Raw genomic sequence first — 57,671 nt, 5'->3', positions numbered from 1 at the left:
CCTGCGCAACCTGCCGCAGGGCGTTGCGCACGGCACCGGCATCGGCATCGGCCTGTTCCTGCTGCTGATTGCGGCGAACGGCGTCGGTCTGGTTATTAAAAATCCGCTGGACGGCCTGCCGGTGACCCTCGGTCACTTCGCGAGCTTCCCGGTTATCATGTCGCTGATTGGCCTGGCGGTGATTATCGGCCTGGAAAAACTGAAGGTGCCGGGCGGCATTCTGCTGACCATCATCGGCGTGTCCGTTGTCGGCCTGATTTTTGACCCGACCGTGCATTTCTCCGGTATCTTCGCGATGCCTTCCCTGAGCGACGAGCACGGCAACTCCCTGATTGGCAGCCTCGATATTATGGGTGCGCTGAATCCGGTGGTGCTGCCGAGCGTGCTGGCGCTGGTGATGACCGCGGTATTTGATGCCACCGGCACCATCCGGGCGGTAGCCGGTCAGGCAAACCTGTTGGATAAAGACGGGCAGATCATCAACGGCGGCAAAGCGTTGACCACCGACTCGCTGAGCAGCGTGTTCTCAGGCCTGGTGGGCGCAGCCCCTGCGGCGGTGTACATCGAATCTGCGGCGGGTACGGCGGCAGGTGGCAAAACCGGCCTGACGGCGATTACCGTCGGCGTGCTGTTCCTGCTGATCCTGTTCCTCTCTCCGCTCTCCTATCTGGTTCCGGCTTACGCAACCGCTCCGGCGCTGATGTACGTCGGTCTGCTGATGCTGAGCAACGTGGCGAAAATTGACTTCGGTGATTTCGTCGATGCGATGGCCGGTCTGATCACCGCGGTATTCATCGTCCTGACCTGTAACATCGTGACCGGCATCATGATTGGTTTCGCCACCCTGGTGATTGGTCGCGTGGTATCCGGTGAATGGCGCAAGCTGAACATCGGCACCGTGGTTATCGCCCTGGCGCTGGTTGCCTTCTACGCAGGCGGCTGGGCTATCTAAGTGCTTTTAGCCCGATGGCGCTAACGCTTATCGGGCCTACTTTTGTAGGCCAGGCAGGCGTAGCGCCGCCGGGCACTGAGGGCGACCCCTGGTCGCCCTTTTTGTTTTTTTAGGGCACATCCTGCCGTTCTTTGCGATAAGCTTTAGGGCGTATTATCAGAGGTTAAGTAATAAGAATTCGCAAACAGGGATAGCATGGAAATATTCTTCACGATACTGATCATGACCCTTGTGGTCTCTCTTTCCGGGGTCGTTACCCGCGTCCTCCCCTTCCAGGTTCCACTGCCGTTGATGCAAATCGCCATCGGGGCACTGCTGGCATGGCCAACGTTCGGTTTGCACGTCGAGTTTGACCCGGAACTGTTCCTCGTTCTGTTTATCCCACCGCTGCTGTTTTCCGATGGCTGGAAAACGCCGACCCGTGAATTTCTGGAGCATGGACGAGAGATTTTTGGCCTCGCGCTGGCGTTAGTGTTAGTGACGGTTGTAGGTATTGGCTTCCTGATTTACTGGGCGGTGCCGGGCATTCCGCTCCTCCCGGCATTTGCACTGGCGGCGGTGCTGTCGCCTACCGATGCCGTGGCGCTGTCGGGCATTGTCGGGGAAGGGCGCATCCCGAAAAAAATCATGGGCATATTGCAGGGCGAGGCGCTGATGAACGACGCGTCTGGTCTGGTGGCACTGAAGTTTGCCGTCGCCGTGGTGATGGGCACAATGGTGTTCACCGTTGGCGGCGCGGCGCTGGAGTTCGTCAAAGTGGCGACCGGCGGTATCCTGGCCGGGTTTATCGTCAGCTGGTCTTATGGGCGCTCGCTGCGTTTTCTCAGCCGCTGGGGCGGTGATGAACCGGCCACGCAGATTGTGCTGCTGTTCCTGCTGCCGTTCGCCTCTTACCTGATTGCCGAACATATCGGCGTGTCCGGCATTCTGGCCGCGGTCGCCGCCGGGATGACTATCACCCGTTCGGGCGTGATGCGCACCGCTCCGCTGGCGATGCGTCTGCGTGCCAACAGTACCTGGGCGATGCTGGAGTTCGTGTTTAACGGCATGGTGTTCCTGCTGTTGGGCCTGCAACTGCCGGGTATCCTGGAGACCTCGCTGGTGGCGGCGGAAGCGGATCCGAACGTCGAGACCTGGATGCTGTTCGCCGATGTTGTCCTGATTTATGTCGCACTGATGCTGGTGCGTTTTGGCTGGCTGTGGACCATGCAGCGCTTCAGTCAGCGCTTCCTGCACAAAAAACCGATGGAGTTCGGCAGCTGGAGTACGCGCGAATTGCTGATCGCCTCGTTTGCCGGGGTGCGCGGGGCCATCACCCTTGCGGGTGTGTTGTCCATTCCGCTATTGCTGCCGGACGGAAACGTCTTCCCGGCGCGCTATGAGCTGGTGTTCCTGTCGGCGGGCGTGATTCTGTTCTCACTGTTTGTCGGCGTGGTGATGCTGCCCATCCTGTTACGGCACATCGAAGTGGCGGACTATTCTCAGCAGCACAAAGAGGAGCGTCTGGCCCGCGCCGCCACGGCGGATGTGGCGATTGTCGCCATTCAAAAGATGGAAGAGCGTCTGGCGCAGGACACCAAAGAGAACATCGACAATCAGCTACTGACCGAGGTCAGTTCCCGGGTGATTGGTAACCTCCGTCGTCGTGCGGACGGGCGCAACGATGTGGAAACCTCAATGCTGGAAGAAAGCCTCGAACGGCGCTTCCGTCTGGCGGCGCTGCGTTCTGAGCGCGGTGAGCTGTATCATCTGCGCGCCACCCGCCAGATAAGCAACGAAACGCTGCAAAAGCTGCTGCACGATCTCGATTTGCTCGAAGCGCTGCTGATAGAAGACCAGTAAATTCAGCCCAAAAAAAGCCGCCTGTGAAAGGCGGCTAAAAGGGGGAGAACGTCGGCCATTATTGCAGGTCGACGTTTTTACTGCCAAAGAGCCAGGTCAGAACAAAGCCTGCAACATACGAAATCAAAATCCCCGCCACGTACACCGCCATACCGACAAAAATCCCCTGCGAAGAGGTCATCAACGGAATCGACACCAGGCCAGATGGGCCGAAGACGGTGTTCAGACCAATCGGTAATCCCAACCACGAAATCAGTCCAATGAAGAAGCCGCCGACCGCGCCGCCCAGACAGGCGGTGACGAACGGTTTCAGGCGCGGCAAGGTCACGCCGTAAATCAGCGGTTCGCCAATGCCCAACAGGCCAGGGAAGATGGCTCCCTTAATCTGTGTCCGCAGGAGCGATCCCTGTTTGGCGCGGAAGTACAGCGCCAGCGAGGCTCCGACCTGTCCAGCCCCGGCCATCGCCAGGATCGGAAACAGGGAGTTGAAGCCCTGGGCGTCCATTAGTGCGAAATAGACCGGCACAAAGCCCTGGTGAATGCCGAACACCACCGCAATCAGGAACAGACCGGCCAGCAGGGCGGTGCCGAACGGGTTACCGTTCAGGTGCAGGAACAGCCATGACATCCCCTTAAACAGCTCACCGCCAATCGGCATAATCACCGTGAAGGTGATGGCCCCGGTGATGAGCAGCGTGATGGCGGAGGTGAGGATCATATCCAGCGAATCATGGATAAAACGGCGCACCTGGCGCTCAATCCAGGCCCCGAGAATACAGGCCAGCAGCACGCCAATAATGTTGCCGCGCGGGTCGATAACCAGCCCGAAGAAGTCCTGCATTCCGGCGTAATAGCCGACTTTGCCTTCCGGCACGTAGCGCAGAATAAACAGCGAAGCGATGATGGCCCCGTTAACGCCCGAGCCGCCGAACGCCTTCTGGGTGTTGTAGCCGATAAGAATGCTCAGGAAGGTAAACAGTCCGATGCTGAACACTTTCATGTAGGCAATCAGGCTCATTAGCCAGCTTGCCTGCGACACGCTGTCGGCAACGAAAATCTGTTGCAGCAGGGTGGCTATCCCAAGCAGCAACCCGGCGGCGATAAAGCCCGGGATCAGCGGGGTAAAGATGGTGGCAAACTTGGTCAAAAAGTTATGCACCGCGCTGTTCTGCTTGCCCTTCATTTTGGCTTTGTTCTGGCTGGCCTGCGATTTCAGGTCGACGTGGGTGACCGGAGTCGCGTGCTCATCGCCCTCCGCTTTCAACAGGTCATTCATCATCTCGCTAGCGGTTTGCGCCTTGCCCGGTCCGAGAATAATTTGCAGCTGATCGTCGCCGTTAATCACGCCGAGTACGCCGGGCACCGCTTTCAGTTGCGCAATGTCTGCCGCATCGCGATCGACTAACGTCAGGCGCAGGCGCGTCATGCAGTTGCCGCACACGCTGATATTCGCTTTGCCGCCCGCCAGGCGCAGCAGCTGCTCAATCATAGGACCGGTGATTTTCGCCATGGTTAATTGCTCCCGATGCCCTGGATGGCGCTGCGAATAAAGCCGTTGTTGCGGGTCAGCACTTCGCTTGCCTCATCAGCGCTCAGGCCAGCCAGAATCATCACGATGGCGGTTTTGCAGTGGCGATGACAGGCGTTGAGCGCCGCTTCGGCGGTCGCCGGGTCGCACTCTGTGGCCTGTACCACGATGTTAACCTGGCGCTGCAACAGCTTGGCGTTGGTGGCCTCCACGTCGACCATCAGGTTGCCGAACACTTTGCCGGAGCGGATCATCGCCCCGGTGGTGAGCATGTTCAGAATGAGTTTTTGCGCGGTGCCTGCCTTCATGCGCGAGGAGCCGGTCACCACTTCCGGGCCGACCAGCGGTTCGATGGCGATGTCGGCCAGTTTACCAATTTCGCTACCACGGTTGCAGGCGATAGCCCCGGTGGTCGCACCTACGCTTCGGGCGTAGTTAAGCGCGCCAATCACATACGGCGTACGGCCACTGGCGGCGATGCCAATCACGATATCGCGCTCGTTAAGCGCTAAATCACGCAGGTCCTGCTCCGCCATCTGCGGGCTGTCTTCGGCGTTTTCCACCGCCTGAAGGATGGCGGTGTTGCCCCCGGCGATCAGGCCGACGACCCTCTCGCGCGGCGTGCCATAAGTCGGTGGGCATTCGCTGGCATCCAGAATACCGAGGCGGCCAGAAGTGCCCGCCCCGCAGTAAATCAGGCGTCCGCCGCAGGCAAAAGCCTGTGTAATCACATCGACGGCCTGAGCGATAGCGGGCAGCTGTTCTTCCACCGCCAGCGCGACCTTCTGGTCTTCCGCGTTAATGACCTTCAGCATTTCCAGCGTCGACAGGGTGTCAATGTTCTCGCTTGCCGGGTTGCGGCTTTCGGTGGTCAGTGCGGATAAATCAATTTTCATAACGGCCTCGATGAAGTGCGTACTCAAGTATTGGAATAATATATTCCAATAATCTCAACAAGAAGTAATATTTTATCCCTTTACAGGATCTGTGATCGCGCTAGCCTTCCGGCGGCCAAAAACCTTCGCAGCATTGCAGCCATGCCTTAGCGCTATGGGAAAGATAGGTGCCTTCGCGCCAGATCATTCCCAGTTGCCAGTGCAGTTTGCTGTCGAGCGGGATCCAGCGCAGGGTATTTTTATCGAGCCGCTGGCAGATGGGCTCCGGCAGGATAGCCACCCCCACACCCGCCTGCACCATCGCCGCCAGAAAATCCCACTGACCGCTGCGTACGGCAATCCGGGGTTTTACGTCGTGCTCGGTGAACAGCTGCATCAGCTGACGGCTGAGGGCGAAATCTTCGTTATAAATCAGCAGGGGATGCGCGGCGAGCTGTTCCGGGCTGACGGAGTCGATATGCAGCCAGTCTCCAGAGCGCGGCACCAGCACGCACAGCGGATGACTAAACAGCGGCAGCGTCGCCAGGCCACTGTCTTCATCGACGGGCAGGGCGGTCATTGCCACATCCAGCTCGCCGTTGGTCACTGCCTGCTGTACGGTCAGACCGCCGAATTCGGAAATTTTCAGCTCCACGCCGGGGTAGCGCTGGCGAAACAGGCTGATCGGCCCGGCCATTAACATCCCGACCATCGGGGGAATGCCGAGCCGCAACAGGCCTTTATGCAAGTGGTTGATATCACTGAGTTCCGCTTCCAGTTGGCGAAACTCGGCGAGGATAGCCAGCCCGCGCTCAAACACCACCCGACCGGTATCGGTCAGCAGCAGCTTGCGTCCGTCGCGGATAAGCAGGGTACAGTTGAGTTCATCTTCGAGATTTTTCAGCATCTTACTGATGGTGGGCTGCGTGACAAACAGCTTCTCTGCCGCGCGGGTAAAGCTCTGCTGCCGGACCACTTCGACGAAATAGCGCAGCGTTCTTATGTCCATGATTATTCCTCGAAACTATACCTTCAATGATTTTAATTCATTTCTGTCGCGGTCGGCGTCTCACTATACTGAGCGCCATCACTTTTTTTAGGGATTTCTTTCATGGCTGTGGCCTTGGGGCGCGTAACGCCCGCTGTCCTGCATCGTCTTCAGGTTCCGCTGCAGGTGGTGTTGTACGCCGGTGTTTTTGTGCTGGCGGAACATCTGGTGGCGTGGGGCCATCTTCCACTGCCCGCCAATCTGGTCGGGATGGTGCTGATGCTGGCGCTGATTGTGTGCCGCGTCCTGCCGCTCAACTGGGTGCGGGCGGGCTCCCGCTGGCTGTTGGCCGAAATGCTGCTGTTCTTCGTTCCGGCGGTGGTCGCGGTGGTGAATTACGCCCAGTTGCTGATGGTCGACGGCTGGCGCATTTTCATGGTGATCGCGCTTAGCACCCTGCTGGTATTAGGCACCACGGCGTGGGTGGTGGATAAGGTGTATCGCTTTGAAATGCGCCGGATGAAGCATGACTAGTTTTGCGCTGAGCCTGCTGTGTCTGGCTATCACTCTCGGTCTCTATTACGCCAACAAACGCCTTTATCGCCGCTTTCGTAAACTGCCGTTGATGCCGTTGGTGTTCACCCCGTTGCTGCTGGTGCTGATGCTGGTCTTCGGTCATATCTCTTATCAGAATTACATGGGGGAAGCGCACTGGCTGCTGTGGCTGCTCGGCCCGGCGACGATCGCCTTTGCCGTGCCGGTGTACGACAACCTGGCCGTGATCAAACGCCACTGGATGTCGCTCAGCGCAGGCGTGGTGACGGCCAACGTGGTGGCGGTGTGCAGCTCCGTGTGGCTGGCGCGCGTGTTCACGCTGTCGGATGAGATCCAGCGCAGTCTGGCCGTGCGTTCAGTCACCACGCCGTTTGCGCTGGCGGCGGCGAAACCGCTCGGCGGGCAGCCGGAGCTGGTGGCGCTGTTCGTGGTGGTGACTGGCGTATTCGGCATGGCGGTTGGCGATGTGCTGTTTATGCGCCTCGCCATTCGCGAAGGGATGGCGAAAGGCGCAGGATTTGGCGCAGCATCGCACGGGGCAGGCACCGCCCGTTCCTACGAACTCGGGCCGCAGGAAGGGGTGGTCGCCAGTCTGGTGATGATGCTTTCCGGGGTCACGATGGTGCTGGTCGCCCCGTTAGTGGCGTGGGTGATGTTTTAAACGCGACACCAGTTCGAACTCGCGGAAGCTGACCGGACGCTGCTGCTGCATCGAAAGATTACCTGCGATGCCGGTCAGAATCGACATCGCGCCAGCCCGGTGATCGGCGGCGCGCTGCAACGGATCGTTGCCCGGTTCGCCAAACAGGTCCGCCAGCATGGCGTTATCCCCCCCGCCATGGCCGCCTTCACCGAGGGTGAATTCCGCTTTCCACGGCGCGGAAAACATCGGGAGCACCGTGATATCGCACTGCTCCAGGCTGCCTTCGTTGTCGCGTTGACCCCCGGCGTTCACATATGAATTCTCGACGATTTTCATCTCCAGCCGTCCGGCGCTGCCGTTGAACACCACGTTCAGCCCTTCCCAGGGTAAATACGCGTTCAGCGAGTAGGTAAGCTGGACCTGGTTCTGGTATTTCACCAGCACCGAGAGAGTATCTTCGATGGTTATCCCGTCGCTGAACACGCTTTGATCGCGGAAATAGTTATCCTCATGCTCGGCATCGAGATACAGCGCTTTAAGCTGGGGATTGTCGGCCATGTGCAGCGCAAACGGGCTCTCTTTTGCCGCAGCGTAGCCATGCGTACGCGGGTAGAACTGCGTCTCGCCACGCTTCTCCGCATTTTCCCTACCGTAAAAGCGCAATCCCCCTTCGGCATAAACCCGCTCCGGATAGCTGTCGAGCCAGAAATTCATCAGGTCAAAATGATGTGTCGATTTATGGACGAGCAGGCCGCCGGAGTTGCGCTTTTCACGGTGCCAGCGACGGAAATAGTCGGCACCGTGCTCGGTGTTCAATAGCCATTCAAAATGCACGGAATGGACCTCGCCGATAACGCCCTGCATCAGCAGTTCGCGGACTTTGCTGTGATGCGGGGCATAACGATAGTTAAACGCGACGCGCACCTGTCGGCCCGTTTGTTCGATGGCATCCAGAATGCGCAACGCGCGCTGTTCATCAATGGTCATCGGTTTTTCGGTGATCACATCGCACCCCGCATGCAGGGCGCGCACGATATAATCGTCGTGGGTGCGATCCAGAGTGGTAACAATGATGATGTCCGGGTGCGTCTCGCGGATCATCTCTTCGAATTGCGCCGCCTTCCAGGTGGTGACGGGCGTCGCCCCTTCGTTTTTCAGCAGCTGATTGGCATAGTCCATTCGCGTTTGGTTGCTGTCACAAAACGCTACCAGCTGCGCGTTTTCTCGCCACGCGCCGCCAATGGCGGAAATGTACAGCCCGGCACGGCCACCGGTCCCGACAAGAGCATACTTTTTCATACCATCCCGATCCTTCAAAAGTGAATTGCCAGATTGAGTAAATAAAAACAGCGTTTCATTTGTCTGTGGATAGAGTAACGCGGCGGGAAAGAATAGAAATAAGCAGGGAAGAGAAATGTGATCCCCGGCCAAATGACCGGGGAAGAGGGAGGTTAGTGCGCCCGGCCCTGGTCGATGCCAATCCCGGTTTGAGAACGGATGAACTGCGCGCGGAACTGCTCGCGCTCACGTACGCCCGATTCAGATTTGTCGGTCGCGGAGAAGAACCAGATGCCGATAAACGCCACCGCGATGGAGAACAGCGCCGGATATTCATACGGGAAGATGGCTTTCTCGTGACCGAGGATCTGCACCCAAATGGTCGGGCCGAGGACCATCAGGATAATCGCGGTCAGTAATCCCAGCCAGCCGCCGATCATCGCCCCGCGCGTGGTCAGTTTCGACCAGTACATCGATAACAGGATAATCGGGAAGTTACAGCTGGCGGCAATCGAGAATGCCAGGCCGACCATGAAGGCGATGTTCTGCTTCTCGAACAGAATCCCCAGCAGAATGGCCACCACGCCCAAAATCAGCACTGTGATTTTCGATACCTTCAGCTCCTGACGTTCGGTCGCGCCTTTGCGCCACACGTTGGCGTAGAGGTCATGCGACACCGCCGACGCGCCCGCCAGGGTCAGACCGGCAACCACCGCCAGAATAGTGGCAAAGGCCACGGCGGAAATGAAGCCGAGGAACAGGTTGCCGCCGACCGCATCTGCCAGATGCACCGCCGCCATGTTGTTGCCGCCAATCAGCTGGCCCGCCGCATCTTTAAACGCCGGGTTCGCGCCGACCAGCATGATCGCCCCGAAGCCGATGATGAAGGTCAGGATGTAGAAATAGCCCATAAACCCGGTGGCGTAGAACACGCTTTTACGGGCTTCGCGGGCGTCGCTCACGGTGAAGAAGCGCATCAGAATGTGCGGTAGCCCGGCGGTACCAAACATCAGGCCCAGGCCAAGCGACAGCGCAGAAATTGGATCTTTTACCAACCCGCCCGGACTCATGATCGCCGCCCCTTTCGGATGCACCGCCATCGCCTCGGTGAACAGATTATTGAAGCTGAAACCGACGTGCTTCATCACCATAAAGGCCATAAAGCTGGCCCCGAACAGCAGCAGCACTGCCTTGATGATTTGTACCCAGGTGGTGGCTAACATGCCGCCGAACAGCACGTACATCACCATCAGGACGCCAACCAGCACCACCGCGACGTGGTAGTTGAGGCCAAACAGCAGCTCAATCAGTTTTCCAGCGCCGACCATTTGCGCAATCAGGTATAACGCCACCACCACCAGCGAGCCGCAGGCGGAAAGGGTGCGAATCGGTCCCTGCTTCAGGCGATACGATGCCACATCGGCAAAGGTGTAACGCCCGAGGTTACGCAGGCGTTCGGCTATCAGGAACAGGATAATCGGCCAGCCAACGAGGAAGCCGAGCGAGTAAATCAGCCCGTCGTAGCCCGAGGTGTACACCAGCGCGGAAATCCCGAGGAACGACGCGGCGGACATAAAGTCCCCGGCAATCGCCAACCCGTTCTGGAAACCGGTGATGTTGCCGCCCGCGGTGTAATAATCGTTACGTGACCGCACGCGTTTGGACGCCCAGTAGGTGATATACAGCGTCAGCATCACGAAAATCAGGAACATGATGATCGCCTGCCAGTTAGTCGGCTGGCGTTGTACCTCGCCGGTAAGGGCATCCGCCGCATTGGCGGCCAGTGGGAGCGCGGCGGTCAGCGCCGTTAAGAGCTTTTTCATGATGTTTTCACCTCGCGTAAGAGGGCGTTGGTCAGTCGGTCAAATTCACCGTTGGCCCGCCACACGTACACGCCGGTGAGCAGGAAAGAGATAATAATCACGCCAATCCCAATCGGAATACCGCGCGTCACGCTGGTGCCCGGATGCAGCGGGGTCCCGAGCCAGCCGGGGGCGAAAGCGATCAGCAGAATAAAACCGACGTACACCACCAGCATGATGATGGACAGAAGGGTGGCAAACCGTTGCCGTTTTTCGACCAGCTCCCTGAAATGCGCGTTGTTTTCTATCTGCTGACAAACATTCTCATTCATCACAGAGTCTCCAGAGGTATAAGGCTTATCGTTGTAATCCCTCTCCCCGGTCAGAGAGAGGGTGAGGGTGAGGAGGGTCAGGAAGGCATTGAAATGGACTGCTTCTCTTCGAGCAGTTTTTCCACCACGCCTGGATCGGCCAGCGTCGAGGTATCACCCAGGTTGCTGGTGTCCCCGGCGGCGATTTTGCGCAGAATGCGACGCATGATTTTGCCGGAACGAGTTTTTGGCAGCGAGTCGGTCCAGTGCAGCACGTCCGGGGTCGCCAGTGGGCCAATCTCTTTGCGCACCCAGTTACGCACTTCGGCGTACAGCTCCGGGCTTGGCTCTTCGCCGTGGTTCAGCGTGACGTAGGCATAAATTGCCTGGCCTTTGATGCTGTGCGGGATCCCGACCACCGCCGCTTCGGCGATTTTCGGGTGCGAGACCAGCGCCGATTCAATTTCGGCGGTGCCCAGACGGTGACCGGACACGTTCAGCACGTCATCGACGCGGCCCGTTATCCAGAAGTAACCGTCTTCGTCACGGCGCGCGCCGTCGCCGCTGAAGTACATATTTTTAAAGGTCGAGAAATAGGTCTGCTCGAAGCGCTCGTGATCGCCGAACAGCGTTCGTGCCTGCCCCGGCCAGGAGTCGGTGATCACCAGATTGCCTTCGGTTGCCCCTTCCAGCGGGTGGCCTTCGTTATCGACCAGCGCAGGCTGGACGCCGAAGAACGGACGGGTGGCGGAACCGGCTTTTAGCTCCGTCGCGCCCGGCAGCGGCGTTATCATGAATCCGCCAGTTTCGGTCTGCCACCAGGTGTCCATCACCGGGCATTTTTCGTTACCGATTTTCTTCCAGTACCACTCCCAGGCTTCCGGGTTGATAGGCTCGCCGACGGAACCGAGAATACGCAGAGAAGAACGGTCGGTGCCCTGAATCGCCTTATCGCCTTCGGCCATCAGGGCGCGGATTGCGGTCGGGGCGGTGTAGAGAATATTGACCTGGTGTTTGTCGACCACCTGGCTCATTCGCGCCGGGGTCGGCCAGTTAGGTACGCCTTCAAACATCAGGGTGGTCGCGCCGCAGGCCAGCGGGCCATACAGCAAATAGCTGTGTCCGGTGACCCAGCCCACGTCGGCGGTACACCAGTAGATATCGCCCGGATGATAATCAAAGACGTATTTGAAGGTGGTTGCGGCGTACACCAGGTAACCGCCAGTGGTGTGCAGCACGCCTTTCGGTTTGCCGGTTGAACCGGAGGTGTACAGAATAAACAGCGGATCTTCCGCGCCGACTTCGACCGGCTGGTGTTGGTCGCTGGCTTTCTCCGTCAGTTCACTCCACCACTGGTCACGACCTTCCTGCCAGGCGATATTGCCGCCGGTACGCTTGAGCACCACTACATGTTCCACGGTTTTCACGTTCGGATTTTTCAGCGCGTCGTCGACGTTTTTCTTCAGCGGGATGGAACGCCCGGCACGCACGCCTTCATCGGCGGTGATCACCAGCCGTGAGCTGGAGTCAATGATGCGTCCGGCCACCGCTTCCGGCGAGAAGCCGCCGAAAATGACCGAATGGACGGCCCCGATGCGCGCACAGGCCAGCATCGCCACCGCGGCTTCCGGCACCATCGGCATATAGATAGCGACCACGTCGCCTTTCTTGATGCCAAGCGAGGCCAGTACGTTGGCGAAACGGCACACGTCGGCATGCAGTTCTTTATAGCTGATATGTTTACTCAGGCTGGCATCATCGCCTTCCCAGATGATGGCGGTCTGGTCGCCGCGCTCGGCCAGGTGGCGATCCAGACAGTTGGCCGCCAGGTTCAGGGTGCCGTCTTCGTACCATTTAATCGAGACGTTACCGGGGGCGAAGGAGGTGTTTTTAACTTTCTGATAAGGCTTAATCCAGTCGAGGATTTTGCCCTGCTCGCCCCAGAAGGCGTCAGGGTCGCTGACCGACTGTTGATACTGGGTTTGGTACTGTTCCGGGTTGATCAGGCAATTTTCCGCAATGTTTGCGGGAATAGAGTGTTTGTGTATTTGGCTCATGCTTTTTTTCTCCCTGTTGAATGTTAATAATATGTCAAGCAATCGTTAATAACAGAGCTTTGGGAGGCATTGTTTACTAATTGGGCGACAGATCACGCATTCATTGCAGAGTATGAAAATTCGCCAAATGATGCTTAGAAGGCAAATAATAACTGTATTGAATTTATAGATTTTTAGACTAAAAAAAGATTGCTATAACAAAAGGTTAATTTGAATAACCGGACTTAATCCGTACCAAACCCCTATTTCCCAGCCAAAAGCCCCGTTCTGAAAGGGTTGCGCAGAATGCCGTGCAGGTGGTACTGATACGCCGCGTTAAAAAACTCCATTTAAATACGCAACACAAACCATCCCCCTTTCAATGGGAGTTATTCGTAACATGAATAAGTCCCGGCATTGAGGAAGTCTGTAGTCATGAAAAAAGCGAAAGTCAGCCTGGCCTGGCAGATCCTGCTGGCGTTAGTGCTGGGTATTCTTCTGGGCAGTTATCTGCACTACCAAAGTGATAGCCGCGAATGGCTGATAGCCAACCTGCTGTCACCAGCCGGTGATATCTTCATCCATCTGATCAAAATGATTGTGGTCCCGATTGTGATTTCGACGCTGGTGGTCGGGATTGCGGGCGTGGGCGATGCCAAGGCGCTGGGACGTATCGGTGCGAAAACCATTCTCTATTTCGAAATCATCACCACCATCGCCATCGTGTTGGGTATCACGCTGGCGAATGTGTTTCAGCCGGGCGCGGGGATCGATATGTCGAGCCTGGCGACGGTGGATATCTCGAAATACCAGAGCACCGCGACCGACGTGCAGAGCCACGCGCATGGCCTGATGGGCACGATTTTGTCGCTGGTGCCGACCAACATCTTTGCCTCGATGGCGAAGGGCGAAATGCTACCGATTATCTTCTTCTCGGTCCTGTTTGGTCTGGGCCTGTCATCGCTGCCGTCGGCGCACCGTGAGCCGCTGGTGACGGTGTTCCGTTCGGTCTCCGAAACAATGTTCAAAGTGACGCACATGGTGATGCGCTATGCGCCGGTGGGCGTGTTTGCCCTGATTGCTGTGACCGTCGCCAACTTTGGTTTTGCTTCGCTGTGGCCGCTCGCCAAGCTGGTTATCCTGGTGTACGTCGCCATTCTGTTCTTCGCGCTGGTGGTACTGGGGGCAGTGGCCAAACTCTGTGGGCTGAGCATCTGGATTTTGATTCGTATTCTGAAAGACGAACTGATCCTGGCGTATTCCACGGCGAGCTCCGAAAGCGTGCTGCCGAGAATTATCGAGAAGATGGAAGCCTACGGTGCGCCACCGTCCATAACCAGTTTTGTGGTGCCGACCGGCTACTCCTTTAACCTTGATGGCTCAACGCTGTATCAAAGCATTGCGGCGATTTTCATCGCCCAGCTGTACGGCATTGACCTGTCGCTCGGTCAGGAAATCATTCTGGTGCTGACCCTGATGGTGACCTCGAAAGGGATTGCGGGCGTGCCGGGGGTGTCGTTCGTGGTACTGCTGGCCACGCTCGGTAGCGTCGGTATTCCGCTGGAAGGCCTGGCGTTTATCGCCGGTGTTGATCGTATTCTCGACATGGCGCGTACTGCGCTGAACGTGGTGGGGAATGCGCTGGCGGTGCTGGTGATTGCCAAGTGGGAACACCAATTTGACCACAAGAAAGCGCAGGCCTACGAGCGCGAAATGCTGGGGAAATTTGATAAGACCGCTAACCGTTAAACCACACGTTGCCCGATGGCGCGCATAGCGCCGCCGGGCTTTTTACTCCCCGCTCAATGCATCCAGCTCTTCACAACCCGAATCATTGCCTTCCAGACAGCTGACGTTAAACCAGTTCAGCGCCTTTTGCGTATTCGGCGCGATAAAGCCTTTTTCCCCTTCCTGGAACATCTTTCCTGCCCAGTATTCGGCATAGCCGGAGCGCGACAGCGTCGAGCTACGCTTGAACCAGAAGGTGGCTTTAGCGTCATCTTCCGCCACTTCACCGCCGTTGGCGTAAATCAGCCCGAGCAGCATTTGCGCATCCACAGCGGCATCGCTGTCGGTGTTCTCGGCGGCTTTTTGCAGCAGTGACAGGGCGCGGGGATAGTCGGTTTTACCCGCCTGGGTATTAACCAGAGTGTGGGCGAGAGTGATCTCCCCGTTACTGCTCCCCGCCAGCACCGCCTGTTCTGCGAGCTTACGCGCATCCGGCCAGCTGGTTTTCATCATCATCTGTGCCAGTAGGGCGACAGCATCGGGCTCCCCTGCTTTCGCCGCTTTTTCGGCCCAATATCGGGCGTGCGACTCATCACCGGAGCTGTAATAGGTATCGGCCAGATAATACTGCGCGCGGGTGTCACCCGCTTCGGCCTGTTCTTTGTATTGGCTGCCGATCTCGTTGGCGTGCGCCAGCAGAGGGAATAACAGCAACCAGACACTGCGTTTCATCATTTTTTCTTCCGCATGAAAGGAGCGGCAGTATAAAGGGTGAGCAGTCAGAATTAAATGGGTGAATGTGTACCAAAAAAAGGGGTGAAAAACTTCACCCCTAATTCATTCACCAAACTGATAATCAAACAGTCGCGTCAGCCCTGAGCACTCTCACGTAGTCGGGACTTCAGCGCGTTATATTCATCGATAACGTACTGCTCGGCGCTGCGCTGGTCGGCGATGCGTTCCACCCGAACGGCGCAGTATTTATACTCCGGCGTCTTGGTAATCGGGCTTAAGTTCTCGGTCACCAGCTCGTTACAGGCTCCAATCCACCATTGATAGGTCATGTAAACGGCCCCTTTATTGGGACGGTCGCTGACCTGTGCGCGGGTGATGACTTTGCCTTTACGCGAGTGAACCCAAACCAGCGCTTCGTTTTCGATGCCCAGTCTTGCCGCATCAGCGGTGTTGATCTGCGCATAGCCCGGTTCGTCTGCCAGCGCGGCGAGCGCGGCACAGTTCCCGGTCATCGAACGACACGAGTAATGACCGACTTCACGCACGGTGGACAGCACCATCGGATACTCTTCGGTGAGCTTATCGATAGGTGCGACCCAATCGCAGGTGAAGAACTGCGCCAACCCATTCGGGGTATCGAACTTCTCAGCAAACAGATACGAGGTGCCCTGATCGGCGTCGGACTCATCGCGGCACGGCCACATCACATAGCCCAGCTCACCCATTTTTTCGTAGGTCGCGCCGGTAAAGCTTGGGCACAGATGCCGCAACTCATCCCAGATTTCCTGGGTGTTGTTGTAGTGCATCGGATAACCCATCCGGGTGGCGATTTCGCTGATGATTTGCCAGTCGGTTTTCAGATCCCACTGCGGTTCAACCGCTTTAAAGAAGCGCTGGAAACCACGGTCGGCGGCGGTGTACACCCCTTCGTGTTCCCCCCAGGAGGTGGACGGCAAAATGACGTCGGCCGCGTGAGCGGTTTTGGTCATAAAGATGTCCTGCACGATAACCAGTTCGAGATCGTCAAACCCTTTGCGCACCGCCGACAGTTCGGCATCGGTTTGCAGCGGATCTTCACCCATGATGTACGCCGCGCGCACTTCGCCATGCGCCGCGCGGTGCGGCAGCTCGCTGATACGATAGCCGGTATGCGCAGGCAGGCTCTCCACGCCCCAGGCTTTGGCGAATTTCTCGCGGTGTGCCGGGTTATTGACGTACTGATAGCCCGGATAGGTATCCGGCAGCGCACCCATATCGCACGCGCCCTGCACGTTGTTCTGCCCACGCACCGGGTTAACACCCACGCTCGGGCGGCCCAGATTGCCGGTCAGCATCGCGAGGCTGGTCAGTGAACGCACGGTTTCCACGCCCTGATAGAACTGGGTCACGCCCATGCCCCACAGGATGGCGGCCGATTTCGCCCCGGCGTACATCCGCGCGCATTCGCGGATCTGCTGAGCGCTAAGCCCGGTAATCTCTTCCACCGATTCCGGCGTATAGCCTTCAACGATTTTACGGTAATCCTCAAAGCCCTCGGTACGGCTGGCGACAAACGCCGCGTCGTAGAGGTTTTCTTCAATGATCACGTGACCAATGGCGTTCAACAGCGCGATGTTCGAGCCGTTTTTCAACGCCAGATGCATATCGGCAATGCGCGCGGTTTCAATTTTGCGCGGATCGCAGACGATAACTTTCGCCCCGTTGCGTTTGGCGTTAATCACATGATTCGCCACGATCGGGTGTGAATCTGCCGGGTTATAGCCGAAGACAAAGACTAAATCGGTGTTATCAATTTCTGTGATGGCATTGCTCATCGCGCCATTACCGACCGATTGGTGCAGACCTGCAACCGAAGGGCCGTGTCAGACGCGAGCGCAGCAGTCGACGTTATTGGTGCCAATAACGGCGCGCGCAAATTTTTGCATCACATAGTTGGTTTCATTCCCTGTCCCGCGCGAAGAGCCGGTGGTCTGGATGGCGTCAGGGCCGTATTTGGCTTTGATGGCGCTCAGGCGTTCAGCGACATAGTTCAGCGCCTCGTCCCAGGACACAGATTCCAGTTTGCCGCCACGCTGGCGACGGATCATCGGGGTTTTCAGGCGCGGGGTGAGGATTTGGGTATCGTTGATAAAATCCCAACCGTAGTAACCTTTCAGGCACAGCGTGCCCTGATTGGTTTTCCCCTGCGCCGCTTCCGCCCGGATTATTTTGCCGTTATCCACCACCAGGTTTATCTTGCAGCCCGATGCGCAGTAAGGGCAAACCGTGACGACTTTTTTCATCGGTTTCGCTCCAGTTAAACAGTCGCATAAATGCGTTCAACGCTCCTTAATGCAGGTTTTATGCCACTCTTAATTGTAGGGGTATTCGCGGGTTTGAGCGCTGACGAAGCTGACGAAACCGCCCGGCTCGACAGTTTTGACGTGTCGAACGCGCCAGGGATGTGACAGCGGTTATAGATTCGTCACGCGCCGCTGGAATTGGCTGGAGCGCACCGCAGAATCATCCAGACTTACTGCATAACCTTCTGGGCAGGGGCTGACGATGAAACCGGTCATTCTGGTGATTGATGACGACACGGCAATCTGCGAACTGCTTCGCGATGTGCTCGCCGAGCATGTGTTTGAGGTGGCGGTGTGCCATCTGGGCCAGCAGGGAGTGGCGACGGTCGCACAGCGTCAGGACATCGCCCTGGTGCTGCTCGACATGATGCTGCCGGACATTAACGGCCTACAGGTGCTGACCCAACTGCAAAGGCTGCGGCCTGCGCTGCCGGTGGTGATGTTGACAGGGATGGGCAGTGAATCGGACGTGGTGGTGGGGCTTGAGATGGGGGCGGATGACTATATCGGCAAGCCGTTTAATCCCCGAATCGTGGTGGCGCGCCTGAAAGCGGTGCTGCGACGCAGCGGGGCGCTGGCGGGGGATACCCCGGTGGAACAGGGTGGCAGTCTCAGCTTTAACGGCTGGCGGCTGGATACCCAGCGCTGCGAACTGTTCGATCCGGCCCGTCAGAGCGTGGCGCTCACCCAGGGTGAATATGGCCTGCTGCTGGCGCTGACGCAGAACGCGCGGCGGGTTTTGAGCCGGGAGCAGCTGCTGACGCTGACCCACAGCGAAAGCATGGAGGTGTTTGACCGCACCATCGACGTATTAATCATGCGCTTGCGTCGCAAAATCGAAATCAACCCGCACCAGCCGACGCTGATCAAAACCCTGCGTGGCCTGGGCTATGTGTTTGCGGCTGACGTGGTGGATACCGCCGTAGACCCGTGCAAGCGCAGCGCCGCCGGGCAATTTATGCCTCATTCTCCGTGATAAAGCGTTTTAACTCTTCCAGCGTTTTCGCCCCGTCTACCGCATTGGTGCACAGCAGGCTGGCGCGAGCGCAGGCGTGGGCCAGCAGTACGCTCTGGCGTAGCGTCCAGCGTTCGTGACAGCCGTACAGGAACCCGGCGCAAAAGGCATCCCCGGCCCCGACGCTGCCGACGATTTCATTTTGTGCCAACTGCCATGACGGCACCCACTGGCCTGCTTCATCGGGCGCTTCGCACCACGCGCCTTCCGGGCAATGGATAACCACCCGTTGTTTCACCCCTGCCGCCAACAGCAGGGTGGCCGCCTGAGCTATATTTTCAATGATTGGCGCGTCGTCCTTGAGACGGATCGGTAGCTCGCTGAACGCTTTGGCTTCCAGTTCATTGATCACCAGATAATCCAGATGCTGTAACGCCGGACGCACCAACGGCTGATAGCGCGGATCGCCTTTGCGCGACACCAAATCCAGCGACGTTTCGTAGCCTTTGTCACGCATCTGGGCCAGCAACCGTGCGGCGCGGGTGCCGTACTCTTTATCCGCCAGATCCAGGCTATCGAGTAGCAGTAAATAGCCGAGATGGAAGATCCGCATCGATCCTTCCAGCCGGTCGAACGCGGGCAGATCCAGCAGGCGATTCGCGCCCGGTGAATGGAAAAAGGTGCGCTGGCCGCTGGGATCGGTCATCACCTGCGACATCGACGTCGGCGCGAAAGAGGTGCGCTGCACGTGTTGGCGATTGACGTGATACTGGTCGAGCATCGCCATGATGTAATCGCCATCGGCGTCCTCGCCAATCAGCCCGACCGCCTGCAATGGCAGATGGTTGCGCATTTTGGCCAGCGTCAGCAATACGTTGAGCGGTGCGCCGCCGGTGGAACGTTCGCTGTGGGTGATCTCCGCCAGCCAGCCGCGTTCCGGCCATTGCACAATGCGGTGGACGTGATCGACCAGCATATTGCCGGCAGCGATAATGCCCTGACGTTCCATCAGGCTTTCCCCGCGCTGGTGAAAATACGCATTTGTTCGGTGAGGGTGTCGGTGATTGCGGAACGTTTCATGAAACCTCCAGAAGGGAGACGCAGCGGCTTAATCGTCGGGTGGCGCTTCGCTTACCCGACCTACAATGCCTGTAGGTCTGATAAGCGCCGCGCCATCAGGCTCTTACTTAACCGTCCAGCCCTTATAGGTTCCGACGGTTTTCTTATCGATCATCGTCACCGGGATAAGCACCGGCTCTTTCGGCGCAGGTTTGCCCTGCAAAATGTCATAGCCGATTTCCACCGCTTTCGCCGCCATCACCTGCGGATCCTGCGCCGGGGTCGCCACAAACAGCGAGTTTTCGCGTTTCAGCGCTTCTTCTCCATCTGGTGAACCATCCACGCCCACGATAAAGAACTCTTTACGTTGCGCCTGTTTTGCTGCCAGATCGGCCCCGATCGCCGTCGGATCGTTAATCGCGAACACACCGTCGATCTTCGGATTAGCCGCCAACAGCGAGGTCATCACTTCCAGGCCGCCTTCACGGCTGCCTTTGGCGTTCTGGTTATCGGACAGCACTTTGATATCCGGGTATTTTTTGAATTCGGACTGACAGCCTTCAACCCGGTTCTGCACCGCTGAGACCGGTGGTCCGTTGATGATAACCACGTTGCCTTTGCCGTTCAGGCGGTCGGTGATGTATTTACAGGCTATCGCCCCCGCCTGGGTGTTATCCGAAGTGATGGTCGCATCGGCACCTTCCGCTGCCACGTCAACCGCCACCACCACAATTCCGGCCTCTTTGGCCCGCTTCACCGCTGGGCCGATGCCTTTCGAATCGGCGGCGTTGAGGATAATCATATCGACCTTCGCGGCAATGAAGTTATCAATCTGTGACACCTGCTGGCCGAGATCGTAGCCGCTGGAAACCAGGGTTACTTTGACGTTATCTCCCGCCAGCTTGTGGGCCTCAAGCTCTGCCCCTTTGGTGATTTGTACAAAGAACGGGTTGGCGAGATCGCCCACCGTCACGCCGATCGATTTCAGCTCTTTAGCCTGCACAAACGGCGCGGCGGCGAGCAGGGTGCCAGCACAGAGTGCAATGGCGAGTGGCTTTAAACGCATGTTATGTTCCTCTGTCGTAGGGTGTTGTTGTTATGCACTTTGATGGTGTCGGGTACGGTATTTGTCGATCAGTACCGCAATGATGATCACCGCCCCTTTGATCACCAGTTGCCAGAAGTAGGAGACGCCCATCAGCGTCATACCGTTGTTGAGCGTGGCGATGATCAGCGCCCCCACCAGCGTGCCGGTGATGGTGCCGATTCCGCCGACAAAACTGGTGCCACCGAGAATGACCGCCGCGATGGCGTCCAACTCGTAGCCCATGCCGAGGTTGCCGTTGGCGCTGTACAGCCGCGAGGCGCTCATCACCCCACCCAGCCCCGACAGCAGGCCACTCATGCCGTAGACAAACAGCAGCACCAGCCACACTTTGATACCGGTCAGCCGTGCCGCCTGCATATTGCCGCCGACCGCATAGATATGAACCCCGAGCGTGGTGCGGCGCAGAATGAACCAGCACACCGCAATCACCGCCAGAGCAATCACCACCAGCCACGGAACAGGCCCGAGGTAGTTATTGCCTATCCACTCAAAGCTGATATTGGAGTTAATCACCGTGGTGCCGTCCGCCAGCAGGTAGGCCGCACCGCGCAGCGCCGTGTAAGTACCTAGCGTGACGATAAAGGGGGGAAGCCCGGCAAAGGCCACCAGTGCGCCGTTGAATAAACCCAGCAGCAGGCCGAGCATCAGTGCCGCCGGGATCGACAGCAGGGAGAATTCGGGAATGAGTGACACCACCATTGCCGCCACCGCCGTGGTGCCGAGGATCGACCCGACCGACAGATCAATCCCACCGGTCAGAATGATGAAGGTCATCCCCGCCGCCAGCACGATGTTGATCGACGCCTGGCGGGTAATGTTCAGCAGATTACTCTCGGTAAAAAAGTTTGGCGTGATGAGGCCAAACACCGCCACAATCAGGATCAGGATCGGCAAGATCCCCACCGTTTGCATCAGATCGCCCATCAGCATTTTGCGGGCCGAGGATTTCGCCACCTGTTGTGGGGAAGGCACGGAGTTCTCTTTTTGCGTGGTCATGGTTGCACCGCCTGGGAATGGGATTCGTTCACGCCGGTCGCCAGCGTCATAATATTTTCCTGTGAGATGTCATGGTGTTGCAGCTCACCAGCGATACTGCCTTCGCGCATCACGTACACCCGATCGCTCATACCGACGATTTCCGGCAGCTCGCTGGAGATCATCAGAATCGCCACGCCCTGACGCGCCATCTGGTTCATGATCCGGTAGATTTCGCTTTTCGCGCCGACATCCACGCCGCGCGTGGGTTCATCCAGAATCAGGATGCGTGGACCAATCGCCACCCAGCGGGAGATCAGCAGCTTTTGCTGATTGCCCCCCGATAAGCCGCCCGCACGCACCTGCGCATGCGGCACGCGGATATTCAGCAGTTTGATGGCGTCGTCGGAAATGGTTTGCGCTTTTTTGCGGTCGAGCATGCCGTAATGCGCATCGCGCTCCAGCGTCGCCATGGTGATGTTTTCCTGCGCCGCCAGCTCGAGGAACAGCCCCTGTTCTTTGCGGTTCTCGGTGAGAAAACCGATGCCTAAATCAATGGCTTCGCGCGGGGAATGGATAAGCACCGGTTCACCATCGACTTCAATCACCCCGCCGGTGGCTTTGCGCACGCCAAATATCAGCTGCGCCAGTTCGGAGCGCCCGGCACCGACCAGCCCCGCGAGGCCGACGATTTCACCGGATCGCACCAGCAGGCTGCACGGCTGCACTTTGCCGCCGTCGGTGAGATGGTGGACGTTCAGGCGCGGCTGGCCGTGCGGGATATCGCGCTCTTTGTTGAACAGATCGCTTAAAGGGCGGCCTACCATCATCCGCACCAGCTCAGAGGCGTTGAGTTTGTCGCGAGTCAGGCTGCCGACGTATTGCCCATCGCGCAGGACGCTGACGCGGTCCGACAACTCATACACTTCCGCCATGCGATGGCTGATATAGATAATCGCCATCCCTTCATCGCGCAGACGCAGAATGAGTTCGAACAGGCGATGGGTTTCACGTGAGGAGAGGGCGGCGGTGGGTTCATCCATCACCAGAATGCGGCTGTTGCGGTGCAGGGCGCGGGCGATTTCCACCTGCTGCTGCTCGGCGATGGTGAGTTTCATCACCCGATCGGTGGCCATGAACTGGGCCCCGAGGCGGTTAATCACCTCCTGCGCCTGAGCGACCATGGTTTTGCGCTGCACCAGCCCGCCGCGCGACAGTTCACTCCCGAGGAAAATGTTCTCGGCGACGGTCAGGTTCGGTGCGAGCTGCATCTCTTGATAAATCAGAGTAATGCCTGCGGCTAACGCATCCTTCGGGCCTTTAATGGCGTGGGGTTTGCCATCAATCAGGATCTCGCCGCTGGTGGCCGTGTAGGCCCCGGCGAGGATCTTCATCAGCGTGCTTTTTCCGGCACCGTTCTCCCCCATCAGCGCGTGGATTTCACCGGGAAAGACCGTCAGGTCTACCCCTTTCAGCGCATAAAATTTGCCAAAGGCTTTGGCGATGTTGCGCATCTCCAGTACCGGCGTCGGATGCATGGCGATTCTCCTGCGGGATGGGTCGATATCAGCAGTCCATCACAGGAACGTAAATGCAAAATGTCAGAGGCCATTCATATTTGTCATAGTGATGAATACATCCCCCTCCCATAGGGTCGAGGGAGAAAACTATTCGCCGGAGCCACTATGCCACTACGCCGAACGTCCTTCCTGACCAGCGCCCGCAGCCGCCTGCTGTTCTTCAATGTGCTGGTGGTGGCGGTGACGTTGATGGTCAGTGCGGCGGCGGTGTTGGGGTTTCGTCATGCCAGTCAAATCCAGGAGCAGGTGCAGCAGCAGACCGTGAATGACATGACCGGCAGCATGAATCTGGCGCGTGATACCGCCAACGTGGCGACGGCGGCGGTGCGGCTCTCGCAGGTGGTCGGGGCGCTGGAATATAAAAGCGAAGCGGAGCGTTTGCAGGCCACACAAAAGGCGTTACAGCATTCGCTGGGCCAACTCGCCACCGCCCCGTTGGCACAGCGCGAGCCGGAACTGGTGCGGCGAATCATTCAGCGTAGCAATGAATTACAGCAGAGCGTGGCGGGCATGTTGCAGCGCGGTCAGCAGCGCCATCGTGAGCGTAACTCGCTGCTCAGTGCGCTGTATCAGAATCAAAGTTACCTGCACCATTTAAGCGAAATTAACCAGCGTAAGGGGGCAGGCTCGCTGGACGGACGCCTGCTGTTGGAGATGGACCGGCTGTTAACCGCCGCGATTGAGACGCCGACGCCGCGCGCGGCGGTGCGTCAGCTGGATACGGTGATGTATAGCCTGCCGACCCATAGCTCCGATCCGACGATCGCTTACATTTTGCCAGATTTTAACGCCGAACTGCGCAAACTCGCCCCTCTTTCCCAGCAGTTAGAACAGAGTGATTTGGCGATAAGCTGGTACATGTTCCACATTAAAGCGCTGGGGGCTATCCTCAATGACGACATTAATCAGTACGTGGCGCAGGTGGCGCAGTCGTCCGAACTGCGGGTGGCGCAGAGTCATCGTGAGCTGGGTTCGATCATTGATTTGATTCTCAGTTTTGCCCTGTTGGCGTTGGTCATCACCGGCTTTGCGGGCTGGTATATCTACCGCAATCTGGGCTCGAACCTGACCGCGATTTCGGCGGCGATGACCCGACTGGCCCACGGCGAGCAGGATGTATCGGTGCCCGCGCTCCAGCGGCGGGACGAACTGGGGGAACTGGCGCGGGCATTCAGCGTGTTCGCCCGCAATATGGCTTCGCTGGAACACACCACCCGGCTGCTTAAAGAAAAAACCACCCAGATGGAAATAGGCCGGATAGAACGGCAGGGTCTGGAAGAGGCGCTGCTGCACAGCCAGAAGATGAAAGCAGTCGGGCAGTTGACCGGCGGTCTGGCACATGATTTCAACAATCTGCTGGCGGTGATTATCGGCAGTCTCGAACTGGTGAAACCGAACGAAATCGATGCGCCGCGCATCTCACGGGCGCTGAAAGCCGCCGAGCGCGGGGCATTGTTGACCCAGCGTTTGCTGGCGTTCTCGCGAAAGCAGTCGCTGCATCCTCACGCGGTAGAGATGAAAGGCCTGCTGGAAAACCTCGGTGAGCTGATGCGCCACTCGCTGCCCGCCACCCTGAGCCTGGAAATCGAAGCGCAAACCCCGGCGTGGTCAGCATGGATTGACGTCGGCCAGCTCGAAAACGCGATCATTAACCTGGTGATGAACGCCCGTGATGCGATGGAGGGGCAGGCTGGGGTGATCAAAATTCGTACCTGGAATCAGCGGGTGAACCGCAGCGACGGGCGCAAACAGGACATGGTGGCGCTGGAGGTGATTGACCACGGGTGCGGCATGTCGCAGGACGTAAAAACGCAGGTGTTCGAACCGTTCTTCACCACCAAACAGACCGGCAGCGGCTCCGGGCTGGGCCTGTCGATGGTGTACGGCTTTGTGCGCCAGTCCGGCGGGCGGGTAGAAATCGAAAGTGCACCGGGGCAGGGCACCACCGTGCGGCTACAGCTGCCGCGCTCGACTCTGAATGCGGTGGAGCGGGTGCGTGAAGAGGTGGTGGTCGAAGCACCGCCCGCCGAGCGGCTGGCACTGGTGCTGGAAGACGAAGCCGATGTGCGCCAGACCTTATGCGAACAGCTGCACCAACTGGGTTGGCTGACGCTGGAAGCGACTGACGGCGAACAGGCGATGGCGATGCTGGCGGCGTCGGAAGATATCGCCATGTTGATAAGCGACCTGATGCTACCGGGCAGGCTCAGCGGGGCAGAGGTGGTGAATCACGCCCAAACGTATCACCCACAGGTGGCGCTGCTGCTGGTAAGCGGTCAGGATTTACGTCCGCTGCACAACCCTCAGCTTCCGGACGTCGAACTGCTGCGCAAACCCTTTACCCGGGCTCAGCTTGCCCAGGCGCTGCGTCAGGCTCGCAATTGAGATTTCTCCGCTACCCGCACCCCCGGGGGGGGATTACGCTGGCGTCAGTCCACCGCAGAGACTGACATGATGAAACGTACCGCAATGGCGCTGCTTTTTGGCGCACTCTCCCTGACCGGCCAGGCACATGCCGATATCATTGATGATGCCATTGGCAACATCCAGCAGGCGATTGGCGATGCCTACAAACCCGACAGCGACCGGGTTTATCATGATTCACATGACGACGCTGAGGCTGACAGTCGTCCCCGCGATCGGCAATATGACGATCGCCGTCGCCAACTCGAAGACCGTCGCCGACAGCTTGATGACCGCCAGCGCCAGCTCGATCAGGATCGCCGTCAGTTAGAAGATGATGAACGGCGTCTGGACGATGATTATTAATATCATTAAAAATGATTGCCCTCATTGAAGATAAAAAAACACATGATAGCGCACATGTGTTTTTTGATAGTTAATGACATTACATCCCCCACCTTCGTTAATAAGATATTCGCTATCAAGCCGCCGGAGACAATACGGAATGGCTGTAGCACCCAACGTCTAACTCTCTAAACGAAGGTATATCATGCAACTTAACTTTACTCTGCAAGTTAATAATGACAGCTGGTACCCCACTGTCGAAATTAAAGATTTAAAAACCCTGTCTGGCGATAAAGCCAATATCAATAAAAAACTGGTATTACAATTTACAGCGCCAGGTAAAATGACTTCTGGTGATATTACAGTATCTTCCGATCCGTGGTATGCCTTCGATTCACAAGTAGAATCCAGCGAAATCAGCAATGGCATTTTTGATATCAAAGTTACGCTGGTCCCCACTGACGGACAGCCTATCGGCAGCGCCATCACCAATATCCATATGGGGCTGAATAAGTCTTCTGATACCGCCCCGGACTGGTCGACCTTCAGTAACACCTTCTCGGCGGCGGCGGATGAAGAGCCTAACGTGACCGGCTCCCTGGTGGTTAAATGCGCACAGCTGCCTGCGGGTCTGGAGCAGTCTTCAGCGGAACTTATCCTGACGCGCGGTGAAAAAAGCGAGTACCTGACCCTGAAACCGGGCCAGTCGACCGTTTCGCTGCCTGCGGGCTCGTACAGCGTGGTGGCCAGCGATTTAAAAACAGAAGACGGCACGCTGCGTGCCCCGGTTAATGTCGACCTTAATGAGGTCGTGATTAACAAAGGTGCCCAAACGCCGCTCAATGTCACCTTTGGTGCGGTTCAGCACAGCTCCACCCTGGACGTTGTTATTAGTCTGGATGATATTCCAGGCCTGCAAAACGAAGCCCTGCAGCTGTCGTATCTGGAAAATGGGGTTGAAACACAGCGCCTGTCCCTGCGCACCGGTGAGACGCTGCGCCTTGAGCAACGCCCTGCGACGGGCCGTTTCGCCCTGCAAGCCCGTGCGCTCAAACTGAATAACGTGGCTTACACCTTTGATGAATTATCCGGCCAGCTCAACGGTCAATATCATGAGGTGAAACTGACCCGGGCGCAGGTTCATCAGACTAATGAATCATTAACCGGGGCGGCGAAGCTCACCCTGCACGTCAGCGCGGAGAAAGCGCTGTCGACCACCTTTGATTTACACCTCAGCAATGGCGCGGCGACTCCACGTCGCTATCAGTTCGACAATATTCCGGCGATGCAGGCAACCTCCCCGCAAACCGTGGCGCTGATCCCGGATACCTACACCATTGAAACGGGCTCATTCGTCAACAATGGCACGGTATATTATGTGGATGTCAGCCCAAATCCGCTGGTGGTGAAGGCCAATACCCCCGTTCAACTGAACGTGAATATCGTCGAAGGGGCCAACCTGCGGGTCAAAGGTTTCCCGGACTACCTGACCTTTGGTGGCTGCGCGGATATGTCGCCGAGCAACGTGGATGACTTAGCCGAAGCGCGCGTAACCTCGGTATTTAAATATTCCGGAGATGATGGCATGGGCGATGCGGGCGGTTATCTCGATCCGGCCAAAGAACCGACCTCGAAAATTATCGAAATGGCACGCAATGTCTCTGCTAAAACCGACGATACGGTGATCCCGTTCATGGTGTCTTACACCTGTAACCTGTCGCTAGGCGATGTGCCGAATATCATTAAAGATCCGGTTCGCCATCAGTACAGTTTTGCCAACTTTATCCAGTCGCTGAAAATGGCGCAGGCGACCAAAGATGCGACCCACCCGGTTCCGGCGGGCTATATCGTCAACCCGGATTATCTGGGCGAATGTCAGAAGTATGGCTATGCGCCGACCTACCCGATTCCGGTGCGCAAGCCGTTGTCTGATGCCATGGCTCATCACGGTGTAAACGTAGCGATCCCGGCGGGGATCACCGACACGCTGAAAGGCTACATCAAAGCGGTGAACTGGCTGGTACGCGTGGTGGCTCCGGACGTGGTGCTCGGCTGGCAGATTAACCTCTGGAGCGTCGGCGGTTCGCAGTGGGTTTACAACGACTTTAGCTACGATGATGTGTTCGATGCCACCGACGGTCAGCATAAAAAAATGACCATTACCCCGGAACTGGCGGGCAAACTGAGCGCCGATTACGCGCTGCTGGTGGGCGTTTTTGAGGACACCGAATATCAACAGGCTAATGGCCAAACTGCGATCGCAAAAGGCGCTGATTTTATGGCCGCTGACCGCTATGAAGCCGATGACTTCACGGGTCGCGCCTTTAACAACGGCTATTGCTATTCGCCAAACGAATGGGACCGCACCTTTGATTTCTGTGCATCGCTGAGTCGCCATTTGCGCAAACCGGTGATGCCGTGGCAGATCCCGGCCAGCCGTCTGGCAACTCAGGCCGAGCAGGTGGGCGAGATGGAAGCGCAGTTCTGGGGCACCGGCGGCAGCTATCTGATGGGCCACCCGGAGATTGGTGATTCGGTCGAGGCCATTAATGAGAAGCTGCTCAACCTCAACTTCCTCGATGTCCATGCCGCGATGATGGGCCACACGGCGCGTGAGCTGTTTAACCGGCACGCGTTCGATTTCTCGCAGCCGAAATATCAGGACTTCCCGGCGCGCGGTATTTTCCACGTGCAGGTCGGCGGCGGGGCGACCACCGGGGTGGTGAGTGCGGTCAACAATAACAGCAGTAGCTGGATGCGTCCGCGACTCAAAGCCTACCGTCAACATCCGGTTGCCTTTGAAAACAACCGCGCGATCGATAAAGCGAAGAAGTAACCGTCATAGCGGGCCCCGAACGTCGGGGCTCGTTTTTAATGGGGCACACAAAAACGGTAACCCACGTCCGCTATCTTCTTGCTGGGGGCATCTTCTGATTGAGTAACATCACCAGTAACCCGGTCAGCGCGGCGGACAGCAGGCTAATCACGGCCAGTGTGATTAGCAGTGTCAGGCATATTTCCGCAGAAAAGTATTGCCAGTGTCGGAGAGCCGCTAAATGGGTTATCGACATTAACCAACGACACTGCGACACATAATAAAACAGCGTAAAAAACAATGTTGGCAGAGATAAGGGTATTATTAGCACGGTAATAATCATAGGCGTTGTTCTTATATCCGTAGTTATATTTATCTGGTGCTCCTGTAGTGACTATTCCACACAATGCAGACGAAGTCATGATCGGATTTTAAAGATATTACCTATCATCAATTTAAATCACTCTCACATCCTTGCCGGTGCTGCAATTATTATTTTATTTAAAAGTAAACATTAAAATTTTTGTTATAGTTTGTTGAATCTTTGGTGATACAAAACACGAAGTGCTTAACTAGTGTTGATTGTGAGCAGCGGGTAATGAAGCCTCTGCCACAACGGAAAACACAGGAAGGTAAGCATGATCATCAATAAAAAAATTGTTTTTGCAGCGTTGATGTCTGTGAGCACGCTGTCATTTGCGGCAACCGAAATTCGTGACACGGAAATGGCGAATATGAACGAGAAAATCGGCAACATCTCGGTAAATGTCAAAAATGGCACCTTTGAAGAAGCGATGGCTGCACTGAGCAAAGAAGCCGATCAGAAGGGCGCTGGCCATTACCATATTACCTCTTTAGAACGTACTGGGATGAGCGCCGACATCAGGGCAACAGCGGTAATCTATAAATAATAATTCCTCTTATACCGCGATCTTTGGACTGTGATATATCCCGTGATCCCTATCACAGTTCCTTTTTAAGGATGAAACAATGTCTATATCAAAAAAGGCCAGCCTGGCCGTTATTCTGTCAACCATGGTGTTATCGCCGCTGGCTGTTGCCAGCCATCATTTTGAAAACGCACAATCCATTCAAACGCCGACATTAAACCAGCTGGATAATTTCGTGTTTCCGTCATCTACTGCCGGATATACCACGCTGGTGATGACGGTAAATAACGCACCGACAATCGGCGCGGGTGGCGTGTTCAACCCCGACGCACTTTATAATATTCACATCGCCGAATCTGCTGATTATAAACAGGGGAAAACCTTTACCTTCAAGTTTGATAAGCAGGGGAATGTTACCGTCTATCAGCAAAATACCGCCGACAGTCCGGTAGGGGCGACAGGTGAAATGCTGGGTAAAGGGGCGGCGCATCAAGGTGTCATGCTGGGTAATGGCCTAAAAATCTGGACCGGGGCCGCTCAGGATCCCTTTACCGGGAATTCGCCGGGGCTGCATCAGTTCCGGAAAGATTTGGCGCAAGGGAAATACGATCCCACCGTCTGGAAATCAACCCAGGGCAAAAACATCTTTGCCGCACGCAACTGCGGGGCCATTGTTCTCGACGTGCCCAATAAGCTGCTGGCAGCCAAAATCAGCGTGTACATGACCACCGATTTCCACAGTAATAATGTCTGGAAACAGGTGCAATATTCCGCTAACCCGCTGTTCTCGCACATTATGCTGTTTGAAAATGCGGCCCTGAAACGTGAACACGATGAAAGCCGCCCGCAAAACAGTGACGATATGAAGAATTTTGTCTCTGCACGCACGGCGCGGGCCAGCGCCATGGCGCACTCGCAGGCCGCCCCTTTTGTGTATGGCGACAAGGTGGCAAAGATGCTGGTGCCGGATGTCCTGACCTATCAGGTTGGTGAAAAAGCGGTCTTTAGCGCCGAAAAACGTAACGGACGCAGTCTGGATGACGATGCCATGAGCGCCATGCTCAGCCTGTTGATTGGTCAGCCCACCGATCAGGCGGTTGCTAGCCTGAAACGTTATAGCCAGGACTTTCCGTATGTTATCCCTGTGACGTTGAAATAAGGGAATGATGTCCTGATGAAACACCCTTTTATGGCGTTAACACGTGGGGTCATGGTCGTGACGCTGAGTCTGTTCAGCGTCACGGCAGTACAGGCCCATGAATTCTGGATGATTCCTCACAATGCCCAAAGTCGCACCGGTGAACAGGTCGTGTTCGAACTGCGTATCGGAAGCGGTTTACCTGGGAAGCAGTCGGTTAGATTTCCGGGGTTGATATCGACGTTTATCGCCCGTGATGCCCGGGGAAAATACGCGGTCAGTGGCCGGGATAACTCGCGGGTTATTGGGCATTTGCGGCCACGTGCCAGCGGCGCGACGGTAGTGGCACTGCGGACCAATGAGGCCAAAATCACCCTGCCAGCATCGGAGTTTAACGCGTATCTCGAGGAGGAGGGGCTAACGAAGGTCATTCACCAGCGTCAGCAGGAGAGTGATTCCGCAGAGCCTGCCACCGAGCTCTTTTCCCGATGTGGGAAAAGCATCATTTTGGTCGACGGGAAAAGTGCGGGATTCGATCAACCGCTCGGCCAACCGCTGGAGGTTATCCCGCTCACGGAACCCTTCGGCTATCAGCCCGGCCAGCCTTATCGGTTGCGGTTATTACGCGATGGGAAGCCGTTGGTCGGTGCGCAAATCAAAGCGCAGTTGCAGGGTAAGAAACGCTATCTGCTGAAGGCCGTTAGCAACGCGCAAGGAGAGGTGGCGATTGCGCTGCCGGAGCCGGGTGTGTGGTTGTTTAGCGCAGTCGATATGGTGCCAGCCGAAAATCCGGACGCTGACTGGCAGAGTCTGTGGGCATCGGTGACCCTCGATATCGGGGAAAGGCGCTCATCATGAACGGTCTGATTGCAGTCATGCTAAGCCTGATATTACTGCCGCAAAGCGCCTGGGCCCATGCCGGGAACAGTGCGGGCTGGTGGCATCCGTTGAGTGGCGTCGATCATCTGCTGGCGATGATTGCCGTGGGTGCATGGAGCGTGCAGCTAGGGGGCCGCGCGATAGGGTTAGTACCTCTGGCGTTTGTCTGCTTCATGTTTTTCGGCGGGTTACTCGGATTTGAGCATGTTGAGTTGCCCGCCACTGAAGTCGGCGTGTCGCTGTCAGTGCTGTTGCTGGGACTTGCCATCGCTGCTAAACAACGTCTGCCACTGGCGTTGGCGGCCTGTGCCACCGGGCTGTTTGGTATTTGCCACGGCTACGCGCACGGCTACGAAATGCCGGTTTTGCAAAACAAAACGCTCTATACCGTGGGTTTTATGAGTACCACCGCCGCGCTGCATATCGTCGGGGCGCTTGGTGCGCACACCTTGCAAAAAATGGCCGTCGGCGACCGGGTACTTCGGCTGCTGGGTGCCGTCTCGGCGCTCTGCGGCATCTGGTTAGTAGCGGGTGCTATCTGAAGCAAAAGCAAAACGTCACAACATTCAAAACAGGAAGGTATAACAATGAGCAAACAGGAAAATACGCTGCAATTTGGCGATGTGGCAATCCAGATCCTCAGCAATAGTGATGAGCTGACGGTGGCAGAGTTGGCTATCCAGGCGGGGGCGGTGGCGAGCATCCATCAGCATCCCCACGAAGAAGTGAATTATGTGGTGAGCGGTGTGCTGGATTTTATGTGTGATGGCGAGGTCACAACGCTGCGGGCCGGGGAAGCGATGCGCGTCCCGCCCAATCAGCCGCACAATATTACCTGTCACCCGGATGCGCCGGGGGTGGTGCTGACGGCCTGGTCGCCGTCTCGTCAGGACCTGATCGCCAAACTGGCGAAGTAATTCTATCCGCCCGGTTGGTTGCCGGGCGTTAATCCAGCATGACCGTCATCCCGTCATACCCCGCTTCAACACCTTCCGGCAGTGAATTATCCATTAACCACAGGTCAAACTGATGGCTGATATGGGTCAGGATAATGCGCGGGCAGCGCACGATCGCGTTGATCGCCAGCACGGCATTCAGATCGCAATGGTTACGCGGGGTTTGCGCTTTGGGTTGGTGACTACAGTCGATAATCATTACCTGCGGATGATTGTTCAGCAGATATTTCAACGTTTTTTCCGGCAGCCCGGCGGTATCCGACAACCACGCCACCCGGCTATGAGCTGATTCCAGCAGGTAGCCGAAGGTGAGTTTTGAATGGATCAGCGGCAGCGGCGTGACACGCAGGCCTTGCAGGTCGAAGGTGACGAACGGCTCGACGGTATGGCTGAAATCGAGCAGGCCCGGATGTTTGAATAAATCATCGCAGCCCTGTTCATCCGGCGGGCCGTAAACCGGGATCTTTTCACCTATGCCCCAGCGCAACGGGAACAGGCCCTGGACGTGATCCATATGATAATGAGTGAGTAAAAACTGGCGGAAGCTGCCAGCGGGATAGTGGTCCATCAGGTCGGGAATACCCGCATCCAGCAGGGTGACCGCATCGTTATAACGCACCTCTGCACTGCACGGACGGCGGCGATGGGAGCCGTCCTGCCGCGCCCGACGGCACGCCGCGCAGTCGCAGCCAAAGACCGGCACCAGTTGTGCGCCGCCGGTGCCGGTTAAGCGTAGGGTCAGGGTCATATGGCGTTCCTCAGATAACGCCCGGCGGCACTGCGTTTGCCGGGCCTACAAAACCCGTGCCTACAGGGGCTTTTTGAAACGGAAATGGCTCTGCTGATAACCTTCGCGCAGGTAAAAACGGTGCGCGTCGGGGCGGACTTTACCGCTCGACAGCTCCATCAGGCTCGCGCCCCTGCGACGAGCTTCGTCTTCCGCCCACCTTAATAACTGCTGGCCGATATTCAGGCCGCGCATCTGCGGCAGAATAACCAGCTCCTGAATTTCACCAATCCAGCAGTTCTGGTTCAGCGGGAACATGACTTGCAGACCGATAAGCCCGACGACTTCGCCGTTGACCCACGCCAGTTGATAGCACTGGGCCGGATTGTTAAGGTTCGCGGCAAAACCCGTCGCGAAGGTCTGTCGATCATACGCTTTCTGTTTCAGTTCACAGATAAGGCCGTACACCGCATCGGTGTCATCGAGGGTGGCGCGGCGAAGTTCACAGGACATGCTGGCTCTCTTTCTGGTTGCCGTGGGCGCGTATCAGGCGCAAAAAAGTCTCCACAGACTGTAGCAGACTGCCGTCATTGTTTAGCGTTAAACAGTCGTTGAGCGTGTAGCGTGCGGCCCGATCCAGACGCTGCACAATCTCCTGCTCCGTTTCACGCCCGCGCTGTTGCAGGCGTTGGCGCAGCACGTCGGGCGAGACCTGCAAACACACGGGCAGTAAAGCTGCGCCATAGCGGGCTTTGGTTTGCGCTAAATGGGCGCGTGAGCCGTTGACCACGACGTCAAAACCCGCATGCAGCCAGACGTCGATTTCGATCCCCACCCCGTAATAAAGATTGTTAGCGTGCCAGCTCAGGGCGAACAGTTGGCGCTCGGCGCGGGTGAAAAATTCGTGTTCGCTCAGGGCGATATGGTTTTCACTGCCCGCGCTGGCCGGGCGGGTGATGTAGCGATGCGCGATCAGCATCTGCGCGTGCTCCTGCTGACGTAACGCCGCCAGCAGACTGTCCTTCCCGGACCCGGAGGGCCCGACTAACCAGATAAGCCGTCCCGTCATCAGAAGACCCTCTTGCCCTGACGCCAAACGTGGTCGATATGCACGTGGTCACCTTTGCGATGAGCCAGGACCAGATCGGCGCGTTTACCTTCGGCAATCGTTCCCCGGTCGGACAGATTCAGCGCCCGGGCCGGGTTGCGCGTCACCAGATGAATGGCCTGCGGCAGGTTGTAGGCGTTGCGGGCGTCGTCGGCGATGCGGAACGCCGCGTCGAGCAGGCTGGCGGGATAATAGTCGGAGGAGAGAATATCCAGCAGTCCGCGTGAGGCCAGTTCATGCGCTGCCACGTTGCCGGAGTGAGACCCACCGCGCACGATGTTCGGCGCGCCCATCAGCACGTTCATGCCATGCTCCCGTGAGGACTCTGCCGCGGCGAAGGTGGTAGGAAACTCGGCGATCACGCTGCCAATGTGATGGGATTCGACCACATGCGCAGGGGTGGCATCATCGTGGCTGGCGAGCGCGATATCGCGCGCCCGGCAGGCCGCAGAAATCGCCATTCGGTTCGGCTGTGACCATTCGGCGGCAAGCGCCAGCTGATCTTCTTCAAAACGTACCATCTGTTCATCGGTCAGATGATATTTGCCCTGATAGTATTCGCGATATTTGGAACGGTCGGCGTATTGACGCTGGCCCGGCGAATGATCCATCAGTGACACCAGCGACACCAGCTCGCGGTCGACCAGCTTTTCGAACAGCGGCAGGGTGGTGAAGTGCGGCAGCTCGCAGCGCAGATGCAGCCGGTGCTCGGCGCGGTTCAGGCCGCGCTTTTGCGTGTCTTCAATGGCGTTGATCATCTTCTCTAAATTTTCCAGCCGGTCGCCGCCGTCGCGCACGTCACCAATCGCCACCGCGTCCAGCACGGTAGTGATCCCGCTCGCCACCATCAGCGCGTCGTGGCTGCTCATCGCCGAATGCGCGGGCCAGTCGACTTTCGGGCGCGGGGTGAAGAATTTATCCAGATTATCGGTGTGCAGCTCGATTAGGCCCGGCAGCAGCCAGCCGCCTTCGCCGTCCATTGCCTGCGGGCTTTGGCTCTGGGTTTGTGCGAAGGTGCGGATCACGCCATCCTGCACGTCGACCGAACCGTGAACCACTTCATCTTCAAGCACTAACTTCACGTTGTTGATAATCATGCTGCGGTTCCCATCGGGTGTAGACGGTCGGCGACGCGAGTGCGCACCGCGTGATCATGGAAAATGCCGACGATGGCCGCACCGCGTGCTTTGGCTTCGTCGATAAGCTCAACCACCGCGGCGCTATTTTTGGCATCCAGCGAGGCGGTAGGTTCGTCCAGCAGCAGAATCGGGTAATCGACCACGAAGCCACGGGCGATGTTCACCCGCTGCTGTTCGCCGCCGGAAAAGGTCGACGGCGCGAGATGCCACAGTCGCTCCGGCACGTTGAGACGTGTGAGCAGGCTGGCGGCTTTCGCGCGGCACGTCTCCTTCGGCACGCCTAAATCAAGCAGTGGCTGCATCACCACATCGAGGGCCGAAATGCGCGGGATCACCCGCAGAAACTGGCTGACCCAGCCGATGGTGCCTTTGCGCACTTCCAGCACTTTGCGCGCCGGGGCGGTGACTAAGTCCACCCATTCATCACCGTGCTTAATGTGAATGTGGCCTTCATCGGGCAGATAGTTGGCATACAGCGAGCGCAGGAGGGTCGATTTTCCGCTGCCCGAATGGCCGTGCAGCACCACGCACTCTCCGGCGCTGACCGTTAGCGAGGCTTTGTAAAGCACCGGCAGATGGATCCCGTTTTGGTGATGCAGGACGAAGGTTTTACTCAGATTTTCAACGCGAATCATGTTGGCCTCTTATTTATGATTGCCGGATGGCGGCTGATGCCTTATCCGGCCTACTCATGTGCGCCATCAGGCAACAGTCAGTTCTGCAAAACGGAGGAGACCAGCAGCTGGGTGTACGGATGAAGCGGGTCGTCGAGCACGCGATCGGTTAATCCACTTTCCACCACCTGACCGGCTTTCATCACCATCAGGCGGTCCGCCAGCAGGCGCGCCACGCCCAAATCATGGGTGACAATCACCACCGCCAGATCCAGTTCCACCACCAGGCCGCGCAGCAGGTCGAGCAAGCGTGCCTGAACCGATACGTCCAGGCCGCCGGTCGGCTCGTCCATAAATACCAGCTTCGGATGAGTGACCAGGTTGCGGGCGATTTGCAGACGCTGTTGCATCCCGCCGGAGAAGGTGGTCGGTAGCTCATCAATGCGCGAGGAGGGGATTTCGACCGCCTCCAGCCATTGCGCTGCGGTCTCACGGATGTTGCCGTAGTGGCGTGCGCCGGTGGCCATCAGGCGTTCGCCAATATTGCCTCCCGCCGACACCTGACGCCGCAGGCCGTCCATGGGATGCTGATGCACCACGCCCCATTCGGTGCGCAGCAGACGGCGGCGTTCGCCTTCCGACATGCCGTACAGGGACTGAGTCTGATACACGACCTCACCCTGCTGCGGCGCGAGTCGTGCGGAAATGGACTTTAGCAGGGTCGTTTTGCCGGAGCCGGATTCACCGACAATTCCCAGCACTTCACCCGGATAAAGCTCGAATGAGACGTCGCTGAAGCCTTTGCCCGGCGCATAAAGATGGGTCAGGTTATTGACCGAAAGTAACGGCTGATTCATTGACTTAACGCCTCGCTCTGTTGGCGGCAGTAATCGGTATCGGAACAGACAAACATCCGTTTGCCGGTATCATCGAGCACCACTTCATCGAGATAGCTGTGGCGTGAGCCGCAGATGGCGCAGGGGTCGTCCCAGGCCTGCACCGTAAACGGGTGATCGTCGAAATCGAGGCTTTCCACTTTGGTGTACGGCGGCACGGCATAGATGCGTTTTTCGCGTCCGGCACCGAACAGCTGCAACGCGGGCATCCGATCCATTTTCGGGTTATCGAATTTTGGGATCGGTGAGGGATCCATTACGTAGCGATCGTTGACCTTCACCGGGTAGGCGTAGGTGGTGGCGATATGGCCGAAGCGGGCGATGTCTTCGTACAGTTTCACCTGCATCACGCCGTACTCTTCCAGGGCGTGCATGGTGCGTGTTTCGGTTTCACGCGGTTCGATAAAGCGCAGCGGTTCCGGGATCGGCACCTGGAAGATAAGGATCTGATCTTCGGTCAGCGGCGTTTCCGGGATCCGGTGGCGGGTCTGGATCAGCGTCGCGTCGGAGGTCACATCGGTGGTATTCACCCCGGTGACGCGTTTGAAAAAGTTGCGGATAGAGACGGCGTTGGTGGTGTCATCTGCACCCTGGTCGATCACTTTCAGCACGTCGGCTTCGCCGATCACGCTGGCGGTGAGCTGAATGCCACCGGTTCCCCAACCGTAAGGCATCGGCATTTCACGCCCGCCGAACGGCACCTGATAGCCCGGAATGGCGACGGCTTTCAGGATCGCGCGGCGGATCATGCGCTTGGTCTGTTCGTCGAGATACGCGAAGTTATAGCCGCTGAGATTAGCCACGATTGCGCTCCTGTTGCAGGCGTTTGAGCAGTTCCAGTTCGGCCTGGAAATCGACATAGTGCGGAAGCTTGAGGTGTGAGACGAACCCGGCGGCTTCGACGTTATCGGCGTGGGCCAGCACAAACTCTTGGTCCTGCGCCGGGCCTGCGATATGTTCGTCGTAGTCTGGGGCCTGTAGCGCGCGGTCCATCAGCGCCATCGCCATCGCTTTCCGCTCGCTGAGGCCAAACACCAGCCCGTAGCCGCGCGTAAAGTGGGGGACAACCTCTTCCGGGGCGACGAAACCGTTCACCATTTCGCATTCGGTCACCAGCAGTTCGCCGACGTTCACCGCAAATCCAAGCTCTTCCGGCACAATCTCCACCTCAACGTGGCCGCTGCGGATCTCCCCGGCGAACGGGTGGTTACGGCCATAGCCACGCTGCGTGGAGTAGGCCAGTGCCAGCAGATACCCTTCATCACCGCGCATCAGCTGTTGCAGACGCGAGGCGCGTGAGCAGGGGTAAACCGGCGGGGTGCGGGTGATATCGTCCGGCGTTTCACCGCAATCTTCTTCTACGTTGGCCAGCCCCTGGCGCGTCAACAGGCTGAACACGTGCGGGGAGACGGCAGGCGGCTCTACGCTGGTGGCAACCTTCGGCGTTTCGCCGTTCGCCAGCAGGGTAAAATCGAGCAGGCGGTGGGTGTAATCGTAGGTTGGGCCGAGCAGTTGGCCGCCGGGCACGTCTTTGTACACCGCTGAGATACGGCGTTCGAGGCGCATGTCGGCGGTGTTAATCGGCTCGCTCACCGCCAGACGCGGCAGCGTGGTGCGGTAGGCGCGGAGCAGAAAAATAGCTTCGACGTTATCGCCGCTGGCCTGTTTCAGCGCCAGGGCCGCCAGTTCGCGGTCGGCGATACCCCCTTCGGTCATCACCCGATCGACGGCCAGATTCAGCTGCTGTTCAATTTGTGCCACGCTCAGCTCGGGAAGCTGCGTATCACCGCGGCGTTTCTGATCCTGTAGGGCGTGTGCGGCGGCGATCGCCTTTTCGCCCCCTTTGACGGCAACGTACATCAGCAAACCTCCACGTGCGTGGTGCGCGGAATAGCCAGCAGGCGATCGCCGCAGGTGAGGAGCAGATCCACGCCCAGCGGGAACGGGTGCGGGCGCTCGGTCAGCTCGTGAAGGATGCATTCCGGCAGTTGCGGGGCGATCATCCGCTCTTCGTTGATGCCCGCCCCGGTGAGGCGCAGCATCCGGCCACCGCTCAAACTGCTGAGCTGGACAATCAGCGTGGCGCTGGTTTCCGGGGCGATGGCGCTGCCTGTCGACAGGGCGTTAAGCTGTTCGCTACTGATCGACGCATCGGTCACCGCAAACAGCGCGTGCTGCGGCTGGCTGACCAACGGCGCATTAGTATGAAAACGCAGATTCTGGCGGGCAATATCGTTATCCACCGAGGCCGACAGCCACACGGGGGTGTCGTTATCCGCCAGGGTTAGCAGTACGCTGGTGGTGGCCGGGGAGAGCGGCTGCCAGCCGTGTTTATGCTGATGCAGCGAGACGATTACCCCCGGCTCGCTCATGGCTTTGAGCAGACGACGGAAACTGTGTTGGGCATCCTGCACCGGAAGCGGGAAAGCGGTTTGTAGCGTCATGCGTTGTCTCCACGCACTAAGGTAAAGAAGTCGACCCGGCTGGCGTTCACTTCAGCGTGGCGGGCAGCGAGGCGCGCTTCGCGCTCGGCTTCCAGCGGGGCAATGAGAGTTTCCATCAGCGCCTGGAACTGGCTCTGGGTTTGCAGCAGCGCATCGAGTGCGGCACAGCGTTCGGCGTGGGCTTTGTCGCGACCCAACACCCAGCTGTAGCCCAGGGTGCCGTCGCTCAAACGCACTGTGGCGCGGGTGAGCGTGGCATCTCCGGCGAAGAAACGTGATCCGGTGGCCCCCATTCGCGCCTGGATTTGCACCAGCCCGCTTTCCGGGGCGCGGAGAATTTCATACTCCGGGGACAGCTTCAGCGCCTGCATCCGGGCGGCAAGCTGCGCCGGGTCGCTGTGGGCAAGGGCCGACATCCAGCGCTGGCGAGTGGCGGTATCAAAAGGCATTCAGTGCTCCATGGTGAATTCAATCATGTCGGCGCGGGTCAGGCTGACGGAGTATTCCGTCGCGTTGGCCTCGCCATCACGATGGTTCAGGGTGCGCACGCAAAGCAGCGGCGACATATTGGGGATTTCCAGAACCTTGCTCTCTTTGGCCTGGGCACGACGGGCGCTGATGCGCGTTTGCGTGCGTTTCAGGGTCAGAGCCAGTTCGTGTTGTAGAAAATCGTGCAACGAGCCGCTGTCGAAGCGCTGAAGCGCAGGCCAGAAGCGCATGTCCGAGAAATAGTGATCGATAAGGCACAGTGCGATGCCATTGACCCGACGCAGAGTCCGCAGGTGAATGACGTTATCGCCTTCCTGAATCCCTAACGCGTCGGCGACATGGCTGGAGGCCGGGCGTAGCACCGAGAGCAGTTTTTCGCTGGTGGGGTGGCTGCCCTGATCGAGTAAATTCTGGCTGAAGCGCGCCTGAGCGTTGAGCGGGTAGTCGAACGGGCGCATCAGCACCAGCACGCCTATCCCCTGCCGACGCTGCACCCAGCCTTTCTCCACCAGTTGATCGATGGCGCGGCGCAGGGTGTGGCGGTTGACGTCAAAGCGGGCGGCCAGCTGATGTTCGGCAGGAAGATAGTCCCCGCAGCGATACTGGCTACGCAGTTCCTGTTCGAGCCGGGCGGCAATTTCCTCGTAACGAGTCGGATAACTGGTCGGATGTCTGGACAGGTGCATGATTCAGGCCTCATCGGGTTCATGTGGCGTGCGCGCCACTGAATCTGCCGACATCGTGACGTGGCAATATGACAGCGCGGTTAAGACACAGTGAACGAACGATGAACAGTTGAGGTAAGACGTGTGACAGGGCGAGTGGTCTCGCCCCGGAAGGAATTACTGCGGTTGTTTCACGACGTTGATCATCCACGGCACGCCGAATTTATCGACTACTTTGCCAAAGCCGTGGGCCCAGAAGGTTTCCTGCCAGTCCATTTCGACTTTCCCGCCCTCGGCGAGGGCATCGAACCAGCCTTTCCCTTCGTTGACGTCCTGGGTATCGAGAACCAGGGTAAAGCCGGAATAGCTGACGCTGCCGGTCATCCCGTCGCTCATCATTATTTCGCTGCCCGCGATGCGGACGTTGGAGTGGGCGATAGCATCGGGGGGGAAAACCATACCGGAAGGGCAACCGTCTTCGCTGTTCTGATCGGCTGTCGGCATTTCGCCAAAGGTCATTTTGTAACCCAGCTCTGCGTTGAGCGCCTGCTGATAAAACGCATGGGCCTCGGCGCAGTTACCGGAGAAAGAGATGTAGGGGCTTAAGGGCATAACCATAACCTCGGATAAGGAGTACCCGATAAGTGTAGTTACGGCGAGGTAAAGTAACCAGGCGGTAGTTTTTTGTTCAACCCATAATGATGGGCGTTGAAGGCCCGGCAAGCGTGCGCTGCCGGGCGGTATGGCGTGGATTTAGTTCTTTTTAACGAACTCAGATTTCAGCTTCATCGGGCCAAAACCATCAATTTTGCAGTCAATGTTATGATCGCCCTCAACGAGGCGGATATTCTTCACTTTGGTGCCGATTTTTAACATTGAAGAGCTGCCTTTAACTTTTAAGTCTTTCACCACGGTGACGCTGTCGCCGTCGGCCAGCAGGTTGCCATTGGCATCTTTAACAGTCAGCACATCGTTGTCCTGTGCAGGCTCGGCGTCGTTCCACTCGTGGGCGCACTCAGGGCAGATAAACATGCCATTGTCTTCATAGGTATATTCGGAATTGCATTTCGGGCAGTGTGGCAGAGACATAGTCACCTCGTAATAATTGAAAACGCGCCACAGACCGTGTAAACCGCCGCTGAGCGCTAAAAGTATGACTCATTATACCGCATGTCCTTACGGTTGTCGGGACTATTTGCCGGTCGCCCTGGACCGCCTCCGGGCCTTTGTAGACATTTTGATATTTCGAAATTGCCGAGTAATGACGTTTGCGTTATGGTGAGGAACGCATTTTTTAATATTACTCAGTGCTATTCTACCTACGTTTTTTCGTAGGGAAATTTATATGCAATATATCCTGTCGAATGGTGTATATAGCGCTAATCTGTATATCTCCTGATTTCTTACGTGCTGCATTCCTTTGCGCGGTACTGATAATTATATAAGAAATAAAATCGGGAAATTAAAAAAGTCTGACCAATAAAAGTTATAAAATTTGCGTTAAGGGAATACTTTAACCATGTACACACAGACAATATTTGAATTGAGTCAGGAAGCTGAGCGCTTGCTGCAATTGGCTTTACGACATCTTGAGACCGTTAATGGATTACCGGGCAACGTGACGAGCAGCGCTGAAACACAGTATGCGCAGCCTGGGAGCGCGCACGCTCTGGGAACCCAGCAGGGCACGTTGAATAACGAGTTGCGCAAAATCACCCGGCTGGAAATGGTGCTGGCGATAGTCGGCACCATGAAAGCAGGGAAATCCACCACCATTAATGCCATCGTTGGAACCGAGGTTTTACCTAACCGTAATCGACCAATGACAGCATTGCCAACGCTTATTCGCCACACGCCGGGTCAGAAAGAGCCTGGACTGAATTTTATTCATGTTAAGCCTATTGAACGCTTAATGCATGAATTACAGGATAAACTCCGGCACGTCGATCGGGCAAAACTCGCTTTGCGCCTGGAAATGGATAAGGACATGAATGCCCTGCTCGAACGTATAATTGGCGGGGTCGCCTTTGAAAAACATTATCTCGGCGCGCAGCCTATTTTCCAGTGCCTGAAAAGCCTCAACGATTTGGTACGGCTTTCCCGAGCAATAGACGTCGATTTCCCGTTTGCCGACTACGCGGCGTTTGAACATATTCCGGTGATCGAAGTTGAGTTCGTGCATTTGGCCGGATTGGGTGAAAATGCCGGTCAGCTCACGTTGCTGGATACACCGGGGCCGAACGAAGCCGGGCAGCCGCATCTGCAAAAAATGCTCAATGAACAGCTGTCCCGCGCCTCGGCGATACTGGCGGTGATGGATTACACCCAGCTCAAATCGATTTCCGATCAGGAAGTGCGTCAGGCGATTGCGGCAGTCAGCAAGTCGGTGCCGCTGTATGCGCTGGTGAACAAATTCGATCAGAAAGACAGAAACAGCGACGATGAAGATCAGGTGCGGGCGATGATCTCCGGCACGCTGATGAAGGGGTTTATCACACCGGGGCAGATTTTCCCGGTGTCGTCGATGTGGGGCTATCTCGCCAATCGCGCCCGTCATGAGCTGAACAGCAACGGCAAATTGCCCAACTACCAGGAACAGCGCTGGGTGCAGGATTTTGCCGAAGCGGCGCTGGGCCGACGCTGGCGAACCGCCGATCTCGATGATGTGACCCATATTCGTCATGCCGCCGATCTGCTGTGGGAAGACTCGCTGTTTGAAAAGCCCATCAATATGCTGCTACACGCGGCCCACGCCAATGCCTCACTGTTCGCGCTGCGTTCGGCTTCCCACAAGCTGCTGAACTATGCGCAAAACGCACGAGATTTTCTCGACTTTCGTTTGCAGGGGCTGACGGTCGCCGCCGGGCAATTGCAGGACAATATCGTTCGTCTTGAAGAAGACATGGCGCAGTTTGAGGTGCGTCAACGGGTGGTCAGCGAAGAAATTAATCATGAAGTAGAGCAGGCGATGGATGCCGCCGGGGCGTTTATCGCCGGTCAACAGCAGGAAATTTTGACGCTGATCGACAGCCGCTTTAGCCACGATAATCTGCAGGCGATGAGTCTCGCCCATGGCGCGGATTTGCGTTGGTCGCAGCAGGATGATAGCGGGGCACTGATCCTCGAAGATGAAGAGCAGGCCAACCGACTGCTCAGCATCATTCGCTCCGATTGCGAAAGCACGGCTTTTACCTGCCAGCAAAATATTATCCGCGAGCTGTCACTGCGTTTTGGTCAGCTCGAAACATCGCTCAGCCGAACTCTGGATGACGCGCTTAAACCGATTGAAGCCCACGTCAAAGAAGAGCTGCATCGGGCCGGGTTCCGCACCCGGGTCACGCTGCCTGTTTTTCAGTCCGGATCGCTGCAAATTACCCTGCCGCAGTGGTTCAACGGCGCGGTCGCCACTGAGGATTTGCCGGTAGGCAGCCTGCGTGGCGGGATGCGAGAAACGGTCAGCCGTTGGCTCAACAATCCCAACTGGGGTTGGGATGATTACGTATTGACCAAAACGCGTTACATCATTGATGTAAATGCGATTAAGGCGCGGATCGTGGAGAGCGTGTCGACCTTCTGCGCACAAATCCTTAAAGCTTTGGCGCTTCAAGTCGATGTTTCTGTGACGGCGGGGATGGTGACCTTCTTTGCAGAGTTTTCACAGAGTCTCAGCGGCCTGCAGAAAAATTTGCAGGAGAGTTTGGCCTTACGCCAGCAGCATCAGTCCACGGTAAATACCTTATGTCAGCAGCTTACACAGTGCCTGGCCACGGTTCGCTGGATTGAAGAGGACGCGCGGTTATTGCGCGACGACATTCAAACCCTTTTTGCGGCTGAACAGAGATGAATACGCGATTGCTGGAGGGACCAGGCCGCTGGCTTGAATCCCTCCACGCCCGATTTATGGTCAGTCTGGTGTTGGGCATTGAAAATCCACGCCAGCATACGCTCGCCCCACAACAGCAGCAGTTTCGCGAACGTCTGATGAATGAAATCATGGCGCAAACCCAGCTGCGACCGTGGTCGATGGCGGGGCTGTTTAGCGACAATCCTGCGATGCGTCTCGGATTGACAGAAAAACTCGCCAGCCAGTTCGACCCTGGTCATTTGGCCCTGACACGCATGAGCCACTATCTGCGCTTTCTTCAGAGTAAAAGCCACAGTTCACCGGAGTTACGTGAGCAGTTTGGCCTGGTCAGCGAGCAGTTTAGTCAGCGGGCGGAGCACAAACAGCGGGCGCTAACCCAGCGCGGGCTAATGGTGGAGTCGGGCGCGCACAGCGAGGAAGTGTTTACCCGCTGGCATGCCGGACAGTACGACGGCTGGTCGCTGGCAGGGCGTTGTTTTATCGCGCTGGAAGAGCTGCGCTGGGGTGCGTTCGGCGATGCGTGGCGGCTGGCGAACGGCGAGGTGCGCGGCCTGCTGAAAGACAGTTTGCGTAGGATGGCGGCCCAGTATCTGGCGCAAGGTATCGGCGCAGCGACGGAAACGCGCCACTCTTATCATCAATGGTTGGTATCGCCGACGTCTGTAGGTTTAATGGATTACAAAGAGATGCTGGCCTGGCTCGGAAGCGACTGTGATGCAGTCCGTCAGCCGGTGTGCTGGTCGGTGACCCAAACCTGGCAGCCGGTAGCATTGGGGATGCCGCGCCTGTGTTCGGCCACCCGTCTGGTGGATGCGATGATTGAGGAGTTGTTTACCGACGAGGCCTGAGGGCCCCGCCGGGATCAGAACGTTAGTGATGTAACGATTCTGCCACTACTGCTTCAGGCTGCTTGGCCTGCACGGTGCCAAACCGTTTGGCATACAGCGCGGTGATAATCGGCACCAGGATCGCGGTAACAATCACGCTTGCCGCGACCAGCGCCGTGGCTGATGCCGCCACCGGTTCAAAGGCCGGGTTAATCTGCGCAATAATCACCGGGTTCGCTACCGCCGCACCCGCCGCCGACGAGGCCGCCACTCCCGCCGTGCCATTCCCGCCACCGAGTACGCGGTCGGCGATAATCAACGGGATCCCGGTAATCACAATCACCGCCACGCCCAGCACGATACCCAGCAGGCCGGTATCCATAATCACGCCAAGGTTAATGGTATTCCCGAGCGCGAAGCCAAAGAACGGGATCAGCACCGGCGTCGCTTTGCTAAAGAAGGCGCGGAAGTCGTGGTCAAGGTTGCCGAGAGCGAAACCAATCAGGAACGGCAGCACAGCCCCGATGAAGTGGTGCGCTTCAAAGGAGGCCAGTCCGGCGGAACCGAGGATAACCATGGTCATTAGCGGGCCAGATTCCAGAGACATCAGCACGAACGCGCCGGATTCTTCTTTCGAACCGTACTGGTTCATCAGGCTGGCGTACAGCCCGCCGTTGGTCATATCCATCGCGGACACCAGCGCCAGCACTGACAGTCCGGCGAAGAAGCCGGTCTGAATCCCGCCGTCCGGAATAAACGTAGCGGCAATCATCGCCACTACCCACGCAACGGCAATTTTGGTGATCACCAGGGTGCCTGATTTGCGTAATACCGTGCCGGTGGCACGTAAATCGATGGATGCCCCGATGCAAAAAAACCAAACGGCCAGGATAGGAACCGTTCCACCAATCATACCTTTGGTGAACGAACCAAAATAATTACCGGTATCAGGTGCCAGCGTATTTAATACGGCACCCAATAACAGTGGGACTAACATCATTCCGCCAGGGATACGTTCAATGGTGGCTTTAATTTTCATTTTTTATCCTCACTTCCCCACACCGTCAGGCCGGGGCGACACAAAAGAAGAGGGTTCAACAGCTTGGCAATGTTCTGAGGTTATGATGCGATCAATGGAATATTGATTCAATGAAAATAAAACAGCGTTTTAGTTGTATTGATCACATATTTTGCAGGAAATTCTTAAGTCGGGCTTTTATATGATTTAGCTGTGAATTGGATGTAAAGAAATGTCGGCAATAATCCGTTAGCGCATTAATTATTTTGCTGCTTAATAAGAGATAACAGGCTGGTGAAACAGGTGTTTTTTCGACCGTGTACGCGAATCCGGATTGAGAAAAGGCTTAAAGTGAGGGGGGGCTTATTGACGTTTCATGAATCAACTTAACAGTCAGCACTATTTTGCGTGAAGTTGATCACAAATATAAACGCTGTTAGGGTAAGAAAGGAAAGTACGAAAAATATCACGACACATTGAGATTTTGGTCAGATCTTTTCTGCCAGAGCAGGCGTCATCAGGTTCGGTTGTACAGGCTGTGAGCAGCCAGTGGAAGTAAACCTGCTACGCTTGAATTGAGGAGCACAGCAATTCGCCGCTCCACTACCGCACGCACGCGAGCGCTTGCGTTTGCCTCCCCTGTGTGCGCTCAAGGCGATAGTTAACGAGGACAAAAATGCTAAAAAGGAAAAAAGTTAAGCCGATCACTCTGGGTGATGTCACCATCATCGACGATAGTAAGTTGCGCAAGGCGATTACCGCCGCGTCGCTCGGCAACGCGATGGAATGGTTCGACTTCGGCGTTTACGGTTTTGTGGCTTACGCACTGGGTAAGGTTTTCTTCCCCGACGCTAACCCTAGCGTTCAGATGATTGCAGCCCTGGGGACCTTCTCTGTTCCCTTCCTGATCCGCCCGCTTGGCGGCCTGTTTTTCGGAATGCTCGGCGATAAGTACGGTCGCCAGAAAATTCTCTCCATCACTATCATCATTATGTCGATCAGTACCTTCTGTATCGGCCTGATCCCCTCTTATGCCACTATCGGCATCTGGGCACCTATCTTGCTGCTGCTGTGTAAGATGGCTCAGGGCTTCTCTGTGGGCGGGGAATACACCGGGGCGTCTATCTTCGTCGCCGAGTACTCGCCGGACCGTAAGCGCGGCTTTATGGGCAGTTGGCTCGATTTCGGGTCGATTGCGGGCTTCGTGTTAGGTGCAGGATTGGTGGTACTGATTTCGACCATTGTCGGGGAAAATAACTTCCTCGAATGGGGCTGGCGTCTGCCGTTCTTCCTCGCCTTGCCGTTAGGGATTATTGGTCTGTATCTGCGTCACGCGCTTGAAGAGACTCCGGCTTTCCAGCAGCACGTTGAGAAGATGGAGCAGGGTGACCGTCAGGGTCTGCAGGACGGACCGAAAGTTTCGTTTAAAGAGATTGCCACCAAACACTGGCGTTCGCTGCTGGTCTGCGTGGGGATGGTGATTTCAACCAACGTCACCTACTACATGCTGCTGACCTACATGCCGAGCTATCTGTCGCATAACCTGCACTATTCAGAAGACCACGGCGTGCTGATCATCATCGCTATTATGGTGGGTATGCTGTTTGTGCAGCCGATTATCGGGATGCTCAGCGACCGCTTTGGCCGTCGCCCGTTCATTCTGGTGGGTAGCGTGCTGCTGTTCCTGTGCGCAATTCCGGCCTTCATCATGATTAACAGTGATGTGGTCGCGCTGATTTTTGCCGGGCTGCTGCTGCTGGCGGTGATCCTCAACTGCTTTATCGGGGTGATGGCATCATCGCTGCCCGCGATGTTCCCGACCCATATCCGCTATAGCGCGTTGGCGAGTGCCTTCAACATTTCGGTGCTGGTGGCCGGTCTGACCCCGACGCTGGCGGCGTGGTTGGTGGAATACACCCAAGACCTGATGATGCCTGCGTATTACCTGATGGTGATCGCCGTTATCGGCCTGATGACCGGTATCACGATGAAAGAAACCGCGAACCAGCCGCTGAAAGGCGCGACGCCGGCGGCGTCTGATATCCAGGAAGCGAAAGAAATTCTGCGCGAGCATCACGACAATATCGAACATAAAATTGAAGATATTGATGCGGAAATTGAAGCGCTACAGGAAAAACGTACCCGTCTGGTGGATCAGCATCCACGCATTAACGAGTAATTTTTCTCAATACTTTCCATCAAAAACGCTTCCTGTCCGGAAGCGTTTTTTTTATGCCTGTCGCTGGCGGTCAGCATCCGGCAGCGATGTAGTCCCCGTTGGCACTGATCGGTATGACGGTCATAAACAGGACCAACGCGAACAAGATAATCAGCACTCCACCGATGATTTTTACCACGGGCACCAGCCGGTGAAGCTGACTTGAGTCTTCGCCAAACCAGGCCACCGCGCGTTCGCGCGCGTAGCGCACCGCCAGCGATAAGCCGAGAATCGACAGCGCCGTGCCGAAGGCCATTGCCATCACTGCGATAATCCCCCAGCTCACAATGCCCAGCGCGTTGGAGAACAGCATGATCATAATAGCCCCGCTGCACGGGCGCGCGCCGATCGCCAGAACGATACCGACCCGCGTTTTCCAGTCTGCCTGAGCGATGTCGGCCCTGACGCCGTGATGCCCGCAGCCGCAGTCGGCAGCATGTTGATGTCCGCTCGCATCCTGCGGGGTCAGGCGAGAAAATCCGAACGCCTTGGGTTTGAGGCTTTTCAGGGCCTGCCAAATCACCAGTGCGCCGAAGCTGCCGATCAGCACGGCGCTGATTTTTTCGATGTACCAGCGGCTTTCGCTCAGGTCGCCAGAAGCCAGATTCATCCCCACGGCGAGAATAAACACGAACAGGATAGCGCTGATGCCCTGCATCAGGCTGCCAAGGAACGGGACTATCCGAGCCGCTAACTGGCTCTCCCGGTGGGTGCTGAGATACGTGGTGACAATAAATTTGCCGTGACCCGGCCCAATAGCGTGCAGCACGCCATACATAAACGCCCCGACCAACAACCACACTCCCGCGCTGTATTGATGATTATTGAGCTGCAAAAGGTACATCACCAGATAGCGATGCAGGGTGATTTGTGTCGCGAGGCACCATTGCAGGAACGTCGCCCAGTGGGCGTGGAGCTGAAACGCAAAGGCCAGCAGCAGAGCGACGAAAGCAAGGGTGGCAGGGATGCGCCAGTCACGTTTAACAACAGAGGGGATCATAATGGAAGCCAGTCTGCTAAGAACTCATGCAGTTAGTATAAGGGCGACTGGCAGAAGGGGTAAACGAAAGGGCCAGCCCGGAGGCTGGCTTTGTGTCAAATTTTTGCCGCTGGCACGTCGAGCGGCCACGGATTTTTGTGAATGCGATTGTAGTTGAGGGCATACAGCGCGGTGATCACCATTAAGGTAACGAACGACCACATCACTTCCTGTGCGCCGGAACCAATCACCGCCCAGATGCAATATACGAAGGCGATAAAGGTCAGCAACAGATAGGCTGGACGCGCTCTGCCAAAGTGCCCATGACCTAACAGCAGCAACGCGGCGCAGGTATAGAGATAAGGCACGAGGGTAAAGATCACCGATACCGATGACACCAGACCAAATTCTTTTGCCGCGTTCGGCGAAATGCTACTGAATTGAAACAGGGTCATGAGTACACCGACGATCAGCAATCCCGCCACTGGCGTTCCGGCGTTATTCACTTTGGCAAAAATCGGCGGGAACAGGCCATCGTCGGCGGCGGCTTTTGCCGTTTGTCCGGCGAGTAAGGTCCAGCCACCGAGCGAACCGAGGCAGCCTGCGGCGGCACAGAAGGAGACGATTGCGCCCGCGGTATTGCCCAGGGCCATGCGAGCGGCATCGCCGAAAGGCGAGGCGGACACGCGCAGGGCGGTGTTCGGGATCATCCCCATGATCGCGGTGGTGGACAGCACGTAGCACACGGCGGCAATCAGCACCCCCCCGAGGGTGGCGATGGGCACGTTACGTTTTGGATTTTTCACCACTCCAGCGGCGACAGAGGCACTTTCGACGCCGATAAATGACCATAAGGTGACGCTCAGGGTGCTCTGAATGGCGTTGAAGGTGCTCTTTCCGCTGACGTTCCATGCTGCCATGTAGGTGTCACTGTGAAACCAGAACCAGCCAAACACCGCGATGCCGACAATCGGGATCAGCGCCAGTACCGTGGCTACCGCCTGGACGCGGGTGATCATTTTCGGCCCGACGATGTTCAGCAGTACAAAAATCCACAACACCACCACGCAGGTGAGGGTCAGGACCATTGGGTCTTTGAGCACGGGGAAAAAGTAGCTCAGATAGCCGACGCCGATGACCACCATCGCGATGTTACCTATCCAGCAGGCGAGCCAGTAAAGCACATTGGTCTGGTAGCCAAGAAACGGGCCGAAGCAGCGGCGCGCGTAAGCGTAAGAGCCGCCGGGACTGGAGTCTAAGGACGACATCTTGGCATACACCATCGACAGCGCCAGGGCACCGATGATGGTTACCAGCCATCCGTAGATGGCAATCCCGCCGGTAGTGGCGAGGTTAGCAGGCAGCAGAAAAACGCCCGACCCCATAATATTACCGGACACCATCAACGTGACCGGAATCAAACCCACTTTGTGGGCATCAGCATCGCTGGACATCATATTCCTCCTGAAGATTATTCAGGGGGATAATATCGCTTTGCCACAATGATGTTAGCTAAGGGGCGGGCGGTATATCCGTAATTACTATTATTATGGCCGATCTGTTGCGTTGTCAGTCCGTCATCTGTAAATGCCGGTGTTCGGCCACGTAATGCAGCGGTGTAACGCCGTAGTGATGTTTGAAGACGGAAATAAAATATGAGGTGCTGCTATATCCACAGAGTTGAGACACCTGAGAGATATTTTTGTCGGAGGTTAATAATTCCCTGGCGGCATAGCGCATTCGACATTCGGTAATGATCTGGCTGTAGCGGGTATTTTCATTCTTGAGTTTTTTCTTTAACAAACTGGGGCTGATGCACAGGGCGCTGGCCACCTGTTGTAAACTCCAGGCGTGATGAATATTGTTTTGAATAATTCGACTGACGCTATCTTTAATACTGCTGCGTAAAATATGCATCAGTAAGGAGAGAAAGCCGGGGGTGTCGAGAAAGTTAGACAGCACGGTAAAGAGTAATGAGCGGGTGCGCTCAACTTCACAAGGTGTGCGTATTTCAAGCTGACTGTGCCGGGCTGCCTGGCGAAAAACTTCAGGCGTTGGCGCAGGACAGGCGATAACCGGCGGATTTCGTCGCGACCATGGGGTAATCGACGCGAGATCTTTATTTAAAAACTGCAAATAATCATTCACGATTTCCCGTGAAATATGAGCCACCAGCGTGGTGTCTAACGTTGTAAAGTCAATATAGCTATCGTGGCAAGGCATTATGGCTAAATGATTTTCCGGTAATAAAAAAGAGTCATGCTCGTTGATGTTTATCTGAACGTTGCTTTCAGATAACACCACCACACAAGGGGAACTGCTGCAAAGTCTCATACTCGCACTCCTGGAATATGAACAGAAAAACGCCTCAGAGAAAAGGAACACTGAGTGAGGCGAATAAATATCATTTGTATGATGAATGAAAGGCAGGCATAAAATACACTGCAAATTAAAAAAATCAATCGGGTTGAGATTGAGAGTGCTGTAAAAGAATTTGTACAGGAGTGGAACGGCAATAAAAAAGCGCGGGGCAACACCCGCGCAAAAAATACTCAGAAACAAACGTAGAATGCAGACTTACAGCATTACCTTAGGCCTTTATACACATTACGTGATAAACACCTTCGATAATTTCAGTTCCCTCGGTTTCATGTTCGAAACCCGGGAATTGGTGATCCCAGGACTGCAACGCGCGCAGATAGGCAATTTGCGGGCTGGTTTCATCACCAAAGTTTTCCCCGGACAGCAGCATTGGAATACCCGGTGGGTAAGGGATCACGGCATTTGCCGCGACGCGGTTGACCAGCCCATCGACCGGCACCATTTCAACGTTATCGGCCACTATCGCCTGGTACGCGGCGCGCGGAGTCATCATCGCCTGCGGTAAGGTCGCATAGGCCGCATTCAGGCTGGCTCCCGGGTTGTTTGTTTTCAGCCATGCAAACAGGGTGTCACCCAGGTCACGCATCCCCATGTCCCCATAACAATGCGGATACTGGGCGGCCAGCTCCGGCATCACCTGCGACAGCGGCGTGTTGGCATCATAATGGCGCTTGAAGGCGCAGAGCGTATTCACGAGCGTGCCCCATTTACCGCGCGTCACCCCCATCGAGAACAGGAACATGACCTGGAAATCGGTAGTGCGGGTTGGCACGATGCCGTGGCGGCCAAGCCAGGCGGTGACCAGCGCGGCGGGAACACCGTTGGACAACAGCTCCCCATCATCGCCCATGCCCGGCGTCAACAGGCTGACTTTGATAGGATCGAGCATGCTCCAGTTATCCGGCAAATCGTGGAAGCCATGCCAGGATTCACCCGGACGCATCACCCAACAGTTTTGATCGGTGGTCAGTAGTTTGGCCGGGGCATCGGCAAAATCAATTTTTGCGCCGCTGATCGGGTCGATGACACTCTCTTTGTTCCACGGTTTGAAGAACCAGTCGCCGTTCTCGCTGAACTCACGATAGAGTCGCGCCATCGCCTGACGGAAATCAACCGCTTCGTCGATCACTTCCTGGGTTAGCGACTGCCCGCTGTTGCCGTCCATCATCGACACCGCGACATCGTTGGAGGCGCAAATGGCGTACAGCGGCGAGGTGGTGGCATGCATCATATAAGCCTGATTGAAGCGCGAGAAATTCACCGCGCCACGCCCCTCCCGAACATGAATATAAGATGCCTGCGAGAGCGCGTTCAGCAATTTGTGGGTGGAGTGGGTGGCAAACACCGTCGGGCCGTTATGATTGCCCGGTTCGCCGCGCATCGCATAGTGATCGGCATAAATAGGATTGAAACGCGCATAGCCATACCAGGCTTCGTCAAAGTGCAGGCGGTCGGTCGTATGTTCCAACAGCGCCTGGGCATTTTTGGCGTTGTAGCACACACCATCATAGGTACAGTTGGTCACCACGCTGTAGGCGGGTTTGTGCCCGGCGTAGTCGCGGGTCAACGGGCTGGTATGGATTTTATCCTCAAGGTTTTTCGGCTCCATTTCCTGCGGATAAATGGGGCCGATAATGCCGTAACGGTTACGGCTGGGCACCATATACACCGGTTTTGCACCGGTGAGGATCAGCCCTTGTTCGATCGACTTATGACAGTTGCGGTCAATCACCACCACATCATTTTCAGTCATGCAGGCCTGCATGATGGTGCGGTTAGATCCGGAGGTGCCCACTACCACCGACCAGGAGCGATCGGCCCCAAAAACGCGGGCGGCATTTTTTTCGCTTTCGCCAAATGCGCCAGTGTGGTCGAGCAGTGAACCGAGCGATGTACGCTCAATGCCCATATCTGTGCGGAACAGGTTTTCACCGTAGAAGTCGTGATACAGGCGGCCTGCCGGGGTTTTAGTAAAGCCCACGCCGCCCTGATGGCCCGGAGCCGCCCACGAGTATTCATGGATATCGCTGTATTTCGTCAACGCGGAAAACAGTGGCGGTAACAACTGTTGGTGGTAGCGCTGCATGGCGGCAATGGCGCGCCCGGCAATGAAATCCGCAGAGTCTTCGAGGAACCAGGCAAACTCATCGATAAGCTCCACCAGTTGGCGGTTAATCAGCGAGGTGGCCTTTTCCCGCTCGGCGAGCAGAAAAACGGGCACATTTTGCTGGCGTTCGTGGAGCTTATCGAGCAGTTGGCGCACGCGATGATGCTCATCGGCCTGTTCCATCTGATAACTGAACATCAGGCAGTCGATGGCTTGGTTAGCCGCCAGTATGGTATAGCCATCATCCAGTGAGGTGGATTTCAGTACCTCGATATTTTGTGCCTGTAGCGTTTCTGCCAGACGCGCAATGGCTGCGCCTGCCCAGGTATCCTGGTGCAGAAATTCACTTTCAACGAGTAACACTTTCATTTGGTCTTACCCCTGTAGGTAGTTGGGTCGGGGCAAGTAATACGCCGTGGGCGAGGTCACGTAAACGGCACGGGCGGGTTTATCCACCCAGGGGATATTTTTATGGCTAATAGCGCTATTTGGCGGGAGAAACCCGCCGGGAAGGCGGGTTCATAAGGCTAATTGATAAAGCGTTGCAGACGCTGGAGCAGCAGACGATTTTCCTGCTTCAGGCGTTCGTTTTCATCGAGCAGGGTCAGGGTGACGGCGATTCCCGGCCAGTCGAGCGCCAGCTCACGGCGCAGACGCAACGCGCGGTGAATGATAGTGACGGCGCGATCGTCGAACAGCCAGTGTGCATCCTCGGTCCGATTGGGCTCTATCACACCCAAGCCGACGATTTCGTCGAGTTCCTCTTCGGATACCCCGGTATGCAGACAAAATTCGGTGATGGTGAAAGTGATGGTGACGTTAGCCATGTTTTTTCCCCCACTGTTGGCGCGGGTCGAAGGTCGCCTGGGCATCGGCAAGCTGCTGCCACAGCGCGGCGGTTTTCTCATCCGCTTTCGGCGGCATGACAATTTTGATTACCGCGAACAGATCGCCGGTGTGCTGCTTATTCACCAGGCCTTTGCCCTTGATGCGCAGCCGTTGTCCGGCCTGACTGCCCGGCGGAATGGTCAGCAAAATCGGCTCTTTGAGCGTGGGCACCGTGACTTTGGCCCCCAGAGCGGCTTCCCACGGGGCGAGCGGCAGCACGATTTCGAGATTATGCCCAACGATATCAAACAGCGGATGCGGTGCGATCCGGATGATAAGCCACAGGTCACCCGCGGGCCCACCGTTCTCGCCGGGTGTCCCTTGGCCTTTGAGACGAATACGCTGCCCGTCGCCAACGCCTGCCGGGATTTTGACATTGAGCGATTTAGGGATTTCCTGCTCAACGAGGCCAAAAACATTGTAGACCGGCAGTTTGTAGTTGATGGGACGGGTATGCGCTTCGAGCGTTTCTTCGAGGAAAACGGCGACCTCTATTTCCACGTCGTGGCCCCGGGCGGTATGCCGCTGATGAGACTGTTGGGCACGCTGGCCGAAGATGGAGGAGAAGATGTCGTCAAATTCTTCCTGACTGTAGGATTGCTGCTGGCCTGACGGCGGTGGCTGGCGGAACTGCGGGTCGTTGCGGTGCTGCCAGAGCGTGTCGTATTCGGCGCGACGCTGGTCGTCGCTCAACACTTCCCATGCTTCCGCCACTTCTTTAAAGCGGGCTTCAGCATCGGATTCTTTACTGACATCAGGGTGATACTTGCGGGCGAGGCGGCGGTAGGCGGTCTTGATAGTCTTGAGATCGTCCGTCGGCTTCACGCCCATAATGGCGTAATAATCCTTTAATTCCATAGCATTATCTCTTGTGAATCACACAAACAGAACGGGTTTCCCTAAAAACTTACCTCTGTAAGTGTAGGGCAACCCCAGTGATTCGCTGGAGAAAATGCGCTGGAGTGAAGCGTTGGACTTAATACTTACGCGGAGATTTTGCTTCACCGAAATCATCGTTCAGGCTGAACTGATAATCACACAGTTCTGCGCGGCGCTTATCAGCGGCTTTCTGGAATGCTGCCAGCGCTTCTGGCTCAATGCTGTTTTCAATACGGGCAACGAGTTTCTCAAGCATTTGCTCTTCATTCACATTGCGCAGTCGTTTCATGTAGTTTTCTACGGTCATATGCAACCTTACCGGTATTCGGTGTGTAATTTATCGACGCTTTCAGCGTGCAGAGTACACGATTTAGGCAATCAATGTTCGATCTATTGCATTTTAAGGGGTTTTTAGGGGCGATTTTGGGAAGTTTCGGGGGGATTGGGGATGTTTTGATGATCAAGTTCTCAGGAATGTAAGCATTTTATTTAAAGAGAAGAGTCGGTTTGAAACCGATTTTAAGCTATAGCGCAAAACATGCTTTTTTCGCAAAGATTATAACAGCATACACTGCTTTTTTGACCTAATCCCTCCTGCCTTTTTCGGTAAAATCCCTTCCATTAGGGAGGGTATTATTCAGCCCTGCTAAACATCCAACAAGGAGTCAGATGTGCTTATGCAGGTTAAGAAAAAGGCCCTGAACGGTTATTCGCAGCCTGATATTACCGGGAGTTCGTATACCTCTACGATATCAGGTAATGGTCATGGATAACGATGTAATCAACGTCAGCACCGGGGCCCCGACGGCGGCTCAGGAAGAGGCTTATTACCACTCCATTGCCTCCAGCACGGTGCAGGGCACGAAGGCTGATGATTATGTTTCGGTGATTACCCACTATAACAATGGTGCGCCAGACGAGGTGGACGCATGGACACCCCAGGGGTACGAACAGTTCAGACAGGACCATCCCCGGCTTAATTTACCCGAACTGGCAGACGGGCCGCGGACGGAGCCGGTAGCGTCCGGGCCGGTCACCACCGGCACCGGTAACACCCTCGGTAAAATCACGCAGATGCCGAAAGCCCGTAATATTGTGGCGAAAGAGGCTAACCCGGCGGTGGTGCCTGAAACCGCGGCAGAGCAGGGCATCTGGTCCGAATTCACCGACTGGGTGGGGGAAGGCGTGGACGGTATTCCGGATGCCATCGAACACCCGGAGATGGCCGCGCTGGGGGCAGGGAAAAGCGTGTGGAATATGACGCTGGATGTTGCCGGGCTTTTTGCACAGGGGGCAACCCTGCAGGCATCGGGTGACATGATGCAGCAAGCCGCCCTCACCGGTGCCCTCGGCCAGCCCGGCCAGGCCGCGGAGATGATGCAGACCGCGCAGGCCATGCAGGATAATGTTGCTGAGGTGAATTTTGACAGCGCCAGGGCGACGCTGAATACCCCGGCCGAACATACCGGGGATGTGGCCATCCAGCTGGGAATGGGCATCGCAGATGGTGTGGGCCTTGTTAAAGGCCTCGCCCGTATGTTCAGTAAAATCGCTGCCAGAGAGACGGCCGCCGCCGCGGCAACGGGCATGGCGAAAGGTGGGGGAAAAGACGCGGCGCATGCGGCTGAGCCGGGGGCCACGGTGCCTCCCCGAAAAACAGAGGCTGAGGGCAAAACGGCGGCAGATGAAAACGCCAGCCCGTCGACCT

Annotated in this window: 52 protein-coding genes (1 of these 52 running past the window's edge); 18 read left to right on the top strand and 34 right to left on the bottom strand. The window is 56.7% G+C overall.

The features are described from left to right. Both ghxP and SIK69_RS15735 read left to right on the top strand, forming a co-directional pair. On the top strand, positions 1 to 952 hold the 3' portion of the coding sequence (gene ghxP / locus SIK69_RS15740; protein WP_319627658.1) for a guanine/hypoxanthine transporter GhxP. Its footprint begins 395 nt before the window's first position; the window shows 952 of its 1,347 coding nt (coding positions 396-1,347); the start codon falls outside the window, past its left edge; it ends in the stop codon at positions 950 to 952. 195 nt (positions 953 to 1,147) lie between these two features. Beyond that, positions 1,148 to 2,794: a Na+/H+ antiporter gene (locus tag SIK69_RS15735; protein WP_319627659.1), complete on the top strand. Its 1,647-nt coding sequence runs from the start codon at positions 1,148 to 1,150 to the stop codon at positions 2,792 to 2,794. A gap of 58 nt (positions 2,795 to 2,852) precedes the next feature. On the opposite strand, the gene murP is transcribed toward SIK69_RS15735, so the two are convergent. The 3 genes from murP to SIK69_RS15720 all read right to left on the bottom strand — a co-directional run bounded on the left by murP (position 2,853) and on the right by SIK69_RS15720 (position 6,206). After that, positions 2,853 to 4,304, bottom strand: coding sequence for a PTS N-acetylmuramic acid transporter subunit IIBC (gene murP / locus SIK69_RS15730; RefSeq protein ID WP_319627660.1), 1,452 nt, complete (start codon positions 4,302 to 4,304; stop codon positions 2,853 to 2,855). 2 nt (positions 4,305 to 4,306) lie between these two features. After that, entirely contained in the window at positions 4,307 to 5,218 is a 912-nt protein-coding gene (murQ, locus tag SIK69_RS15725; RefSeq protein WP_319786495.1) for an N-acetylmuramic acid 6-phosphate etherase, read from the bottom strand. Positions 5,219 to 5,318: 100 nt separating this feature from the next. Continuing rightward, positions 5,319 to 6,206, bottom strand: coding sequence for a LysR family transcriptional regulator (locus tag SIK69_RS15720; RefSeq protein WP_319627662.1), 888 nt, complete (start codon positions 6,204 to 6,206; stop codon positions 5,319 to 5,321). A 102-nt stretch (positions 6,207 to 6,308) separates the two neighbouring features. Between SIK69_RS15720 and SIK69_RS15715 the strand changes: the two genes are divergently transcribed. Together SIK69_RS15715 and SIK69_RS15710 are read left to right on the top strand one after the other, a co-directional pair. Then, positions 6,309 to 6,719: a CidA/LrgA family protein gene (locus SIK69_RS15715; RefSeq protein WP_319627663.1), complete on the top strand. Its 411-nt coding sequence runs from the start codon at positions 6,309 to 6,311 to the stop codon at positions 6,717 to 6,719. After that, positions 6,712 to 7,401 carry an LrgB family protein gene (locus SIK69_RS15710; protein ID WP_319627664.1) on the top strand — a complete coding sequence of 230 codons (690 nt, stop codon included), beginning with the start codon at positions 6,712 to 6,714 and terminating at the stop codon, positions 7,399 to 7,401. Before SIK69_RS15715 ends, SIK69_RS15710 begins: the two co-directional genes overlap by 8 nt. On the opposite strand, the gene SIK69_RS15705 is transcribed toward SIK69_RS15710, so the two are convergent. The 4 genes from SIK69_RS15705 to acs form a co-directional block, all read right to left on the bottom strand. Then, positions 7,378 to 8,682 (bottom strand): Gfo/Idh/MocA family protein, encoded by a 1,305-nt coding sequence (locus SIK69_RS15705; RefSeq protein ID WP_319786494.1) that lies wholly within the window; start codon positions 8,680 to 8,682, stop codon positions 7,378 to 7,380. The two genes, SIK69_RS15710 and SIK69_RS15705, sit on opposite strands and share 24 nt — an antisense overlap. A gap of 152 nt (positions 8,683 to 8,834) precedes the next feature. Then, the gene (actP, locus tag SIK69_RS15700; RefSeq protein ID WP_319627666.1) at positions 8,835 to 10,484 is read right to left on the bottom strand and encodes a cation/acetate symporter ActP; all 1,650 of its coding nucleotides are present in this window, start codon (positions 10,482 to 10,484) and stop codon (positions 8,835 to 8,837) included. Beyond that, positions 10,481 to 10,795 carry a DUF485 domain-containing protein gene (locus SIK69_RS15695; protein ID WP_319627667.1) on the bottom strand — a complete coding sequence of 105 codons (315 nt, stop codon included), beginning with the start codon at positions 10,793 to 10,795 and terminating at the stop codon, positions 10,481 to 10,483. The genes actP and SIK69_RS15695 overlap by 4 nt, the downstream gene beginning before the upstream one ends. Positions 10,796 to 10,872: 77 nt before the next feature. Beyond that, positions 10,873 to 12,831 carry an acetate--CoA ligase gene (gene acs / locus SIK69_RS15690; RefSeq protein WP_319627668.1) on the bottom strand — a complete coding sequence of 653 codons (1,959 nt, stop codon included), beginning with the start codon at positions 12,829 to 12,831 and terminating at the stop codon, positions 10,873 to 10,875. Positions 12,832 to 13,245: 414 nt separating this feature from the next. Between acs and gltP the strand changes: the two genes are divergently transcribed. Then, the gene (gene gltP, locus SIK69_RS15685; RefSeq protein ID WP_319627669.1) at positions 13,246 to 14,559 is read left to right on the top strand and encodes a glutamate/aspartate:proton symporter GltP; all 1,314 of its coding nucleotides are present in this window, start codon (positions 13,246 to 13,248) and stop codon (positions 14,557 to 14,559) included. Between the two features lie 42 nt (positions 14,560 to 14,601). Here gltP and SIK69_RS15680 read toward each other — a convergent pair whose 3' ends face one another. Then, entirely contained in the window at positions 14,602 to 15,270 is a 669-nt protein-coding gene (locus tag SIK69_RS15680; RefSeq protein WP_319627706.1) for a tetratricopeptide repeat protein, read from the bottom strand. 137 nt (positions 15,271 to 15,407) lie between these two features. Beyond that, positions 15,408 to 17,555, bottom strand: a complete 2,148-nt coding sequence (gene fdhF / locus SIK69_RS15675) for a formate dehydrogenase subunit alpha (protein WP_319786493.1) — start codon at positions 17,553 to 17,555, stop codon at positions 15,408 to 15,410. Positions 17,556 to 17,817: 262 nt separating this feature from the next. Between fdhF and SIK69_RS15670 the strand changes: the two genes are divergently transcribed. Continuing rightward, complete coding sequence (locus tag SIK69_RS15670) at positions 17,818 to 18,591, top strand: response regulator (protein WP_319627671.1); 774 nt, start codon at positions 17,818 to 17,820, stop codon at positions 18,589 to 18,591. Here SIK69_RS15670 and SIK69_RS15665 read toward each other — a convergent pair. The 4 genes from SIK69_RS15665 to SIK69_RS15650 form a co-directional block, all read right to left on the bottom strand. Further along, complete coding sequence (locus SIK69_RS15665; protein WP_319627707.1) at positions 18,572 to 19,582, bottom strand: carbohydrate kinase family protein; 1,011 nt, start codon at positions 19,580 to 19,582, stop codon at positions 18,572 to 18,574. The genes SIK69_RS15670 and SIK69_RS15665 overlap by 20 nt on opposite strands. Positions 19,583 to 19,753: 171 nt before the next feature. After that, complete coding sequence (locus SIK69_RS15660; protein WP_319627672.1) at positions 19,754 to 20,695, bottom strand: ABC transporter substrate-binding protein; 942 nt, start codon at positions 20,693 to 20,695, stop codon at positions 19,754 to 19,756. A 30-nt stretch (positions 20,696 to 20,725) separates the two neighbouring features. Next, positions 20,726 to 21,733 carry an ABC transporter permease subunit gene (locus SIK69_RS15655; protein ID WP_319627673.1) on the bottom strand — a complete coding sequence of 336 codons (1,008 nt, stop codon included), beginning with the start codon at positions 21,731 to 21,733 and terminating at the stop codon, positions 20,726 to 20,728. Continuing rightward, on the bottom strand, positions 21,730 to 23,250 hold the full coding sequence (locus SIK69_RS15650; protein ID WP_319786492.1) for a sugar ABC transporter ATP-binding protein: 1,521 nt from the start codon (positions 23,248 to 23,250) through the stop codon (positions 21,730 to 21,732). Before SIK69_RS15650 ends, SIK69_RS15655 begins: the two co-directional genes overlap by 4 nt. Positions 23,251 to 23,397: 147 nt before the next feature. On the opposite strand from SIK69_RS15650, the gene SIK69_RS15645 reads away from it, so the two are divergent. From SIK69_RS15645 to SIK69_RS15610, 8 genes are all read left to right on the top strand, one after another. Further along, the gene (locus SIK69_RS15645; RefSeq protein ID WP_319786491.1) at positions 23,398 to 25,677 is read left to right on the top strand and encodes an ATP-binding protein; all 2,280 of its coding nucleotides are present in this window, start codon (positions 23,398 to 23,400) and stop codon (positions 25,675 to 25,677) included. Between the two features lie 69 nt (positions 25,678 to 25,746). Beyond that, positions 25,747 to 26,061, top strand: a complete 315-nt coding sequence (gene yjdP, locus SIK69_RS15640) for a DDRRRQL repeat protein YjdP (protein WP_319786520.1) — start codon at positions 25,747 to 25,749, stop codon at positions 26,059 to 26,061. 184 nt (positions 26,062 to 26,245) lie between these two features. Beyond that, the gene (locus SIK69_RS15635; RefSeq protein ID WP_319627676.1) at positions 26,246 to 28,876 is read left to right on the top strand and encodes a hypothetical protein; all 2,631 of its coding nucleotides are present in this window, start codon (positions 26,246 to 26,248) and stop codon (positions 28,874 to 28,876) included. A 617-nt stretch (positions 28,877 to 29,493) separates the two neighbouring features. Further along, a complete protein-coding gene (locus tag SIK69_RS15630; RefSeq protein ID WP_319627677.1) occupies positions 29,494 to 29,766 on the top strand; it encodes a YdgH/BhsA/McbA family protein in 273 nt (90 codons plus the stop codon). Positions 29,767 to 29,845: 79 nt separating this feature from the next. After that, the gene (locus SIK69_RS15625) at positions 29,846 to 30,904 is read left to right on the top strand and encodes a DUF4331 family protein (protein ID WP_319627678.1); all 1,059 of its coding nucleotides are present in this window, start codon (positions 29,846 to 29,848) and stop codon (positions 30,902 to 30,904) included. 15 nt (positions 30,905 to 30,919) lie between these two features. Next, positions 30,920 to 31,741, top strand: coding sequence for a DUF4198 domain-containing protein (locus SIK69_RS15620; protein WP_319627679.1), 822 nt, complete (start codon positions 30,920 to 30,922; stop codon positions 31,739 to 31,741). Further along, on the top strand, positions 31,738 to 32,304 hold the full coding sequence (locus tag SIK69_RS15615) for a HupE/UreJ family protein (protein WP_319627680.1): 567 nt from the start codon (positions 31,738 to 31,740) through the stop codon (positions 32,302 to 32,304). Before SIK69_RS15620 ends, SIK69_RS15615 begins: the two co-directional genes overlap by 4 nt. A 45-nt stretch (positions 32,305 to 32,349) precedes the next feature. After that, positions 32,350 to 32,679 (top strand): cupin domain-containing protein, encoded by a 330-nt coding sequence (locus SIK69_RS15610; RefSeq protein ID WP_319786490.1) that lies wholly within the window; start codon positions 32,350 to 32,352, stop codon positions 32,677 to 32,679. Positions 32,680 to 32,707: 28 nt separating this feature from the next. Here SIK69_RS15610 and phnP read toward each other — a convergent pair whose 3' ends face one another. The 13 genes from phnP to SIK69_RS15545 form a co-directional block, all read right to left on the bottom strand. Beyond that, on the bottom strand, positions 32,708 to 33,466 hold the full coding sequence (gene phnP, locus SIK69_RS15605; RefSeq protein WP_319627682.1) for a phosphonate metabolism protein PhnP: 759 nt from the start codon (positions 33,464 to 33,466) through the stop codon (positions 32,708 to 32,710). A 60-nt stretch (positions 33,467 to 33,526) separates the two neighbouring features. After that, a complete protein-coding gene (gene phnO / locus SIK69_RS15600; RefSeq protein ID WP_319627683.1) occupies positions 33,527 to 33,958 on the bottom strand; it encodes an aminoalkylphosphonate N-acetyltransferase in 432 nt (143 codons plus the stop codon). Next, complete coding sequence (gene phnN, locus SIK69_RS15595; protein WP_319627684.1) at positions 33,948 to 34,514, bottom strand: ribose 1,5-bisphosphokinase; 567 nt, start codon at positions 34,512 to 34,514, stop codon at positions 33,948 to 33,950. The genes phnO and phnN overlap by 11 nt, the downstream gene beginning before the upstream one ends. Continuing rightward, positions 34,514 to 35,650 carry an alpha-D-ribose 1-methylphosphonate 5-triphosphate diphosphatase gene (phnM, locus tag SIK69_RS15590; protein ID WP_319627685.1) on the bottom strand — a complete coding sequence of 379 codons (1,137 nt, stop codon included), beginning with the start codon at positions 35,648 to 35,650 and terminating at the stop codon, positions 34,514 to 34,516. The genes phnN and phnM overlap by 1 nt, the downstream gene beginning before the upstream one ends. Then, on the bottom strand, positions 35,647 to 36,327 hold the full coding sequence (phnL, locus tag SIK69_RS15585) for a phosphonate C-P lyase system protein PhnL (protein ID WP_319786489.1): 681 nt from the start codon (positions 36,325 to 36,327) through the stop codon (positions 35,647 to 35,649). Before phnL ends, phnM begins: the two co-directional genes overlap by 4 nt. Positions 36,328 to 36,404: 77 nt before the next feature. After that, positions 36,405 to 37,163 carry a phosphonate C-P lyase system protein PhnK gene (phnK, locus tag SIK69_RS15580; protein ID WP_319627687.1) on the bottom strand — a complete coding sequence of 253 codons (759 nt, stop codon included), beginning with the start codon at positions 37,161 to 37,163 and terminating at the stop codon, positions 36,405 to 36,407. Continuing rightward, positions 37,160 to 38,005 carry an alpha-D-ribose 1-methylphosphonate 5-phosphate C-P-lyase PhnJ gene (locus SIK69_RS15575; RefSeq protein ID WP_319627688.1) on the bottom strand — a complete coding sequence of 282 codons (846 nt, stop codon included), beginning with the start codon at positions 38,003 to 38,005 and terminating at the stop codon, positions 37,160 to 37,162. Before SIK69_RS15575 ends, phnK begins: the two co-directional genes overlap by 4 nt. Continuing rightward, a complete protein-coding gene (locus SIK69_RS15570) occupies positions 37,998 to 39,062 on the bottom strand; it encodes a carbon-phosphorus lyase complex subunit (protein WP_319786488.1) in 1,065 nt (354 codons plus the stop codon). Before SIK69_RS15570 ends, SIK69_RS15575 begins: the two co-directional genes overlap by 8 nt. Then, positions 39,062 to 39,646 carry a phosphonate C-P lyase system protein PhnH gene (gene phnH, locus SIK69_RS15565; RefSeq protein ID WP_319627690.1) on the bottom strand — a complete coding sequence of 195 codons (585 nt, stop codon included), beginning with the start codon at positions 39,644 to 39,646 and terminating at the stop codon, positions 39,062 to 39,064. The genes SIK69_RS15570 and phnH overlap by 1 nt, the downstream gene beginning before the upstream one ends. After that, entirely contained in the window at positions 39,643 to 40,095 is a 453-nt protein-coding gene (gene phnG / locus SIK69_RS15560; protein ID WP_319627691.1) for a phosphonate C-P lyase system protein PhnG, read from the bottom strand. Before phnG ends, phnH begins: the two co-directional genes overlap by 4 nt. Next, positions 40,096 to 40,821, bottom strand: a complete 726-nt coding sequence (gene phnF / locus SIK69_RS15555; protein ID WP_319627692.1) for a phosphonate metabolism transcriptional regulator PhnF — start codon at positions 40,819 to 40,821, stop codon at positions 40,096 to 40,098. A gap of 156 nt (positions 40,822 to 40,977) precedes the next feature. After that, the gene (gene yjdN / locus SIK69_RS15550) at positions 40,978 to 41,412 is read right to left on the bottom strand and encodes a VOC family metalloprotein YjdN (RefSeq protein WP_319627693.1); all 435 of its coding nucleotides are present in this window, start codon (positions 41,410 to 41,412) and stop codon (positions 40,978 to 40,980) included. A 141-nt stretch (positions 41,413 to 41,553) separates the two neighbouring features. Then, complete coding sequence (locus tag SIK69_RS15545) at positions 41,554 to 41,889, bottom strand: zinc ribbon domain-containing protein YjdM (protein WP_319627694.1); 336 nt, start codon at positions 41,887 to 41,889, stop codon at positions 41,554 to 41,556. A 430-nt stretch (positions 41,890 to 42,319) separates the two neighbouring features. Between SIK69_RS15545 and crfC the strand changes: the two genes are divergently transcribed. Together crfC and SIK69_RS15535 are read left to right on the top strand one after the other, a co-directional pair. Then, a complete protein-coding gene (gene crfC, locus SIK69_RS15540) occupies positions 42,320 to 44,644 on the top strand; it encodes a clamp-binding protein CrfC (protein WP_319786487.1) in 2,325 nt (774 codons plus the stop codon). Next, complete coding sequence (locus SIK69_RS15535) at positions 44,641 to 45,513, top strand: diguanylate cyclase regulator RdcB family protein (protein ID WP_319786486.1); 873 nt, start codon at positions 44,641 to 44,643, stop codon at positions 45,511 to 45,513. The genes crfC and SIK69_RS15535 overlap by 4 nt, the downstream gene beginning before the upstream one ends. Positions 45,514 to 45,535: 22 nt before the next feature. Here the strand turns inward: SIK69_RS15535 and kdgT are convergent, their stop codons facing one another. After that, positions 45,536 to 46,531, bottom strand: a complete 996-nt coding sequence (gene kdgT / locus SIK69_RS15530; RefSeq protein ID WP_319627697.1) for a 2-keto-3-deoxygluconate transporter — start codon at positions 46,529 to 46,531, stop codon at positions 45,536 to 45,538. 655 nt (positions 46,532 to 47,186) lie between these two features. On the opposite strand from kdgT, the gene proP reads away from it, so the two are divergent. Then, a complete protein-coding gene (gene proP, locus SIK69_RS15525; protein ID WP_319627698.1) occupies positions 47,187 to 48,689 on the top strand; it encodes a glycine betaine/L-proline transporter ProP in 1,503 nt (500 codons plus the stop codon). A gap of 70 nt (positions 48,690 to 48,759) precedes the next feature. Here the strand turns inward: proP and SIK69_RS15520 are convergent, their stop codons facing one another. From SIK69_RS15520 to SIK69_RS15490, 7 genes are all read right to left on the bottom strand, one after another. After that, positions 48,760 to 49,728, bottom strand: a complete 969-nt coding sequence (locus tag SIK69_RS15520; protein WP_319786485.1) for a nickel/cobalt transporter — start codon at positions 49,726 to 49,728, stop codon at positions 48,760 to 48,762. A gap of 95 nt (positions 49,729 to 49,823) precedes the next feature. Next, the gene (gene adiC / locus SIK69_RS15515) at positions 49,824 to 51,161 is read right to left on the bottom strand and encodes an arginine/agmatine antiporter (RefSeq protein ID WP_319786519.1); all 1,338 of its coding nucleotides are present in this window, start codon (positions 51,159 to 51,161) and stop codon (positions 49,824 to 49,826) included. A 115-nt stretch (positions 51,162 to 51,276) separates the two neighbouring features. After that, positions 51,277 to 52,041, bottom strand: coding sequence for an AraC family transcriptional regulator (locus SIK69_RS15510; RefSeq protein ID WP_319786484.1), 765 nt, complete (start codon positions 52,039 to 52,041; stop codon positions 51,277 to 51,279). A 256-nt stretch (positions 52,042 to 52,297) separates the two neighbouring features. Then, positions 52,298 to 54,565 carry an arginine decarboxylase gene (gene adiA / locus SIK69_RS15505; protein WP_319786483.1) on the bottom strand — a complete coding sequence of 756 codons (2,268 nt, stop codon included), beginning with the start codon at positions 54,563 to 54,565 and terminating at the stop codon, positions 52,298 to 52,300. Between the two features lie 158 nt (positions 54,566 to 54,723). Continuing rightward, positions 54,724 to 55,023, bottom strand: coding sequence for a chaperone modulator CbpM (cbpM, locus tag SIK69_RS15500; RefSeq protein ID WP_319786482.1), 300 nt, complete (start codon positions 55,021 to 55,023; stop codon positions 54,724 to 54,726). Beyond that, a complete protein-coding gene (gene cbpA / locus SIK69_RS15495; RefSeq protein WP_319786481.1) occupies positions 55,016 to 55,942 on the bottom strand; it encodes a curved DNA-binding protein in 927 nt (308 codons plus the stop codon). Before cbpA ends, cbpM begins: the two co-directional genes overlap by 8 nt. Before the next feature lie 118 nt (positions 55,943 to 56,060). Next, entirely contained in the window at positions 56,061 to 56,270 is a 210-nt protein-coding gene (locus SIK69_RS15490; protein WP_319627704.1) for an HHA domain-containing protein, read from the bottom strand. A gap of 458 nt (positions 56,271 to 56,728) precedes the next feature. On the opposite strand from SIK69_RS15490, the gene SIK69_RS15485 reads away from it, so the two are divergent. After that, the coding region (locus SIK69_RS15485) for a hypothetical protein (protein WP_319786480.1) at positions 56,729 to 57,671 on the top strand (943 nt) is incomplete at its 3' end.

This window comes from Scandinavium lactucae (assembly GCF_033843265.1).
Classification (GTDB): domain Bacteria; phylum Pseudomonadota; class Gammaproteobacteria; order Enterobacterales; family Enterobacteriaceae; genus Scandinavium; species Scandinavium lactucae.
This window is presented reverse-complemented; position numbering and strand designations above follow the sequence as displayed.

Coding starts and splice junctions, on each gene's coding strand:
- SIK69_RS15735 (WP_319627659.1), top strand. CDS start 1,148: ATGGAAATATTCTTCACGATACTGATCATGACCCTTGTGGTCTCTCTT.
- murP (WP_319627660.1), bottom strand. CDS start 4,304: ATGGCGAAAATCACCGGTCCTATGATTGAGCAGCTGCTGCGCCTGGCG.
- murQ (WP_319786495.1), bottom strand. CDS start 5,218: ATGAAAATTGATTTATCCGCACTGACCACCGAAAGCCGCAACCCGGCA.
- SIK69_RS15720 (WP_319627662.1), bottom strand. CDS start 6,206: ATGGACATAAGAACGCTGCGCTATTTCGTCGAAGTGGTCCGGCAGCAG.
- SIK69_RS15715 (WP_319627663.1), top strand. CDS start 6,309: ATGGCTGTGGCCTTGGGGCGCGTAACGCCCGCTGTCCTGCATCGTCTT.
- SIK69_RS15710 (WP_319627664.1), top strand. CDS start 6,712: ATGACTAGTTTTGCGCTGAGCCTGCTGTGTCTGGCTATCACTCTCGGT.
- SIK69_RS15705 (WP_319786494.1), bottom strand. CDS start 8,682: ATGAAAAAGTATGCTCTTGTCGGGACCGGTGGCCGTGCCGGGCTGTAC.
- actP (WP_319627666.1), bottom strand. CDS start 10,484: ATGAAAAAGCTCTTAACGGCGCTGACCGCCGCGCTCCCACTGGCCGCC.
- SIK69_RS15695 (WP_319627667.1), bottom strand. CDS start 10,795: ATGAATGAGAATGTTTGTCAGCAGATAGAAAACAACGCGCATTTCAGG.
- acs (WP_319627668.1), bottom strand. CDS start 12,831: ATGAGCCAAATACACAAACACTCTATTCCCGCAAACATTGCGGAAAAT.
- gltP (WP_319627669.1), top strand. CDS start 13,246: ATGAAAAAAGCGAAAGTCAGCCTGGCCTGGCAGATCCTGCTGGCGTTA.
- SIK69_RS15680 (WP_319627706.1), bottom strand. CDS start 15,270: ATGAAACGCAGTGTCTGGTTGCTGTTATTCCCTCTGCTGGCGCACGCC.
- SIK69_RS15670 (WP_319627671.1), top strand. CDS start 17,818: ATGAAACCGGTCATTCTGGTGATTGATGACGACACGGCAATCTGCGAA.
- SIK69_RS15660 (WP_319627672.1), bottom strand. CDS start 20,695: ATGCGTTTAAAGCCACTCGCCATTGCACTCTGTGCTGGCACCCTGCTC.
- SIK69_RS15655 (WP_319627673.1), bottom strand. CDS start 21,733: ATGACCACGCAAAAAGAGAACTCCGTGCCTTCCCCACAACAGGTGGCG.
- SIK69_RS15650 (WP_319786492.1), bottom strand. CDS start 23,250: ATGCATCCGACGCCGGTACTGGAGATGCGCAACATCGCCAAAGCCTTT.
- SIK69_RS15645 (WP_319786491.1), top strand. CDS start 23,398: ATGCCACTACGCCGAACGTCCTTCCTGACCAGCGCCCGCAGCCGCCTG.
- yjdP (WP_319786520.1), top strand. CDS start 25,747: ATGAAACGTACCGCAATGGCGCTGCTTTTTGGCGCACTCTCCCTGACC.
- SIK69_RS15635 (WP_319627676.1), top strand. CDS start 26,246: ATGCAACTTAACTTTACTCTGCAAGTTAATAATGACAGCTGGTACCCC.
- SIK69_RS15630 (WP_319627677.1), top strand. CDS start 29,494: ATGATCATCAATAAAAAAATTGTTTTTGCAGCGTTGATGTCTGTGAGC.
- SIK69_RS15625 (WP_319627678.1), top strand. CDS start 29,846: ATGTCTATATCAAAAAAGGCCAGCCTGGCCGTTATTCTGTCAACCATG.
- SIK69_RS15620 (WP_319627679.1), top strand. CDS start 30,920: ATGAAACACCCTTTTATGGCGTTAACACGTGGGGTCATGGTCGTGACG.
- SIK69_RS15615 (WP_319627680.1), top strand. CDS start 31,738: ATGAACGGTCTGATTGCAGTCATGCTAAGCCTGATATTACTGCCGCAA.
- SIK69_RS15610 (WP_319786490.1), top strand. CDS start 32,350: ATGAGCAAACAGGAAAATACGCTGCAATTTGGCGATGTGGCAATCCAG.
- phnP (WP_319627682.1), bottom strand. CDS start 33,466: ATGACCCTGACCCTACGCTTAACCGGCACCGGCGGCGCACAACTGGTG.
- phnO (WP_319627683.1), bottom strand. CDS start 33,958: ATGTCCTGTGAACTTCGCCGCGCCACCCTCGATGACACCGATGCGGTG.
- phnN (WP_319627684.1), bottom strand. CDS start 34,514: ATGACGGGACGGCTTATCTGGTTAGTCGGGCCCTCCGGGTCCGGGAAG.
- phnM (WP_319627685.1), bottom strand. CDS start 35,650: ATGATTATCAACAACGTGAAGTTAGTGCTTGAAGATGAAGTGGTTCAC.
- phnL (WP_319786489.1), bottom strand. CDS start 36,327: ATGATTCGCGTTGAAAATCTGAGTAAAACCTTCGTCCTGCATCACCAA.
- phnK (WP_319627687.1), bottom strand. CDS start 37,163: ATGAATCAGCCGTTACTTTCGGTCAATAACCTGACCCATCTTTATGCG.
- SIK69_RS15570 (WP_319786488.1), bottom strand. CDS start 39,062: ATGTACGTTGCCGTCAAAGGGGGCGAAAAGGCGATCGCCGCCGCACAC.
- phnH (WP_319627690.1), bottom strand. CDS start 39,646: ATGACGCTACAAACCGCTTTCCCGCTTCCGGTGCAGGATGCCCAACAC.
- phnG (WP_319627691.1), bottom strand. CDS start 40,095: ATGCCTTTTGATACCGCCACTCGCCAGCGCTGGATGTCGGCCCTTGCC.
- phnF (WP_319627692.1), bottom strand. CDS start 40,821: ATGCACCTGTCCAGACATCCGACCAGTTATCCGACTCGTTACGAGGAA.
- yjdN (WP_319627693.1), bottom strand. CDS start 41,412: ATGCCCTTAAGCCCCTACATCTCTTTCTCCGGTAACTGCGCCGAGGCC.
- SIK69_RS15545 (WP_319627694.1), bottom strand. CDS start 41,889: ATGTCTCTGCCACACTGCCCGAAATGCAATTCCGAATATACCTATGAA.
- crfC (WP_319786487.1), top strand. CDS start 42,320: ATGTACACACAGACAATATTTGAATTGAGTCAGGAAGCTGAGCGCTTG.
- SIK69_RS15535 (WP_319786486.1), top strand. CDS start 44,641: ATGAATACGCGATTGCTGGAGGGACCAGGCCGCTGGCTTGAATCCCTC.
- kdgT (WP_319627697.1), bottom strand. CDS start 46,531: ATGAAAATTAAAGCCACCATTGAACGTATCCCTGGCGGAATGATGTTA.
- proP (WP_319627698.1), top strand. CDS start 47,187: ATGCTAAAAAGGAAAAAAGTTAAGCCGATCACTCTGGGTGATGTCACC.
- SIK69_RS15520 (WP_319786485.1), bottom strand. CDS start 49,728: ATGATCCCCTCTGTTGTTAAACGTGACTGGCGCATCCCTGCCACCCTT.
- adiC (WP_319786519.1), bottom strand. CDS start 51,161: ATGTCCAGCGATGCTGATGCCCACAAAGTGGGTTTGATTCCGGTCACG.
- SIK69_RS15510 (WP_319786484.1), bottom strand. CDS start 52,041: ATGAGACTTTGCAGCAGTTCCCCTTGTGTGGTGGTGTTATCTGAAAGC.
- adiA (WP_319786483.1), bottom strand. CDS start 54,565: ATGAAAGTGTTACTCGTTGAAAGTGAATTTCTGCACCAGGATACCTGG.
- cbpM (WP_319786482.1), bottom strand. CDS start 55,023: ATGGCTAACGTCACCATCACTTTCACCATCACCGAATTTTGTCTGCAT.
- cbpA (WP_319786481.1), bottom strand. CDS start 55,942: ATGGAATTAAAGGATTATTACGCCATTATGGGCGTGAAGCCGACGGAC.
- SIK69_RS15490 (WP_319627704.1), bottom strand. CDS start 56,270: ATGACCGTAGAAAACTACATGAAACGACTGCGCAATGTGAATGAAGAG.